Source organism: Anaeromassilibacillus sp. Marseille-P3371, from assembly GCF_900169665.1.
Taxonomy (GTDB): Bacteria; Bacillota; Clostridia; order Oscillospirales; family Acutalibacteraceae; genus Anaeromassilibacillus.
The window spans coordinates 773035-830705 of record NZ_LT835157.1; the positions used below are offsets into that span (position 1 = coordinate 773035).

The 57671-nt window shown below is 47.1% G+C and carries 50 protein-coding genes (1 of these 50 running past the window's edge); 33 read left to right on the forward strand and 17 right to left on the reverse strand.

What is annotated here, in order from left to right:
• Nucleotides 1-705, reverse strand: the 5' portion of a protein-coding gene (locus tag B9Y59_RS02310; protein WP_082402111.1) for an LCP family protein. Its footprint begins 423 nt before the window's first position; the window shows 705 of its 1128 coding nt (coding positions 1-705); its start codon is at nucleotides 703-705; the stop codon falls past the left edge of the window.
• Between the two features lie 418 nt (nucleotides 706-1123).
• Here B9Y59_RS02310 and B9Y59_RS02315 point away from each other — a divergent pair, with 418 nt between their 5' ends.
• On the forward strand, nucleotides 1124-1348 hold the full coding sequence (locus tag B9Y59_RS02315; protein ID WP_054323498.1) for a heavy-metal-associated domain-containing protein: 225 nt from the start codon (nucleotides 1124-1126) through the stop codon (nucleotides 1346-1348).
• Nucleotides 1349-1424: 76 nt separating this feature from the next.
• Here the strand turns inward: B9Y59_RS02315 and eutH are convergent, their stop codons facing one another.
• Both eutH and B9Y59_RS02325 read right to left on the reverse strand, forming a co-directional pair.
• Complete coding sequence (gene eutH / locus B9Y59_RS02320) at nucleotides 1425-2510, reverse strand: ethanolamine utilization protein EutH (RefSeq protein ID WP_085531574.1); 1086 nt, start codon at nucleotides 2508-2510, stop codon at nucleotides 1425-1427.
• Between the two features lie 4 nt (nucleotides 2511-2514).
• Entirely contained in the window at nucleotides 2515-4305 is a 1791-nt protein-coding gene (locus tag B9Y59_RS02325; RefSeq protein WP_085531576.1) for a M24 family metallopeptidase, read from the reverse strand.
• Between the two features lie 682 nt (nucleotides 4306-4987).
• Here B9Y59_RS02325 and B9Y59_RS02330 point away from each other — a divergent pair.
• From B9Y59_RS02330 to B9Y59_RS02340, 3 genes are all read left to right on the forward strand, one after another.
• Nucleotides 4988-5191, forward strand: coding sequence for a YlcI/YnfO family protein (locus B9Y59_RS02330; RefSeq protein ID WP_054323502.1), 204 nt, complete (start codon nucleotides 4988-4990; stop codon nucleotides 5189-5191).
• Between the two features lie 89 nt (nucleotides 5192-5280).
• The gene (locus B9Y59_RS02335) at nucleotides 5281-5469 is read left to right on the forward strand and encodes a YlcI/YnfO family protein (RefSeq protein ID WP_085531578.1); all 189 of its coding nucleotides are present in this window, start codon (nucleotides 5281-5283) and stop codon (nucleotides 5467-5469) included.
• A 415-nt stretch (nucleotides 5470-5884) separates the two neighbouring features.
• A complete protein-coding gene (locus B9Y59_RS02340) occupies nucleotides 5885-6619 on the forward strand; it encodes a hypothetical protein (RefSeq protein ID WP_085531580.1) in 735 nt (244 codons plus the stop codon).
• Nucleotides 6620-6849: 230 nt separating this feature from the next.
• On the opposite strand, the gene B9Y59_RS02345 is transcribed toward B9Y59_RS02340, so the two are convergent.
• The 5 genes from B9Y59_RS02345 to B9Y59_RS02365 form a co-directional block, all read right to left on the reverse strand.
• Complete coding sequence (locus B9Y59_RS02345) at nucleotides 6850-7278, reverse strand: hypothetical protein (protein ID WP_085531582.1); 429 nt, start codon at nucleotides 7276-7278, stop codon at nucleotides 6850-6852.
• A gap of 39 nt (nucleotides 7279-7317) precedes the next feature.
• Entirely contained in the window at nucleotides 7318-7530 is a 213-nt protein-coding gene (locus tag B9Y59_RS16705; RefSeq protein WP_082402123.1) for an amidase domain-containing protein, read from the reverse strand.
• A gap of 398 nt (nucleotides 7531-7928) precedes the next feature.
• Nucleotides 7929-9122 (reverse strand): site-specific integrase, encoded by a 1194-nt coding sequence (locus B9Y59_RS02355; RefSeq protein WP_015536407.1) that lies wholly within the window; start codon nucleotides 9120-9122, stop codon nucleotides 7929-7931.
• A 78-nt stretch (nucleotides 9123-9200) separates the two neighbouring features.
• On the reverse strand, nucleotides 9201-9404 hold the full coding sequence (locus tag B9Y59_RS02360) for an excisionase (protein ID WP_002610247.1): 204 nt from the start codon (nucleotides 9402-9404) through the stop codon (nucleotides 9201-9203).
• The gene (locus B9Y59_RS02365) at nucleotides 9404-10465 is read right to left on the reverse strand and encodes a replication initiation factor domain-containing protein (RefSeq protein ID WP_278278651.1); all 1062 of its coding nucleotides are present in this window, start codon (nucleotides 10463-10465) and stop codon (nucleotides 9404-9406) included. Before B9Y59_RS02365 ends, B9Y59_RS02360 begins: the two co-directional genes overlap by 1 nt.
• Nucleotides 10466-10960: 495 nt before the next feature.
• Here B9Y59_RS02365 and B9Y59_RS02370 point away from each other — a divergent pair, with 495 nt between their 5' ends.
• From B9Y59_RS02370 to B9Y59_RS02465, 19 genes are all read left to right on the forward strand, one after another.
• Nucleotides 10961-11632 (forward strand): helix-turn-helix domain-containing protein, encoded by a 672-nt coding sequence (locus B9Y59_RS02370; protein ID WP_085531586.1) that lies wholly within the window; start codon nucleotides 10961-10963, stop codon nucleotides 11630-11632.
• Between the two features lie 440 nt (nucleotides 11633-12072).
• Nucleotides 12073-12966, forward strand: coding sequence for a Rossmann-like and DUF2520 domain-containing protein (locus B9Y59_RS02380; protein WP_009306604.1), 894 nt, complete (start codon nucleotides 12073-12075; stop codon nucleotides 12964-12966).
• Nucleotides 12941-13768 (forward strand): 3-methyl-2-oxobutanoate hydroxymethyltransferase, encoded by an 828-nt coding sequence (panB, locus tag B9Y59_RS02385; RefSeq protein ID WP_004847068.1) that lies wholly within the window; start codon nucleotides 12941-12943, stop codon nucleotides 13766-13768. The genes B9Y59_RS02380 and panB overlap by 26 nt, the downstream gene beginning before the upstream one ends.
• A gap of 11 nt (nucleotides 13769-13779) precedes the next feature.
• Complete coding sequence (gene panC, locus B9Y59_RS02390; RefSeq protein ID WP_004847070.1) at nucleotides 13780-14625, forward strand: pantoate--beta-alanine ligase; 846 nt, start codon at nucleotides 13780-13782, stop codon at nucleotides 14623-14625.
• Between the two features lie 13 nt (nucleotides 14626-14638).
• Entirely contained in the window at nucleotides 14639-15019 is a 381-nt protein-coding gene (panD, locus tag B9Y59_RS02395; protein WP_004847071.1) for an aspartate 1-decarboxylase, read from the forward strand.
• Between the two features lie 689 nt (nucleotides 15020-15708).
• A complete protein-coding gene (gene secA, locus B9Y59_RS02400) occupies nucleotides 15709-18462 on the forward strand; it encodes a preprotein translocase subunit SecA (RefSeq protein ID WP_085531589.1) in 2754 nt (917 codons plus the stop codon).
• A gap of 323 nt (nucleotides 18463-18785) precedes the next feature.
• Complete coding sequence (locus B9Y59_RS02405) at nucleotides 18786-19685, forward strand: phosphate ABC transporter substrate-binding protein (protein ID WP_054323507.1); 900 nt, start codon at nucleotides 18786-18788, stop codon at nucleotides 19683-19685.
• A gap of 124 nt (nucleotides 19686-19809) precedes the next feature.
• Complete coding sequence (pstC, locus tag B9Y59_RS02410; RefSeq protein WP_085531591.1) at nucleotides 19810-21168, forward strand: phosphate ABC transporter permease subunit PstC; 1359 nt, start codon at nucleotides 19810-19812, stop codon at nucleotides 21166-21168.
• Nucleotides 21158-22030 carry a phosphate ABC transporter permease PstA gene (gene pstA / locus B9Y59_RS02415; protein ID WP_054323508.1) on the forward strand — a complete coding sequence of 291 codons (873 nt, stop codon included), beginning with the start codon at nucleotides 21158-21160 and terminating at the stop codon, nucleotides 22028-22030. Before pstC ends, pstA begins: the two co-directional genes overlap by 11 nt.
• 14 nt (nucleotides 22031-22044) lie before the next feature.
• Nucleotides 22045-22803, forward strand: coding sequence for a phosphate ABC transporter ATP-binding protein PstB (pstB, locus tag B9Y59_RS02420; protein WP_242967338.1), 759 nt, complete (start codon nucleotides 22045-22047; stop codon nucleotides 22801-22803).
• Between the two features lie 59 nt (nucleotides 22804-22862).
• Complete coding sequence (gene phoU, locus B9Y59_RS02425; RefSeq protein ID WP_054323510.1) at nucleotides 22863-23528, forward strand: phosphate signaling complex protein PhoU; 666 nt, start codon at nucleotides 22863-22865, stop codon at nucleotides 23526-23528.
• 82 nt (nucleotides 23529-23610) lie between these two features.
• Nucleotides 23611-24297: a response regulator transcription factor gene (locus tag B9Y59_RS02430; RefSeq protein WP_085531593.1), complete on the forward strand. Its 687-nt coding sequence runs from the start codon at nucleotides 23611-23613 to the stop codon at nucleotides 24295-24297.
• Nucleotides 24298-24374: 77 nt separating this feature from the next.
• Entirely contained in the window at nucleotides 24375-26102 is a 1728-nt protein-coding gene (locus B9Y59_RS02435; RefSeq protein WP_143255213.1) for a sensor histidine kinase, read from the forward strand.
• A gap of 269 nt (nucleotides 26103-26371) precedes the next feature.
• The gene (locus tag B9Y59_RS02440; RefSeq protein WP_085531598.1) at nucleotides 26372-27679 is read left to right on the forward strand and encodes a phenylacetate--CoA ligase family protein; all 1308 of its coding nucleotides are present in this window, start codon (nucleotides 26372-26374) and stop codon (nucleotides 27677-27679) included.
• A gap of 63 nt (nucleotides 27680-27742) precedes the next feature.
• On the forward strand, nucleotides 27743-29485 hold the full coding sequence (gene iorA / locus B9Y59_RS02445; RefSeq protein ID WP_085531600.1) for an indolepyruvate ferredoxin oxidoreductase subunit alpha: 1743 nt from the start codon (nucleotides 27743-27745) through the stop codon (nucleotides 29483-29485).
• Nucleotides 29482-30063: an indolepyruvate oxidoreductase subunit beta gene (locus B9Y59_RS02450; protein ID WP_054323514.1), complete on the forward strand. Its 582-nt coding sequence runs from the start codon at nucleotides 29482-29484 to the stop codon at nucleotides 30061-30063. The genes iorA and B9Y59_RS02450 overlap by 4 nt, the downstream gene beginning before the upstream one ends.
• 142 nt (nucleotides 30064-30205) lie before the next feature.
• The gene (locus B9Y59_RS02455) at nucleotides 30206-31513 is read left to right on the forward strand and encodes a phenylacetate--CoA ligase family protein (protein ID WP_085531602.1); all 1308 of its coding nucleotides are present in this window, start codon (nucleotides 30206-30208) and stop codon (nucleotides 31511-31513) included.
• 13 nt (nucleotides 31514-31526) lie between these two features.
• Entirely contained in the window at nucleotides 31527-31958 is a 432-nt protein-coding gene (locus tag B9Y59_RS02460; protein WP_054323515.1) for an ACT domain-containing protein, read from the forward strand.
• 151 nt (nucleotides 31959-32109) lie between these two features.
• Nucleotides 32110-32904, forward strand: a complete 795-nt coding sequence (locus tag B9Y59_RS02465; RefSeq protein ID WP_198945584.1) for a methyltransferase domain-containing protein — start codon at nucleotides 32110-32112, stop codon at nucleotides 32902-32904.
• A gap of 561 nt (nucleotides 32905-33465) precedes the next feature.
• Here the strand turns inward: B9Y59_RS02465 and B9Y59_RS02470 are convergent.
• The 3 genes from B9Y59_RS02470 to B9Y59_RS02485 form a co-directional block, all read right to left on the reverse strand.
• Nucleotides 33466-35001 (reverse strand): ABC-F family ATP-binding cassette domain-containing protein, encoded by a 1536-nt coding sequence (locus B9Y59_RS02470; RefSeq protein ID WP_054323516.1) that lies wholly within the window; start codon nucleotides 34999-35001, stop codon nucleotides 33466-33468.
• 705 nt (nucleotides 35002-35706) lie between these two features.
• Nucleotides 35707-36261, reverse strand: a complete 555-nt coding sequence (locus tag B9Y59_RS02480) for a flavodoxin domain-containing protein (protein ID WP_085531606.1) — start codon at nucleotides 36259-36261, stop codon at nucleotides 35707-35709.
• 247 nt (nucleotides 36262-36508) lie between these two features.
• On the reverse strand, nucleotides 36509-36880 hold the full coding sequence (locus B9Y59_RS02485; RefSeq protein WP_054323519.1) for a VOC family protein: 372 nt from the start codon (nucleotides 36878-36880) through the stop codon (nucleotides 36509-36511).
• Here B9Y59_RS02485 and B9Y59_RS15630 point away from each other — a divergent pair.
• Nucleotides 36879-37121, forward strand: a complete 243-nt coding sequence (locus B9Y59_RS15630) for a hypothetical protein (protein WP_158088922.1) — start codon at nucleotides 36879-36881, stop codon at nucleotides 37119-37121. The two genes, B9Y59_RS02485 and B9Y59_RS15630, sit on opposite strands and share 2 nt — an antisense overlap.
• A gap of 545 nt (nucleotides 37122-37666) precedes the next feature.
• On the opposite strand, the gene B9Y59_RS02495 is transcribed toward B9Y59_RS15630, so the two are convergent.
• A complete protein-coding gene (locus tag B9Y59_RS02495) occupies nucleotides 37667-39286 on the reverse strand; it encodes a peptide ABC transporter substrate-binding protein (protein WP_054323520.1) in 1620 nt (539 codons plus the stop codon).
• Between the two features lie 331 nt (nucleotides 39287-39617).
• Between B9Y59_RS02495 and B9Y59_RS02500 the strand changes: the two genes are divergently transcribed.
• Nucleotides 39618-40004, forward strand: coding sequence for a desulfoferrodoxin family protein (locus B9Y59_RS02500; protein ID WP_054323521.1), 387 nt, complete (start codon nucleotides 39618-39620; stop codon nucleotides 40002-40004).
• A gap of 201 nt (nucleotides 40005-40205) precedes the next feature.
• Here B9Y59_RS02500 and gpmI read toward each other — a convergent pair whose 3' ends face one another.
• The 4 genes from gpmI to B9Y59_RS02520 all read right to left on the reverse strand — a co-directional run bounded on the left by gpmI (nucleotide 40206) and on the right by B9Y59_RS02520 (nucleotide 44489).
• On the reverse strand, nucleotides 40206-41726 hold the full coding sequence (gene gpmI / locus B9Y59_RS02505; RefSeq protein WP_085531608.1) for a 2,3-bisphosphoglycerate-independent phosphoglycerate mutase: 1521 nt from the start codon (nucleotides 41724-41726) through the stop codon (nucleotides 40206-40208).
• Nucleotides 41727-41767: 41 nt separating this feature from the next.
• Nucleotides 41768-42538 carry a triose-phosphate isomerase gene (gene tpiA / locus B9Y59_RS02510; protein WP_054323523.1) on the reverse strand — a complete coding sequence of 257 codons (771 nt, stop codon included), beginning with the start codon at nucleotides 42536-42538 and terminating at the stop codon, nucleotides 41768-41770.
• A 117-nt stretch (nucleotides 42539-42655) separates the two neighbouring features.
• Entirely contained in the window at nucleotides 42656-43852 is a 1197-nt protein-coding gene (locus B9Y59_RS02515; RefSeq protein WP_054323524.1) for a phosphoglycerate kinase, read from the reverse strand.
• A gap of 133 nt (nucleotides 43853-43985) precedes the next feature.
• Nucleotides 43986-44489: a tRNA (cytidine(34)-2'-O)-methyltransferase gene (locus B9Y59_RS02520; RefSeq protein ID WP_054323525.1), complete on the reverse strand. Its 504-nt coding sequence runs from the start codon at nucleotides 44487-44489 to the stop codon at nucleotides 43986-43988.
• A 204-nt stretch (nucleotides 44490-44693) separates the two neighbouring features.
• Here B9Y59_RS02520 and B9Y59_RS02525 point away from each other — a divergent pair, with 204 nt between their 5' ends.
• Complete coding sequence (locus tag B9Y59_RS02525) at nucleotides 44694-44879, forward strand: hypothetical protein (protein WP_242967192.1); 186 nt, start codon at nucleotides 44694-44696, stop codon at nucleotides 44877-44879.
• Nucleotides 44880-45127: 248 nt separating this feature from the next.
• Here the strand turns inward: B9Y59_RS02525 and B9Y59_RS02530 are convergent, their stop codons facing one another.
• A complete protein-coding gene (locus B9Y59_RS02530; protein WP_085531609.1) occupies nucleotides 45128-45916 on the reverse strand; it encodes a GNAT family N-acetyltransferase in 789 nt (262 codons plus the stop codon).
• Nucleotides 45917-46200: 284 nt separating this feature from the next.
• Here B9Y59_RS02530 and B9Y59_RS02535 point away from each other — a divergent pair, with 284 nt between their 5' ends.
• The 7 genes from B9Y59_RS02535 (at nucleotide 46201) to B9Y59_RS02565 (ending at nucleotide 57444) form a co-directional block, all read left to right on the forward strand.
• A complete protein-coding gene (locus B9Y59_RS02535) occupies nucleotides 46201-47943 on the forward strand; it encodes an MORN repeat-containing protein (protein ID WP_158088923.1) in 1743 nt (580 codons plus the stop codon).
• 22 nt (nucleotides 47944-47965) lie between these two features.
• Complete coding sequence (locus tag B9Y59_RS02540) at nucleotides 47966-49267, forward strand: ComEC/Rec2 family competence protein (protein WP_054323531.1); 1302 nt, start codon at nucleotides 47966-47968, stop codon at nucleotides 49265-49267.
• 354 nt (nucleotides 49268-49621) lie between these two features.
• A complete protein-coding gene (locus B9Y59_RS02545) occupies nucleotides 49622-52312 on the forward strand; it encodes a translocation/assembly module TamB domain-containing protein (protein ID WP_054323532.1) in 2691 nt (896 codons plus the stop codon).
• A 535-nt stretch (nucleotides 52313-52847) separates the two neighbouring features.
• Entirely contained in the window at nucleotides 52848-54473 is a 1626-nt protein-coding gene (ptsP, locus tag B9Y59_RS02550; RefSeq protein WP_085531611.1) for a phosphoenolpyruvate--protein phosphotransferase, read from the forward strand.
• A 60-nt stretch (nucleotides 54474-54533) separates the two neighbouring features.
• Nucleotides 54534-55985, forward strand: coding sequence for an N-acetylglucosamine-specific PTS transporter subunit IIBC (gene nagE, locus B9Y59_RS02555; RefSeq protein WP_085531613.1), 1452 nt, complete (start codon nucleotides 54534-54536; stop codon nucleotides 55983-55985).
• A gap of 247 nt (nucleotides 55986-56232) precedes the next feature.
• The gene (locus B9Y59_RS02560) at nucleotides 56233-56709 is read left to right on the forward strand and encodes a PTS sugar transporter subunit IIA (protein WP_085531615.1); all 477 of its coding nucleotides are present in this window, start codon (nucleotides 56233-56235) and stop codon (nucleotides 56707-56709) included.
• Nucleotides 56710-56928: 219 nt separating this feature from the next.
• Complete coding sequence (locus B9Y59_RS02565) at nucleotides 56929-57444, forward strand: RNA polymerase sigma factor (RefSeq protein ID WP_085531617.1); 516 nt, start codon at nucleotides 56929-56931, stop codon at nucleotides 57442-57444.
• The last annotated feature ends 227 nt before the right edge of the window (nucleotides 57445-57671 follow it).

The following is a 57671-nucleotide window of genomic DNA, read 5'->3' on the forward strand; positions in this document are numbered from 1 at the left end:
TTCTTCCGCCACTTCTGCGGACATATCGATGTCGATTCCACCCATTTTGTCGATAATGGCTTCAAAATTGTCAAAGTTGACCGAAACATATTTATCGATGTTGACGCGGAAATTGTTTTCGATGGTCTGCATGGTCAATGCAGGCCCTCCGTGCGCATAGGCAGCATTTAACTTGGTTTTTCCCACTGTGGGGATTTCGAGGTAAAGGTCCCGCAAAAACGAAACCAATCGAAGTTTCTTTGTCTCATTGTCGATGGAAACCAACATGGTCGTGTCAGACCGGTGGCTGTTTCCATCGTCCCCGTTGTCCGCGCCGATCAGCAGGATATTGGTTACCCCATCCTTGGAGATCACATCCCAAGCAGGAGCAGCTGCGGGCTGCTCAACATATTGGGAGGTATCGACCCCCGGCCGGTTTAAACGATTCATCATTACACCAGCGTATGCAGCGACTCCCAACACCAGTACGAGCATAACGCAAAAGATTGTCGCCAGAATCCGATGTCCACCGCGCTTCTTTTTCCGCCGGCGGCCGGCCTTACGGCTACGTGCGCTTTGTACCGCCGCACGTTTATTGCTGCTGCTGTAAATGTCGCGGTCGACATAATTGTACCGGTCGATTTCTCCTTTATACGTTCGGGGCCCTTTGCTGCTGGAATAAATATCGCGTGAACCGGACCGTGTATTGGTTCTTCGTTTATCCATTTTGTCACTCCTCATCCAATTGAATCTGCTTGTCCCTATTTACAATACAAGGGAAAAGAGCCCTTTCTGACATCCTCGCTTTATTCTATTGCATACAGGGGGGCATGTCAATCATTTATGGACGAGAGGAAGTTCTTTCCTGCGACGGAAATCTGCCTTTTTTGCGCGAATTTTCGTTTAGAATTCAGAATATCGTAACAAATTCAGATGAGTCAATGGGTATAATAGAGAGCCAAGACATTTATTTTTAATAGAGCAGGAGGAAAACGCCATGCGGACAATGGGAAAAAAGGGACATCGTGCCGATATGCGCAAGCTGTTGATCCGGGTTTTGGCCCTGGGGTGTGCGTTATTGATTGCAGGTTCCGCCTTATTGATGGCGTTCCTGTGAGATTGGGGATTGAAAGGAAGGATTGTAATGTCTGGAAAAGGAACAAAGGAAGTCACACTGTCCATTTTGGGAATGCAGTGTGAGCATTGTGCAGCCAATTTGGAGAAGGCGCTTTTGGGGACCGACGGGGTAGAAAAGGCGACTGTGCGTTTTGCAACAAAGTCTGCTCATGTTGCTTATGACGAGTCCAAGATCGATTTATCCGGAATCTCCAACGTGGTGAGCGATGCCGGTTATCAGATAGGCGATTGAGACATGACACACAATAGGATTAGAAAAGTCCCGCCGGGGTTACTCCCGGCGGGACTTTTTTTATCCTTGTGAGGGACTAAGCAGCGCTATCTGGCGTACATTCTTTCGTGAAACGCATCGCCAACAGGATTGCCAGAACCCCTCCTACAAGCTTACAGATCACATAAGCAGCTACAACTTTTCCCACAGAGACGCTGGATACAAAGGCCAGCTGTCCTCCAAAAACAAAAGCCCCCGTAGCGGCGAAGGCCGCATTCGCAACTTTCCCGCGAGGGTCCATCCGGCTGTATAGTGGGAGCATCGAAAGGCTGGTTGCAAAACTGACCAAAAAACCAGCGACTGCATAGCGGTTCATACCGAAACGGCCAGCAAGGGCATCAACTGCTCGGCCGCAGTGCGCCAGCAACAAACCACAAGCGACGGTGGAACCACATACTACGGCGGTACATTTAAAAACAATGGTCGTTGCCTCAAAAAAGAGCTTTTCTGGTACAATGGACCATTCAGGAAGAAATACGCCGGCGGTTACGACACAGAATAGGAGAATCCCCGCTGCCCGTACAAACAACCCCAACCCTGATAAAATCCGGATACAAACGCGCGGAGCGAACCGGAGAGCCAAACACAACAGTAAGCACAGAAAAAGAACTGGCCAAAGGTTGGCGAACAACGAAGCAGGGGGTAATCCGAGGAAGAAGCCTCCGGCTGCCAGCGCTGCAGGCATGGCGACAATCCCCCACAGAATCCCCTGCATAAACCCTTCCAGCTCAAAACTTTGCAAGCTTCCCAACGAGGTGGGAAGTACAAAACTGATTAGGCAACCGAGAAGGGAAGACAACAACAGGCCGGAATAGGCAGCCAAATCGGAAGAAGACGCGAGCTGACTGGCGATGGGGTATCCCCCAAGATCCGGCGCCAGTAGCGCCCCGGCTAAGACGGACGGATCGAAGGGGAGGACCTCCCCCCAGGCGGCAATTCGCTCGGGATGGGAACTCAATGCAGCGACGGCCACACAGTACACTCCGGACATGGAAAGGCAGAGCGGCCCCATTGCCGCAAGGCCGCGGTCGAATTCTCCGGCAATTCCCAGTTTGCCACCGATTATCTTGTCCAGCGCCCCCAGGAACGCAAAGCATAGGAGAATAGCGATCAGGATATTCATACGATTACCGGGAGAGTGGCGCGCAGGCAGCCTTTAGCCATTCCCGTTCATGGTCGTTCAAATGGCTTTCCAGGGATTGATAGACAACCTGATGGAAATTGTTCAACCAGGTGAGTTCGGCGTCGTCCAATAAATCTACTTTCACCGCACGGGTGTCAATGGGGCAATATGTAATCGGTTCAAAGCAGAGGAACCGGCCGTATTCGGTGGTATCCCATACCTTGCAGACCAACTCATTTTCAATGCGAATACCAATTTTGCCTTCTTCGTATACGCCAGGTTCATCCGTGATGGTCATTCCTGGCTGAAAGACGACCTGGTTGGTCGTGCGCAGATTCTGGGGCCCTTCATGGACGCCGCCGACAAAGCCCACCCCGTGGCCGGTGCCACAGCGATAGTCGATTCCATGTTGCCAAAGAGGGCTGCGCGCAATAATGTCCAGGTTGCCGCCCGTGCACCCCTCCAGAAAAATGACCTTGGCGATGTCAATATGGCATTTGAGTACCCAGGTATAATAGGTCTTTTCCTCTTCGGTCGGCTCACCCAGCGCATAGGTGCGCGTGATGTCGGTGGTGCCATCCAGATATTGTCCGCCAGAATCCACCAGAAGGAATCCGTGAGGCTCCAATTTGGCGCAGGTTTCCGGAACCGCATGGTAGTGCATCATGGCAGCGTTTGCGCCATAGGCCGGGATGGTGTCGAAGCTGTCTCCGAGGGAGAGCGGCTGTTCCCGGCGCAAGGTGGAGAGCATGTCCGCCACATCACATTCGGTCAGTGGATCGCCATTTGCCATCTTATCTTCCAACGCCATCTGGAAGCGAACCATCGCAACGCCGTCTTTTACATGGGCATTTTTGATGTTTTCGATCTCCACATCATTCTTGACGCCTTTTAACAATTGAACCGGCTCTTCCCCAGAGAGCAAGGTAACGCATGGATTGGCCTTCCAAGCGCTATACAGGGTGTAGTTTAAGCCGTCGGGCTCATAAAGCGCGGTTACCTTCTGGCCGATGGAAGCGATGGCTTTTTCCACATCTCCATATTCAGCGGTCTCAACGCCTTCTTTGCTCAGGGCTTCCTGCGCCTCCTGTGGCAAGCGGCTCCGGTCGATGAACAATGTAGCGCGCTCAGGGAGAACTAGGCAATAAGCCATCGCAACCGGCGTACAAGCGATGTCATCCGCACGCAAGTTCAGCAGCCAGGCAACGCTGTCCAAGCGGGAAAGCAGAATAGCATTTGCTTCTTTTTTTGCAAGCTGTTCCCGCAGAAGCACCAATTTTTCATGCACAGTTTTTCCAGCATACTTGACGTCCAATAACCAGGCAGGCGTGGCAGGCATCGCCGGGCGGCCTTCCCACAGTTGCGCAACAAAATCAATGTTTCGAATGGATATTTGCTTCTTTGCAAATGCCTTTTGCAGCTTTTCCACTGTGGAAGTGGCGGTCACCATCCCATCTACGCCCATTACGCCGTTTTCCGGCAACATGTCGGTCAACCAGGTGGGAATCTCTGGGGTACCCTTTTGTGCAATGCGCATCAGTTCAATACCGCTGCCGGCAAGTTGACGTTCCGCCTGGATAAAATAGCGGCCGTCCACCCAGAGGGCAGCGTCGGTAGCGGTGACGGCCAATGTACCTACGGAGCCGTTGAAACCGGAAAACCAGCTTCGCGCCTGGTAGCAGTCGGGCAGGTATTCACTCATATGGGGGTCTGAGGATGGAATCAAAAAGCCATCGACTCCGGCCTCCTTCATCGCGGCGCGAAGGGCCGCAATGCGTTCTGGAACTGTTTTCATGGGGAATCCCTCTTTTCATATAAAATACAGTGTAATTGGTTCTATCCATTTTCCCTTCCCCATTCTATCCCCTCACCGTGCATTATGCAAGGGGGGAAATCGAATGGAAAGAGACGTTTCCATGTGGGAAAAAGAGGGCAAAAGAAAAGCCGCCCGAAGGCGGCTAAGGAGGAATAAACAAATGGATCAGGAAGCTGTGTGCTTTTTACGTTTCCGGCCCCGGCGTGGTTTTGGTGTACCTTTCTCATCTTGTTCCGATTCGGCGGTGGGTTCCGGGGGTTGTATACAGGCGGGAAGGTATTCGGGCGGTGTTTTTGTAAGGTCCGTTAGGACGAGGCCGTCCAGGGAGACTTCGAAGAACCACGCGAGTTTTAACAATACGAGAAGGGGCGGCATGGTATGGCCGAGTTCATAGTAGGTATAGGAAGAGCGCTCCACGTTTAACCAGAGTGCAACCTGCCATTGGGAGAAATGAAGGGGGCCTTGCGCAGGAAACGGAGGTTTTGCGAAAGATAGATGAGGGACATCGTGAAGCGCCTCCAAATGATAAAGGATTCATGTCATGCTTATTATAACACAATAATTTTTGTTGCAATACGATTGTAATACTTTTCGCAATGCATACTTTCCATTACTAACGATACATAATATTTGTATTACAATTGTATTGTGAGGTAATTGTATGAGAAATAAATTCAAAATTCCTCATATTCCAGCAACCCCACCAACGACAACAAAATCCATACGATTTCCAAATGAAATGATTGAAGAAGTTGAGGAAGCGATTCGCGGAAAAGATAGCAATTTTTCTGCTTTTGTAGTGGAGGCAGTGCGTGTAGCTTTATTAGATTTGAAAGAAGAAGAAAACTTCACAAATCATAAATGACAAACTCTGTAATACAAATGTAGTACATACTTTTTTCAAAATTTTCTTCATAATTGTTGTGTTACATTTGTATTGCGTGGTGAAATAGGGTGGAGAAGTTTAAGATTCCACATGTTCCTCAAACAACGTTAAAGTCGATACGTTTTCCAAACGATATGATTGAGGAAATTGAGGACGCTATTCAAGGAAAAGAATGTACGTTTTCTGCATTTGTCATTGAAGCGGTTCGAATTGCTTTGCTAAATTTGAAAGAAGATTCCTCGCAATCTGGAGAATAAAATCCCACGGACGATTAAAAAGTCCGTGGGATTTTTATAGTTTAACTATAATTTTGTGAAAGTTGCTTACCTAGAGTTGACATTGCTTAAATTCTAATTTATAATTAATATTAAAGAAGATTAATAAAATTTAGCGCTGTTTATATAAAATTATAGCGTTATTTTCTAAAAGAAAGGTAGGGAACTTCATGAAAAGAAAAACGTTTGGCGTCGTTTTTCCGTTTTGCTTCTTTTGGGAGGTGCGGTTTCACTTTCTCTCACATCCAGTATACCACAAGAAAAACATGGTAGGGAAGAAGAAATCAGCGATAAAGAGATTCAGCAACCGTCATGTGAAGTGCCCAGCGACCGAATAAAAATTACGCCAACATCGGAGCCAGTTCTTTTAGGCAAAACAGGAGAAGCTTCCGGAGAGGTGGCGTATTCGTTTTCGGTGCAGCCTTTGACGGATGGAGTCAAACGGATTTCCTTACTTTCTGGGAACCCAGATGTCAAATTTGTAGAGTATGTCACTTTGCCGAAAGAGGATTATTTAAACAATATAGAAGTGGGTTTTGAGAAAAATCGCGTGCTTCGGCAGAGTATATCTGAGCATCTCTCACCGGATGGGACGACCCCTTGTAATGCGACAAAGTGGTTGGAAACTCCGGTTGAAAAGGAGCTGGCAAAAGGAGAAGAATGGAAAATTGATTTGGAGTTTCCAGTAGAACTTCTCGAGGAAAAAGGCGTCAGGCCGGAAGGCTCGCATGTATGGACAATGGACGGATTTTCCCTTTATGCGTTGTTGACGGATGAAGAGGGACAGCAGGCTTTGCAGGAGATTTGCTTCGCAAAACAGGACAGCAACGCCTTAGAGGTATCTGTTTTCAGCCGGGACTTGAAAGATCTTGCGGAGATTGAAACATCTTCAGAAATCATCACGAAGGAGCTGCACGACTACCGATATATCTATGCCTCCCCGGAAAAGGTAGAACCGGTCTATCATTGTACCCACATGGACACCGCAACCGGAACGGTTTTGGAAGGCGATTTGACGTTGTCGCATACCACACAAATGGGGGATGCAGTTTATGCGTATTATGATGGGACAGTCATGGGCGTTAAAGAAGGAAATGCGTTTTCAGAGTTTCCATATGGAGAAAGCGTATAATCTCTACTTTATAGAGGCTGCTTTAGAAAGCGTTGTGTAATTGTGTATAAAAAGAGGGTATCCCAAAAGTCATGAAAAGACGGAAGGATACCCTCTTTTTTTAGAAACTCAAATATTTTCCAGACAGAAAGAGGACGCCCTTTTCCTATGAATCCAACAATTCGTAGTTTTGGGACGTCCTCTTTTGAGCTTATAGATGCTAGGCGGTGGTTGTGAGAAACGGGGCAGCCTTAGGGATTTGGAAAGCTGTTTTCATAGAAGTCCAAAAAAATGGACACTCGCATACATTCCTCCCGCAAAGTTTCATCCTCTGTGGGAATCTGCGCGCCATAGTTTTTGTATGGTTCCCAATTTGAAGGGGTGAAGGGTTCCAAATCGAATTGTCCCTGAATGGCAGCGATACCCGTCTGAAAATCCATGGCGGCTTCCGCAAAGGCATCGTCCGGGTATTCAAAGACCGGCATACCTTTGGAATTGATTCCCATTGCGTAGGCAGGTTTTCCCATGAGAAAATCGGGAACTTGCTCTTCAGAAACCGGACCTATCACATTGCCATAGAGATTCTCCATCCGGTTTTGATGAAAAAACCAGGCGAGCACGGCGACGGCCATTATAAAGACACATGTAATAAAAATAGAAGACTTCCGATGTTTTTTCATAGGGATTAGACTATCCTATAATTGCATAAGGGATATACCCTAAATATTCCCATCCGTTATCTGAACTACTGACCCTTCGTTGTAATCGGATGAGTGTTGGGCAACTTTAAAGTCTGTATATCCGCTGCTAGTTTTACTGCCAATAGCCGTTACAAAGGCACAATGTCCCCAATCACCGTCATTGCCCGCATCATAGGCAATAAAGTCGCCTTTTCGAACTCTATAAGTAGCTAGGAAAATGGCATTAGATATTTTTTATAGATAACATTATACGTATTAGATTTTCACGAACTACGCTATTCTAGACTTGTACATTGGAAAACATCAACTTTAATTTAAATTATATTGATTGATTAAAAACGCTTTTGGCTCTTACAAGATATATCGGACAATAAAAGTCTATTTAGAATTACTTATTAAAAGAATAATAAAAATATTCATAAATGTCAATAATTAAAATAAAATTGATACATTATTTTTATTAAATTATATATATCTTTTTAACTATCTTTTTATATCTTCTTAAATGTCCGCAAAGCCTTATTTTATCGGCTCTACGGGCATTTTGCTTTTGTGGTAAACCTCACATATCTAGGTCTATCTTCTTATATTTTCGCTATCAAGCGTGGTTAAAATCGTGGTAAATACTTCTATGCGATTAAACGCTGAACCTCTGATTTTGCAGTATCTATGGACGCATGAGCATACCAGTTCATTGTGATACTGATATTTGAATGTCCCATGATATACTGTAAATCTTTCGGGTTCATGTTCTTGCTTGCCAATCTTGTGCAGAATGTATGGCGTAGCGTATGCGGTGTGATATGTGGCAAAGGGTTATCCTTATGGTGCTTGTTGTATTTCTTTACCATACGGACAAAAAGCATATTGTAATCAATCGCAACTTTGGGCTTGCCTTTCTGATTGACAAATAGGAAGTTGCCCCGTCCATCTATCACAAATGGTTCTGCCTTTGGGCGTTTCTTCATAACCCGTTGAAATGCTTGTATCGTTTCCTTGCTTAATGGCACTTGCCTTGTTCCGCTTTTTGTCTTAGGCGTTTCAATATAATAACCTTGTTCCTTGCTCTTTAGTAACTGGTGGTCGATAACTACAACCTCATGGATAAAATCAACGTCCATGATTGTCAGTCCGCACAGTTCCGAGATACGAAGTCCTGTCTTTAACAGTATCAGCACATCATCATAATACTTGTGATACACATTGTCCGTCTTGATGAATGAGAGTAGGGCTAGTTCCTGTTCCTCTGTCAATGCGACTTTCTCTTTGGTATCATTTTCTAGGACTTCACTCAACTTGAAATCAAAAGGGTTTTTCCTTACACAATCGTCTTGTATGGCGATATAGAATGACGCTTTTAACGAGCGTTTATGGTTGTTAATGGTGTTATAGGAAAAGCCTTTGTCTTTCATGCGTAACGCCCATTCCTTAGCGTCAGAGGGTTTTATCGTATCAATGCTCCTAGCACCTAACTTGTCCTCTTTCAATAACCGCATGAGCTGTTCCCGTTGTTTCTGTGTGCTTTTCTTCACGTTTGCCCTCTGTGCGTTCTGTTTGGCGTAGAGTTGGCAAAGCGTCATTTTCTTGCCTGTGCTGTCGATACCGTCCTCAATATCCCGTCTTATCTGCTGTTCCAGTTCACGAAGTGAGGGTTTTTCCCGTTTTCCCTTTGGTGTCGGGTCTGTGGGTGTCAATCTCCAAGCATACACATATTTTGTGTTTCCAAATGCGTCCACATATTTATATAAGTATTTTCCGTCTGTTCGTTGGCTCTCTCCAGTATGCAAGATACGTCCTTTGCTATCCCGTCTTTTTTCTTTCATGGTGTCTGCTCCTTTCCTTATTGGAAAGAGCCTTGATATGACTTGTGTTTATCATAACACATACAAGGCTCATTTGCATTAGATTGCGTCCAATTTGTCAATGACCTTTTCAAACTGTCGGCGTTTAATCTGTATGCGGTTGCCATTCATAATGAGCCAGCCAGCGTCCTTGTTTTCCTCTGCCAAGCGTCTTAACTTGTTTTCTCCGATACGGAAATACTTTGACGCTTCTTCAATGGTAAGGGTGTATTTTTCCCATACGGGAATATCGTTGTTGTTCATCAGATACCCCCTTTCCCATGTTTCGTGTCATACTGGATATAGGGGATAAGGTCGGTGCGGTTTATCCTCTGTAAATGGGCGGTTAATTTACTGGAAAGGGAATTGCTGTATCTTGCCCTATCAAGCATAGTTCCTACTTTTTCCAGTCCACCTAATGCGTCATGTTCTTCTAAGAAATAAAAACTTTTGACAGCGGAAATCACGCCACCCTCTGTGAGCCATTGCTGTGTTTCCTCAAGGGAATTATGCTGTTTTGGTACTTGCAGTTCCAAGACTTCCACAGCCCCCAAAAAGCGTTCCCAAAATCGACACATTTTCCATCTGCTTTTATTACTTTCGTTTCTGTTTGGTACGACAAAGCGTAGGTTGTTTGCCAGCAGTCCGAAAGCCAGTTCCCCAAGTTCCAGCGGTCTGTCTTTGAATGTCATGGCAAAAACATGAGCCTTATCATCACGCAGTTGCATTTCTGTCCGTTTCCAACTGCCAACTTCATCAAGTGTCTTATTATGTTTTGAACAGACTTCCTTATCCTTATCATAAAAGCGGTAGGACAATCCCGATTTTCCAGCACCGATATAAACGGTCTTTGCAGTGTCGAAATCATCAAACTTGCTTTCGTCAAAGTGGTAGCCCTCACTATTCGAGATAAATTCCTCTTTTTCACATTTCTTCTTTATCTGCTCTATGGTAAAGAATGGCTTTTCGTTCCTATCATCAATGGCAATATCAAGTCTTGTGAAATGGAAGTTATCCAGTCCGTATCTTCGCTCACAGCGTCGGAACATATCCCCAAAGGTATAATTCCTACTGTCGAGAATACGGAAAATATCATCACAACCTCTGCCAGTCATAACAAGATAACAGCCTAGCCCTTGTGGATTGTCCTCTGTCTTTCTTGCGTCCCCCGATACATAAATATCTCCAATCTGCCAGCGTGCCTGATAGGTCTTGAATTTAACGCTTGCCGGATAGACATTGAAAATGTCAGTCGGTAAACCTAAAATGTGCATGATAACATCTTCTGCGGTTGCAGTATCAAATACAATGCTGATGTAATCAATCTTAACGGATAAATTTTTGTGTGTAGTTATAGTGCATTACTCCTTTCGTACTTCCCGTTTTTTTGCGAGGTAAAAATCGTGTTTTTTCCTTTATTTATCACAGTTTCTAGGTACTATGACATGTATGCGCAGGGCGGTGTTACATATACGCCCTTTACGAACGCCTAAAGGCGTTCCCTTTCTTCCTGTGTCTGCCCCGTTCTTAACGCTCACGAGCCTTGTAAGGCTCGTGGCTAAACGGAACAGCCCAGTCAGAAATCCGATTTTCAGTCTGATAGTCCATGCCTATTCATGCTATCAAAGTGAAAATATCTATTCTATATGCTTACTCAAGCGTGTGATTGACCCTAGCGTGCTTAATCGCTCTATCTAACACGATAATAACGCCATTAGAATTACTTGTCAAGAAGTTTTTGTTGACTTTTGGATATAGATTAAGTATGATATGCTTATAAACGTCAAAAAAAGCAACGAAAGGAGCGGTTATACTAAGTTATGGAGCATTATGAAAAGAAAATCAGTTTCTTAGGAGAGAACATACAAACCATAAGAAAATACAGAGGAATGAAACAACAGGAACTTGCGGACAAAATCGGTATCAATATGCAGAGCCTTTCCAAGATTGAACGAGGTGTGAATTATCCTACCTTTGATACATTGGAAAAGATAATGGACGTGCTGGGAGTAACACCGAATGAATTATTGTCGGGGGAATGGAAATATATTGACCACACCGAGCCATATATCATGGACGTTATCAAACGAGAACAGGATTTTAATGTTTCCTTAGATTATTTGTCTGAAAATGAATTTTTCAATGACGAAAAAGAATGTAGATTTTACATGGAAACTACATTGATTAGATACATTAGCAATTATCTTTCTAGTGAGGTAGTAGAGTTGGAAGAACTTATGGAAATCAAGCAGTTGATACAGCGTCAGAAATTGGAACGCATGATGAAAGTACATAAGGAAATGCGAGGGTTAGACCGATACAGAGAACAGCCCAAAGAGTATAAATATCACGACCCTTATGATGATTGGATATTCCGTCAGCTTGCAGATATAGACAACAGAAACAACATTCCCAACACTTCGCCACAATTAGATTTTAATGAAACGGACTATGAAGATTATCTAAAAGAGAAATGGAATAGAGGACTTTAATTTTCCTCTTGCATGAAAGATACAGCAAACAAAAAGCCCAATCAAGAGTGCAAAGCACCACCAATGGTGGTAAGGCTCTTTACAGGGTTCTTTCTTTTCTGTGGTGGGTAATCAAGCGAAAAATGAAGAAGTGTTTTGTCATGCTTTATATTTTTATCCCGACTTTGATAATTCAGATTGTGAAAATGATTAAATACAGAAAAGCTAAATAACACGATTTATATTAGCATCACTTTAATGATAAATTAGTTAGAGTGGTGCCTTATTTTTTTCTCTGTACAATCACTTAAATAGGTGCTATAGTAATGGGTAGATAGTATTCGAACAGAAACTATACCACATATTTTTTATTTTTAAACCATGAGGATTATATCAGTTTGAACGAGACCTCATCCATGCAGATTTTCATGATTGTCACTTCCCAGAAAGGAGTGATCGATATGAGAGCAGGATTTATCGGAGCGGGGAAAGTAGGATTTTCCCTTGGAAAATACCTGAAGGAAAACGGCGTAGAGATTACGGGTTACTTCAGCAAATCACCGGAATCAGCTAAATCAGCAGCAGATTTTACTAACACAAAACTATATAAGAGTATAGAGAATATCTTAAGTGACAGTGATACCCTGTTTATTACTGTGCCTGATGGACAGATAAGCAAAGTATGGGATTATATGAAGAATCTGGATATTAAAAATAAAAATATTTGTCATTGCAGCGGTTCGATTTCATCAACCGTTTTTTTTGATGGTGAAAACCTCGGTGCAAATATCTATTCGGTACATCCCCTATATGCAATAAGTGATAAGTGCGAATCATGGAAACACTTGAATAAGGCTTATTTTACTGTGGAGGGTTCGGCAGAGAATCTAGATGAGATTAAGAGTATCTTTGAGCGAGCAGGAAATAAGGTAATCGCAATGGGAGCGGAAAATAAATCTCTTTACCACTGCGGTGCAGTAGTTGTAAGCAATCTCGTAAACGGACTTTTTCAAGTGGGGGCTGAAATGCTTGTAAAATGCGGCTTTGATAAAAAAGATGCAAAGAAAGCCTTAGTGCCTTTGTTTACTGGAAATGCCGACACATTGGCAGAAAAAGGGGTTGCGGCTGCCCTCACAGGTCCTGTTGAGCGAAATGATTTGTCGACTATCACAAAACACATTGAAGCTATTAAGGCAGCATGGATAAACGAGTCTGAGGAAAAGGTGGGATATGAGATGATATATCTTTTGCTTTCAGAAAAGCTTCTCAGTATTGCACAGGAAAAACATTTAGACAGTGACTATTTGAAGATGACGGAGGTAATTAAAAATGAAAAACACAGTATCCACTTTTAAAGAACAGAAGGTTAAGGGCGATAAGATTACAATGCTGACAGCCTATGACTATTCGACAGCTAAATTGATGGATCAGTCAGGTATTAACGGTATTCTCGTTGGAGATTCTCTTGGCATGGTTATGCTCGGATACGAAAATACTTTGCCGGTAACAATGGAAGATATGATTCACCATACAAGAGCAGTTACAAGAGGTGCCAAAGATGCCTTAGTAGTTGGAGATATGCCGTTTATGTCATATCAAGTTTCAGTTGAAGAGGCCATGTATAACGCAGGAAGACTTATGAAAGAAGGAAGATGTCAAGCAGTAAAGCTAGAAGGTGGAGCCTCTGTTTGTCCACAGATTAAAGCTATTACAGCTGCTTCAATTCCTGTTATGGCACATATTGGACTTACACCTCAGTCAGTGAACGTTTTTGGAGGCTTTAAAGTTCAGGGAAAAAGTGAAGAGGGAGCAAAGAAACTCATTGAAGAGGCAAAAGCTGTTGAAGAAGCAGGAGCATTTGCGATTGTTTTGGAATGCGTACCTGCAAAATTAGCGGAAATTATTTCTGAAAGCATTAATATTCCTACAATAGGAATAGGTGCAGGATCTGGCTGCGATGGACAGATTCTCGTTTATCAGGACATGCTTGGAATGGTCTCTGACTTTACACCTAAATTCGTAAAACAATTCGCAAAGGTAGGAGATGTAATGAAAGAAGCCTTTGCTGCATATATAGAAGAAACTAAACAGGGAAGCTTTCCAGCACCTGAACACACATTTAAAATTTCAGAAGATGTAATTAACAAGTTATATTAGGAGATAGAACGATGAAAATAGTAAAAACCGTAGATGAAGTGAGAGTTATAGTCAAAGAATGGAAGAAAGAAGGTCTTACAGTAGGTCTTGTTCCTACTATGGGATTTTTGCACGAAGGACATAAGAGTTTAATTACAAGGGCTGTTTCAGAAAACGATAGAGTTGTTGTCAGTGATTTTGTAAATCCGACTCAATTTGGAGTAGGGGAAGATTTGGAAAGCTATCCGAGGGATTTGGAAAGGGATACTATGCTATGTGAGGAGGCAGGTGCTAATTTAATATTTAATCCTGAGCCGGAAAATATGTATTTTGACGATTTTTCAACATATGTAAACATAGAAAGTCTTTCAGAGGAACTTTGTGGAAAATCACGACCAATACATTTCAGGGGTGTAGGCACAGTAGTATCTAAACTTTTTAATATTGTAAATCCCGACAGAGCTTACTTTGGTCAAAAGGATGCACAGCAGCTTGCGATTATAAAAAGAATGGTTAGAGATTTGAACTTTGATATCGAAATTGTGGGCTGCCCTATAGTTAGAGAAGAGGATGGTCTTGCAAAGAGTTCAAGAAATACATATCTAAGCAAAGATGAGAGAAAGGCGGCACTAATTTTAAGCAAAGCAGTTAAGCTCGGAGAAGATATGGCAAAAGCAGGAGAAAAAGATACAGATAAAATTGTATCAGAAATGATTAAGCTTATTGAAACTGAGCCTATGGCGAAAATAGATTATGTTCAGGCTGTAGACGCTGTTTCAGTTAAACCGGTCAAGGAGATGACAGCACCAGTACTAGTTGCCATGGCAGTTTATATCGGCAAAACCAGATTGATTGACAACTTTATTTACGAAGGTTAAACGGGGGTTAAATATGACATTTGAAATGTTAAAGGGGAAGATACACAGAGCTACAGTAGTTCAAGCAGAACTTGATTATGTAGGAAGCATCACTGTAGACGAAGACTTACTTGACAGTGCCGGAATTTTGGAGTATGAAAAGGTAAGTATCGTAGATATAAATAATGGGAACAGATTTGAGACATACACAATTGCAGGAGAAAGAGGCAGCGGAATGATATGTCTCAATGGAGCTGCTGCAAGATGTGTTCAGACAGGTGATAAGATAATCATAATGTGCTATGCACAGATGACTCCAGAAGAGGTAAAGAAAAATCCACCTAAAGTAGTATTTGTAGATGAGGATAACAAAATATCAAGAGTCGCAAGATACGAAAAACATGGTAAGCTATAAGACATGTAATTTGCAAATAAAAAAGGGCATTTCGGTAATTAAAAAATGTAAAAGGTGAAGAATATGTCATCTGCCCTCGTTGTGAGCAAGAAGTTTATAAAGAAGTAATAATTTATCCATTTTGTAACTTTGGCATAATGGCATGGCTTGAAGGAGAAAATGATGAAAATAGCAAACCAGTGAAAGATAAATCTAAGTAAAATCTCAGCTTAACAATTTAATATCTATATTTACAAAGCAGTTGGTCTTATGATTGACTGCTTTTAAAAAAGACACCGTTTAGGTGTGAGGTCTTTTTAGTGTTATTTATAGTCATATCAAGGCTCGTTTAATTATGGTAAATTCGTGGTAAAATGAGTGCTTTTCTATACTTCAAAATATTTGAAAGTATAGTGTTTATACGGATAATCAAAAATTAGATATAAAATTTCGTAGAAAGTTTTTATATAAACTATTTAAGTTAAGATTTAAAATTACAGTTTATAAATTCGTCAATATGAAAATAAGTAAGTTTTATTAATAACGTACTGAAATCCTTATTTATAGCTTCCCGGGAGGCGTTCCGATTCTTTGGTCACAATTCACGATTTGTTCTTTCTTTTTCCCTGTACATATGGTATAATAACACCCGTATGCTCAACATTGAGATGAATAATTGGTTTTTAGGAACCATTTTGAGGTGAACGTTCATGGGTAATATTCTCAAAGCCTTTTTTGGCAACTACAGCAAGCGCGAGTTAAAGCGCATTCAGCCCCTTTGCGACAAGGTGCTCGCACTTGAAGAAAAATACAAGCAGCTGAGCGACGAGGAATTGCAAGCGCAGACCCCTGCCTTGAAGGAACGCTTGGCCAATGGCGAGACATTGGACGGCATTCTGCCCGATGCATTTGCCGTCTGCCGCGAGGCGTCCGCCCGCGTTTTGGAAATGCGCCACTTCCCGGTGCAAATTATCGGCGGTATTGTTCTGCATCAGGGCCGCATCGCAGAAATGAAGACCGGTGAAGGTAAAACCCTTGTGGCAACGCTTCCGGCTTATTTAAATGCCCTGTCGGGCAAGGGCGTCCATGTGGTCACGGTCAACGATTATTTGGCACGCCGTGACTCCGAATGGATGGGCAAGGTATATCGCTTTTTGGGCCTGTCGGTCGGACTGATCGCCCACGATATGGACAATGCAGCTCGTCAGAGAGCTTACAATGCGGATATTACCTATGGTACGAACAATGAGTTCGGGTTCGATTACCTGCGCGACAACATGGTTATCTATAAGGAGAATAAGGTGCAGCGCGGCCATAATTTCGCCATCGTCGATGAGGTTGACTCCATCTTGATCGACGAAGCGCGTACACCGTTGATTATTTCCGGCCAGGGGGACAAGTCCACAGAACTGTACAATATTGCGGATGCATTCGCCCAGACCCTTCAGATGGTGAAGGTTGCGGACTTGGATTCGAAAGAGGACAATGACGAACTCTATAAAGACGCGGATTATATTGTCAATGAAAAGGCCAAGACGGCTACGCTTACACCGTCCGGTGTGAAGAAGGCGGAAGCCTACTTCAATGTAGAAAACCTGACGGATGCGGACAACATTACGCTTCAGCATCATATCAATCAAGCGATTAAGGCGCGCGGCGTTATGACGCGCGACATCGATTACGTGGTCAAAGACGGCGAAGTCATCATTGTCGATGAGTTCACCGGCCGTTTGATGTATGGCCGCCGGTACAACGAGGGCCTGCACCAGGCCATCGAGGCGAAGGAAGGCGTCAAGGTGGCGCGCGAAAGCAAGACCCTTGCGACCATTACCTTCCAGAATTTCTTCCGCCTTTACACAAAGCTTTCCGGTATGACCGGTACGGCGATGACGGAAGAGGATGAATTCCGTGAGATCTATAAGCTGGATGTCATTGAAATTCCAACCAACCGCCCGATGATCCGCCAGGATTTGCCGGACGTCGTATATAAGACAGAAAAGGGCAAATTTAATGCAGTCATCGACGACATCGTGGAGCACCATGAAAAGGGCCAGCCGGTGCTGGTCGGCACAATCTCCATTGAGAAGTCCGAACGGCTCAGCCAGCTGCTCAAGCGCCGCGGGGTCAAGCACGAGGTTTTGAACGCAAAGTACCATGATAAGGAAGCGGAGATCGTTGCGCAGGCCGGTAAGAAGGGCGCCGTTACGATTGCAACCAACATGGCAGGCCGTGGTACGGACATCATGCTGGGCGGTAACGCAGAATATATGGCGAAGGCGGAGATGCGCCGGATGCAGTACAGCGAAGAACTCATCAACGAGGCGGACGCACATTCGGACACCGAGGATGAGGAGATCCTGGAGGCGCGCAAGACCTTCCAGGAGCTTAATAATAAGTATAAAGAGGCAACCAAAGGAGAAGCAGAGGCAGTGCGCGAAGCTGGCGGACTATATATCATCGGTACGGAGCGGCACGAGTCCCGCCGTATTGATAACCAGCTGCGCGGCCGTGCCGGCCGTCAGGGCGACCCCGGTATGAGCCGGTTCTATATCTCCCTGGAGGACGATTTGATGCGCCTGTTCGGTGGCGAACGCATCACACAGATGATGAATACGCTAAAGGTGGACGAGGATACGCCGATTGAAGCGGGGATGTTGACAAAGACCATCGAAGGAGCACAGAAGAAGATTGAAGGCCGCAACTTTGGCATTCGTAAGAATGTTTTGCAGTATGACGACGTGATGAGCCGCCAGCGCGAGATCATCTATGGTCAGCGCGATCAGGTGCTCAACGGGGAAGATCTGCGTGAACAGATTGTCAAGATGATCGAACAGGCGATTGGGGCACAGGTGGACAAATATCTGCCGGCTTCCAACCTGCGCGACGACTGGGATTTGAACGGCCTGCGGGAACATTATATGGGCTGGCTGATTGGCCCGGACGACTTGCAGTACGATGAGAGCGAAATGGAAAAGCTCGATCCGGAATACGTCAAGGAAGAGATCTGCAAAAAAGCGATGGCGCAATACGAAGCGCGCGAGCAGGCCTATGGCGACAAGGTGATGCGCGAATTGGAGCGCGTGGTCCTTTTGAAAAATGTGGACCGCGAATGGATGGATCACATCGATGCGATGGAAGAGCTTCAGAAGGGAATCCGTTTGCGTGCATACGGCCAGCGCGATCCGGTTGTTGAATACCGTTTGGAAGGCTTCGACATGTTCGATGAGATGATTGCGACCATTCGTGAAAATACGGCGCGCATGATGCTCACCGTCCAGTTGCGCACCCAGGAAGAGCCGAAGCGCGAGCAGGTGGCAAAGCCGACCTCTACCAGCGCTGACGGCACGGATACCAACCGCACGGTGCATAAGGGTAAGAAGATCGGCCCGAATGATCCGTGTCCCTGCGGCAGCGGTAAAAAGTTTAAGAAGTGTACTTGCGCGGAGTATCATCCACAAAGCTGAGAGATGTCGGGAAAGCAGTGCAGCGGAACATCTGCCGTTGAATGGCTTGTTTCATAAAAAGGGTTTGTATTTGCCCCTTGCGATACAGAGGATTCTGTGTCGCAAGGGGCTTTTTGTGCCCATATGGATAAAAATTGCGTGTTCCTATTCGGCCGGCAATCTTCTACTTCATTTGGCGGGAATCCGGGCCGTGAACCAAAGGCGGAAAGCGCATATTTATTTTATTTTTATCTAAACTAAGCTTAACCTGTTTTTAACATTGCACCGATAAAATAAGCTCGTACTTAAAGAAAACATGAAGAAAACGTAAGGAGCAATGAAACATGAAAAAAGTGCTTTCGATCCTAATGGTTTTGGCTATGATGTGCACAAGCATGGCGTTCGTAGGGTGCAGCTCTACGGTAGAAGGCCAATCTGAGACTCCGTCTTCCCAAGGAAACGACGTCTCGGCGGAAAATGCAGGGGATTCTTCTGAAACGGCCAACAAAGAATTGAGCGGCGACCTCACCTTGAATGGTTCCACCTCCATGGCAAAGGTTTGCCAGGCATTGGGCGAAGCTTTTATGGAAAAGTATCCGGATGTAACCGTGACGAAGAGCGGCAATGGCTCTGGCGACGCTCCGAAGGCTGTCACCGCCGGTACCGCGTTGATCGGCGACCTGTCCAGAAATATGAAGGATGAAGAGGACCCGGATCAGTTCGAGATCAATCAAATCGCAATCGACGGCATTGCGATTGCGGTCAATAAGGAAAACCCTGTTACAGAACTGACCAGCGAACAAATCGCTAAGATCTTCACCGGAGAAATTACCAACTGGAAGGACGTCGGTGGAAACGACCAGACGATCACCGTCATTGGCCGTGAGGCAGCTTCTGGAACCAGAGACGGTTTTGAAGCGATTTTTGGTTGCGAAGGAACCTGCAAATATGCTGCAGAAGTCACTTCCACCGGTGAAGTGGTTTCGAAGGTTGGTTCGGACCCGTCTGCAATCGGCTATGTTTCCCTAGATTCTGTCAACGATTCGGTCACCGCTTGTAAAGTGGACGGCGTAGAGGCGACAGAGGAAAACATTATCAACGGCTCTTATAAGGCGCAACGCCCGTTCATTCAGATCTACAAGAAGGGTTCCGACAGCGAATTGGTAAAAGCTTGGTTTGACTTCCTGTACTCCGATGAAGGACAGCAGATTATCTCCGATGTGGGGCTTGTACCGGCACAATAAATGAGCCCCGGGGCGTAATGCTCCGTACAAAATGCTCCGGCACTCGGAACTGGGTGCCGAAGCATTTTGTTGCGCCCGAGGAGAGAGGCCATGTACGGCTTGATATAGAATGGAGGGCCTGCTGATGCAGACATCATTGACCGATGAACGCGCAGAGCAAAAGCGCGCATTTGCCAATCGAATCAAACGGATTGTGGCGATTGTATTAGGCGCCGTAATCCTTATATCGTTCTTTTTTCCTTACATCCAGTTTGTTTTTAAAAATACGGTATATTCTTTGACCGGATTACAGCTTGTTACGGTACGCGGAATGATGGTTCGTGGACCGCAGATGAGCGGACTTGTGACCATTCCTTTGCTCACCCGCATCGCTGTCGCGGCAGGCGTTGTGTTGGCTTTGGCAGGGATCGTGCTGTTGCTTTTGAAAAAACCGGTGTGGGCGGGGGCGGCCTACATCCTCTCAGGAGTAACGCCGTTGGTCTCGCTGATTACAACTTCCAGCATTCAGACGGCGGTCACTTCGCTCAATATCAGCGAGATAGAGGTGCATTATCTCTGGCCGTTCCTTTGTACATTGGCTTTTGGAATCGCCGGTGCGATCCTGGCGCTTTGGACCCAGGGAACCGAGCGTCTGGCCAAGTCGGTTTTTCAGGTCTTTTCCTGTGTATCCGTCGGCTCTGTAGCTGTTATTACAATCTATATCCTTGTCTCCGGCGCTCCCGCCTTGATCGAGATCGGTGTGGGGGATTTTCTGTTCGGCACAAAGTGGGAGGCAAGCGCGGAGGTTTTTGGCATCCTGCCGATGATCCTTTCTTCTATTGCGGGAACTTTGGGCGCGATTGTTATCGGTGTGCCAATCGGCCTGTTGACCGCCATCTTTCTCTCGGAGACCGCCAATCCGATTCTGGCCAAAATTGTACGTCCGGCGGTTGAATTGTTGGCGGGTATCCCATCCGTCATCTACGGTTTTTTTGGCATGCTGGTGATTGTGCCTGCCATCCGCAAGTTCCCGCCCTTTCAGGGACATACCACGGGTGATAGCCTTTTGGCCGCCATTTTAATCCTGGCGATCATGGTTCTTCCGACGATTGTAAATGTCTCTGAAACGGCGCTGCATGCCGTGCCAGTCTCCTATCGGGAAGCCTCCCTGGCATTGGGGGCTACGCAGACGACCACCATTTTTAAAGTGACGGTTCCGGCGGCGAAATCTGGAATCCTTTCGGGGGTAATCCTGGGGGTAGGACGTGCCATTGGCGAAACCATGGCGGTAATTATGGTGGCCGGCAATGTGCCCAATATGCCGAACCTACTCGGCTCTGTGCGTTTCCTGACCACTGGCATTGCCATGGAGATGAGTTACTCCTCTGGATTGCACCGTCAGGCGCTGTTTGCCATCGGATTGGTGCTCTTTGTGTTTATTATGATTGTCAATATCAGTTTCACATATATTTCCAAGAAGGGGGTACAGCTCGATGGAAACTAATTCCCTCTATTGCAAACACAGCCGCCCCAAGGACACGGCGTTGAAGGTTCTTATCAATCTGGCTGCTGGGGTGACCGTTGTGGTCCTGGTTGGAATCATCGGCTATATCCTGGTCAACGGCCTGCCCTATGTCACCTGGCAATTTATTTCCACACCGTATTCGGAAATGAATCCAGATCAAAAAGGCATCCTGCCCATGATTATCAATACCTTGTACATTGTGGTGATCACTCTATTGATTGCGGTGCCAATCGGGCTTTCTTCTGCCATTTACCTGACCCAATATGCCAAGCAGGGGAGGTTGGTTCGTTCCATCCGGTTTACAACGGAGGTCCTTTCTGGTATCCCGTCGATCATTTTCGGCCTATTTGGTTACACAGTGTTCTGCATCCTGTTCCGCTTGCAGGTTTCCATCCTTGCGGGCTGCCTGACTATGACGATCTGTATTCTACCGACCATCGTGCGCACAACGGAGGAATCGCTTATGGCGGTTCCAACCAGCTACAAAGAGGGCGCGCTTGCACTTGGCGCTGGAAAGTTGCGTGTGATCCTGGGCATCGTGCTCCCATGTGCTATGCCGGGCGTGTTGACTGCCATCATCCTGGCGGTGGGCCGTATTGTAGGGGAGAGCGCCGCCCTTCTGTTCACTTCAGGAATTGGTTATAGCATGCCGAAGGACTTTTTCCGGCAGATCATGACCAGCGGGCGCACATTGACCCTGCATTTGTACCAGACAGCGCGCGAAGCCTCTACACCGGATGCCATGAATATTGCCTTCGGTACAGCGGCGGTCCTGTTAATTCTGGTATTCCTATTGAATTGTTTGACAAAAGTGGTGACGAAAGCAGTAAAGAAGGGTTGAGAACGGATATGGAAATGGGAAATCAAAAAATTGTATTACAGGATTTGAATCTGTATTATGGAGACTTTCATGCGCTCAAGGGGATCAATATGGAGATTCCCGCCAATAAAGTGACAGCATTTATCGGCCCTTCGGGCTGTGGCAAATCCACTTGCCTGAAAACGTTGAACCGGATGAACGATCTGGTGGACAACTGTAAGATTTCAGGACTTGTCACACTGGATGGCGAGGATATCTACGATCCGCGGACGGATGTAACCCTCCTGCGCCGCCGTGCGGGGATGGTGTTTCAAAAGCCGAACCCTTTCCCAATGTCGGTATATGACAACATCGCCTATGGGCCGCGCGTCCATGGGATCAAGAATCGCCAAAAGCTCGATGAGATTGTCGAAAACTCGTTGAAAAGTGCAGCGCTTTGGGACGAAGTAAAGGACCGCTTGAAAAAATCTGCATTAGGCCTTTCCGGAGGCCAACAACAGCGTCTGTGTATTGCCCGCGCATTGGCGGTTGAGCCGGATGTCATTTTGATGGATGAACCGACCAGCGCGTTGGACCCGATCTCTACCTCGAAGATCGAAGATCTGATGGACGACCTGCGCAACCGGTATACTGTGGTGATTGTCACACATAATATGCAGCAAGCAGCCCGTATTGCGGATCGTACGGCGTTCTTCCTCTTGGGCGAATTGGTGGAGTATTCCGATACGCTCTCCATGTTCAACAAACCGCAGGACGAGCGGACAGAACGCTACATCACCGGCCGCTTCGGATGACGATGTATCTTCCCCTGGAACCGGATTTGATGTATAATAAAAAATAGGAGACATGGATTATGCCAAGAAAACTGTTTGACCGCGAGATCAATGATTTGATTCACCGCATGACCGATTTGGGAAATGACGTGGATGGCCGTATTCAAATGACCATTGACGCCCTGCGTACCTTGGACATTGAAAAGGCGAAAAAGGTTGCGACCAGTGACAATGAGATCGACAGTGAGGAACATAGAATCGAGCAAATATGCATGAACCTGATCGCTTTACAGCAGCCCATCGCCAGCGACCTGCGCACCATTGCGGCCTGTTTGAAGATTTTGACCGATATGGAACGGGAGGCTGACCAGTGCGCGGACATCTGTGACATTCTGACCATCGCAGAACTCGACCGGAGCAGTTTGGCCTTAGCCCACGTGGTACAAATGTTGGAAGCGGCACATGAAATGTTCCGCGGCGCTTTGGATGTGTTCCTGAGCCGCGACGTTGAGGCGGCACGGAAGGTCTGCCAGGCGGATGACAACGTGGATGCGATGTTTTCCAAGATTGTCTTGGAAGTCTGTGGAATCATTACGGAAAACCCGCAGAATGTCATGTGTGATGTCGATCTGATCTTTATCACAAAATATGTGGAGCGTATGGCGGATCATGCGACCAATATTGCGGAGTGGGTCATCTATATGGAGACCGGTGAACATCCGGATCTTAACACGAAAGTCTTTTAAAGATTGACGGGCGGCGGGCGCTCCTGTCCGTCTGTACATAGAATTACCGTGAGGAAAGAGTGCGAGAAAGAGAGGGGCATTTATGCCTTTGGTATATATTGCAGACGACGAACCCAATATTCGCCGTCTGGTGGCGTTTGGCCTGAAGGACAGCGGATTTGAGTCGGCTGAATTCGCAGATGGCGAGACACTTCTTGCTGGTATTAAGGCGCGCAAGCCGGATGCCGTGATCCTGGATTGGATGATGCCGCCGCCGGACGGTCTGGCAGTGTGCCGGACGCTGCGTGCCAGCGCGGATACACGGGACATTCCCATCCTGATGTTGACGGCACGCGGCGAAGAGATTGACAAGGTTCTAGGGTTGGAACTGGGAGCGGATGACTACATTGTGAAGCCTTTTGGAATCAAGGAGCTCTGTGCGCGTGTACGTGCTGTGTTGCGCCGTACCGAGCGGGCGCAGGAGCCGGAGCAGCGGTTGGAGGCGGGTTCCCTACAGGTCGACATTGCACGCCACATGGTTACGAAAAATGATGCCAAAATAGAACTGACGGCCAAAGAATTTGATCTGCTTGTGATGTTGATGAAAAACCGTGGAAAAGTGCTCACACGCGACAGTCTGCTTGATAAAGTTTGGGGCGTCGAGTATTTTGGCGATACAAGGACAGTGGATGTACACGTGCGATACTTGCGTCAGAAGGTGGAGGACGATCCCGATCATCCGGCATTGATTCAGACCGTCCGCGGTGTGGGATACCGGTTTACAGAGTAAGTTGTACAGGGCATGCCCTTGCGGGTATGCCGCTTTTTTTACACGTTCCTGGAAAAATACAAGAGAGGGGCAGCCGAATGAGGAAGCGGATGATGTTGTGCAACATCGCTATCATTATAGTGGGGTTTTGTGCCGCCTTTTTGACGGCAACACTTCTGGTGCAGGGACAATATGAAAAGGAGTTTACCAAGCAGTTGGACACGGCCTTGGCGGTGCTGTCCACACAGTCGGAGGCTTTGGAAAATCCGGGAAAGGTGTCCTATGAGCTGGGAGAGGCGCTGAAGGCGGCTGGCCAGCCCATTCGGATCACCATACTGGACGAAGAGGGCCATGTGTTGGGCGATAGCGAGGACAAGGAGATCACCGAAAATCATGCCAACCGTCCGGAAATTGTGGAAGCACGAGAGAAGGGGGTCGGCTACGATACGCGCAGCAGCGCCAGCATGGGAATCCCCTATTATTATGAAGCGCGCCGTGTGGGACAGTATTACCTGCGGGCCGCATTGCCGATGGGAGCGTTACAGGATACCATCCAGCAGATGTGGCTGGATGCAGCACTCGGCATGCTGTTTGGGATTGTCATGGTCTGTGTGGCATCCGGCTTGTTTGTATCGTGGATTGGAGAGCCGGTCCGGCGGATGAGCCTTGCTGCGCGTCGTTTGGCCGCAGGGGAATACTCCAGCCGGGTTGAGGGAACATTCAGCGACGAATTTGCTGAACTGGCACAGGCGTTCAACCAGATGGCAGACAGCACAGAACACGCGGTGAGCCTGCTCCGCACCAAACAGGAACAGTTGGAGGGCGTTTTACAGGGAATGAATGACGGGGTCCTAGCTGTGGATGAGGGGGGCAATGTGCTTTTTCTCAACCAGAGTGCGCGCAGCTTGCTGCACTGCCCCTCCATGCAGGCTGGCGATCATTTGGAGGGAAGTCTGGTGCTAACCAAGATTTCCGCACTGTTGAGAGATGCGATGCAGGCTGGAGAGCCGGTCAACGACGAGCTGACCAATTTGCCTGAGGAGAAACGCTATACGGTCTATGCTGCCCCAATGGAGGCCCAACCCACCGGAGCGGCGCTGGCAGTGGTTTCCGATGTGACGCGCATCCGCCGGCTGGAACAGCTGCGCAGTGAGTTTGTCTCCAATGTGACCCATGAATTAAAAACACCGTTGACCTCCATTCGCGGGAGTATCGAGCTTCTCAAAAGCGCAGACCGCGATGAGGAAACGCGCCGGTATTTTTACGATGTATTGGACATTGAAACCGAACGTCTGACCCACCTGATCGACGATCTTTTGGTTCTCTCACAGATTGAAAACGCCAAAGAAGATCCATCTATGCGCCCGTGCAATGTCAAGGAGGCATTGGAACATTGTGTAGAGAGGGCAAAATCGTTGGGGCAGGAGAACCACATTCGCATGCATATTGACGCCGATTCGGAGCTCTTTGTCGCCTGTACGCCAACGCGTCTACAACAGCTCTTTGGCAACCTGATTGACAATGCTGTCAAATACAATGTAAAGGATGGAAGCGTGTTTATCACGGCACAGCGGCAGCGGCAGACCGCCGTGGTGCGAGTCAAGGATACGGGGATTGGGATTGCGAAGGAGCATTTCCCACGTTTATTTGAACGATTTTATCGTGTGGATACCAGCCGTTCTCGTGAGATTGGAGGAACGGGGCTGGGACTTTCGATTGTCAAGCATCTGGTAGCGCTGTATGGTGGAGAAATCGGTGTGGAGAGTGAGCCCGGAAAGGGGACGACGTTTACGGTTTGTCTACCCTTGGCGCCGAAAGAAAAATAAAAAATTGGATTCTTTACCGGCATATGGATGTGCTTTTGTACTATATCACCAAAAAGCGTTAAAGAAACTGCACAGATTGCTCGAATCCGTATGGCTTCCACAAAAAGCAGGTTGCAATTCGACACAAAAAGAGTTAAAATAACAAAAAGACAACCGCACCAGAGCTGGACTTTGGTGCGGTAAATTTTACAGCATCGCCTGAAACAAGTAGGATTGTATTTTCCTGACCGTTTTCTGGAGCGGCTGTGGTGTGGAGGTGTACCCGATCCATGTTCTATCAAAAAGACGTGGAAACTATGCGCCGTGCAGACATTGAGGCGCTACAGCTGCAAAAGCTGAAGAAAATGGTGGATTACTGCTACAACAATATTCCGTTCTATCATGAGCGCTTACAGGCAGCCGGGGTGACCGGCGATAAGATAAAAACCCTTTCGGATATTCAGTATATCCCCTTTACAACAAAGGACGATATCCGCGATAATTACCCCTTTGGCATGATGGCGTGCCCGATGAAAGATGTCGTGCGTATTCATGCGTCGTCAGGGACCACAGGAAAGCCTACAGTCGGCGTGTATACCCAGAAGGATATTGACACTTGGGCAGAGTTGATTGCCCGTATCGGTGCGGCATCCGGTGTGACGAATGAGGATATTATCCAGATTTCGTTTGGGTATGGGCTGTTTACCGGGGCGCTTGGCCTGCACTATGGCTTGGAAAAGTTGGGTGCAACGGTCATTCCGGCCTCTTCTGGAAATACACAGAAACAGCTGATGATGTTCCGTGATTTTGGTGTTACAGGGTTGGTAGCAACTCCTTCTTATGCGCTCTATCTGGGCGAAATGGTGAAGGAGTCCCCATATCCGTCCAGCGCTTACAAGCTTCGCATTGGCTTGTTGGGCTCTGAAGGCTGCACAGAAGAGATGCGTACGCAAATTGAAAAGAATTTACATATGTTTGTGACTGACAACTACGGGATGACAGAGTTGGGAGGTCCGGGCGTATCTGGCGAGTGCGAACTGCGCTGTGGATTGCATTTCGCAGAGGATCACTTCCTGCCGGAGATTATCGATCAGGATACCTTGGAACATAAAGCGCCGGGCGAGGTGGGCGAATTGGTGGTGACCACCCTTTCGCGCGAGGGAATGCCAGTCCTGCGTTACCGTACCAAGGACATCACCCGTATCAATTACGAGCCGTGCGCATGTGGGCGCACACATGCGCGTATGGATAAGGTGATGGGGCGCACAGACGATATGTTGATTATCAAGGGCGTCAATGTGTTCCCTTCCCAGATCGAAAGTGTTTTGGTGGGAATGGAGCATGTAGGCCCGCATTATCAATTAATCGTGCGCAAAAAGAATTTCTTGGACACTCTGGAAGTCAAAGTCGAACTCAACAACGGCGAATTGTTACAGAGCTACGGCGAATTGGAAGCAGTGCAGCATAAGATTCACGACCGCTTAAAGAGTGTCCTTGGACTGGAAACCAAGGTTACCTTAGCGGAACCCAAGAGTTTGGAGCGTTTCCAGGGCAAGGCAAAGCGCATTCTCGACCTGCGCAATGAACCGGAGGAATAACCCCTATCACTGGGAATTCGTCCGCCGACGTGGCGGATAGGTCTGATATATAGGAGAGGTACAATGAAAAAGTTATTGTTGGGAAATGAAGCGGTCGCGCGCGGCCTGTATGAAGCCGGTGTGCGGGTGGTGTCCAGCTATCCTGGCACCCCCAGTACGGAGATTACCGAGACAGCGGCTACATACGATGAAATTTACTGCGAGTGGGCGTCAAATGAAAAGGTTGCGGCAGAGGTGGCAGCGGGCGCAAGTTTTGCCGGGGCGAGATCCTTTTGTGCGCAGAAGCACGTCGGCCTGAATGTCGCCGCAGATCCGCTCTTTACCATGAGCTATATCGGTGTGAACGGCGGCATGGTGTTCGGTGTAGCGGACGATCCCGGCCTGCATTCCTCCCAGAATGAGCAGGATTCCCGCAATTATGCGATTGCAGCCAAGTTGCCGATGTTGGAACCCGCCGATTCTGCGGAATGCCGGGATTTTACAAAGCTGGCTTATGAACTTTCGGAGCAGTTTGATACGCCGGTGATTCTGCGGTTGACGACGCGCGTCGCACACAGCCGCAGCCCGGTGGAGTTACATGAACGCGAAGAGCATGAACTCAAGCCCTACGAGAAGAACCCTGCCAAAAATGTCATGCTGCCTGCTTTTGCAAAACCGAAACATTATAAAGTAGAGGAGCGCATGCAGGAGCTAGCCGCATGGGCGGATGAGGCGGACATCAATGTGTTGGAGGACAATCATGCGGAGATTGGTGTGATCGCCTCTGGCGCAGTGTACCAGTATGCGAAAGAAGCGCTGGGAGACACGGTGTCCTATTTGAAGTTGGGCATGGTGCACCCACTGCCTCTGAAGAAGATCCGAGAGCTGGCTGCAAAAGTCAAGAAGCTCTATGTGATCGAAGAGCTCGACGATGTCATCGAGTCATTCTGTAAAAAAAATGGAATCGAAGTGCACGGGAAAGATGTGTTCCCGCGCTGTGATGAGTTCTCTCAGAACGTCATCCGCAAATGCATGTTGGGCAAGGTTCCGGAGAGCAAGAAGGTCGATGTGGAGACGCCGGGACGTCCTCCGGTTATGTGCTGTGGATGTCCGCACAGGGGCTTGTTCTATGCCTTGAAAAAGGCAAAGGTCTATGTCAGTGGCGACATTGGCTGCTATACCCTTGGAGCGTCTGCTCCGCTGAGCGCGATTGATACCTGTGTGTGCATGGGTGCTTCTGTTTCCGCTCTGCACGGTTACAACAAGGCGCGCGGAAAAGAGGCCGAGCAGAAGAGCGTGGCGGTGATCGGCGATTCCACCTTTATTCACTCTGGAATTACAGGATTGATCGATATTGCTTACAACAAGAGCAATTCGGTGGTCATCATCCTTGACAACTCGATCACCGGCATGACGGGCCATCAGCAGAATCCAACTACGGGATATAATATTAAAGGGGACCCCACTACAGCGGTGGATCTGGAAGCGCTCTGTAAGGCTGTCGGCATCAACCGGGTGCGCGTCTGCGACCCGTACGATCTCAAAGAGGTGCAGGCGGTTCTCAAAGAGGAGCTTGCAGCAGAGGAGCCCTCTGTCATTATCAGCCGCCGTCCATGTGCGTTGCTGAAATACGTAAAGCACAAGCCGTCGCTGGTTGTGGATACCGAAAAGTGTATCGGGTGTAAGGCGTGCTTGGGCATTGGCTGTCCGGCTATCAGTGTGCACGGCGGCAAAGCTGCAATTGACCGCACGCAATGTGTGGGGTGCGGCGTATGTACCACTCTGTGCCCGAAGAGTGCGATCACAGAACAGGAGGTACAGGCATGAGCAACGTAAAAAGTGTCATGATTGTCGGTGTCGGCGGACAGGGAACGCTCTTGGCGAGCCGTGTTTTGGGCAGCGCCATGTTGAGTCAAGGAGTTGACGTAAAAGTTTCGGAGGTACACGGAATGAGCCAGCGCGGTGGGTCTGTAGTGACTTACGTGCGCTATGGCGACAAGGTGTATTCACCGATTATCGCACAGGGCGAAGCGGATGTCCTGCTTGCTTTCGAAGCCCTGGAGGCAGCGCGTTATTTGCCGTGGCTGAAGCCCGATGGTACTGTGATTGTGAATACCCAGCAGATGGACCCAATGCCCGTCGTCACAGGTGTGGCCGAATATCCCAAGGATATTTTGGGCAAGGTGCAGGAGCAAGGCGTCAAGATGGTTGCCCTGGACGCGCTGGGAATGGCGGAGCAGGCGGGATCGGCCAAGGCGGTCAATGTGGTTTTGATCGGGGCCATGGCGAAAAAGCTGGATCTGCCCAAGGAGGTCTGGATTGACACAATTCAGGAGACCGTCCCGCCTAAATTCATCGATATGAACCTCAAGGCGTTCGAGTTGGGGTATAACGCGGACATATAAACGCAAGAAATGGTGTTGTCCTCGGGACAGAATAAACACATTGGGGAACTGATTGGCTCAGGATAAATGTGTAGATATTGATATGGATTTACACAAAAAGGAAGAGCAATGAAATGAGTTGCAATGGAAAGGGGATAGACAAATGCAGGGGAATTACTTCGAGCCGGAGATCGAGTGTGCTTCGCGGGAAGTCATGCATTACATCCAGTCCAAAAAATTGGTGAAAATGGTTGAGCATGCCTATAACCATGTGCCGTTGTACAAGAAGCGCTTCGATGAAATCGGGCTGCTGCCGGGGGACATCCAATCGATTGAGGATGTCAAAAAGCTTCCGTTTACCTACAAGGACGATCTGCGCGATCATTATCCCTTTGGTATGTTTGCCGTGCCAAAGGAGCAGTTGGTTCGTATTCATGCGTCGTCCGGAACAACGGGCAAACAGACTGTCGTAGGTTATACGAAACACGACATCGATGTGTGGGCGCGTAGTGCAGCCCGCAGCATTGTTGCGGTGGGAGGAACGCGTTCAGACTATGTTCATGTCTCCTATGGATACGGTCTGTTTACCGGCGGCATGGGCCTGCATTATGGAGCGGAAAAATTGGGAGCGACCGCCATTCCTGTTTCGACGGGCAATACAAAGCGCCAGGTTCAAATTATGCAGGACTATGGTTCGGATATTTTGTGCTGTACGCCCTCATATGCCATGTATATCGGCGAGACCGTACGCGATATGGGGATTGACCCCAAAACGCTTAAGCTTCGTGCGGGTATTTTTGGGGCAGAACCCTGGACGGAAGAGATGCGCCGCGAGATCGAGCGCTTGCTTGCGATCCGCGCATATGACATTTATGGCCTTTCTGAGATTGCCGGTCCCGGCGTGTCCTGTGAATGCCAAATGCAGGCGGGGATGCATGTGAATGAAGACATGTTCTATCCAGAGATCATCGATCCGGAGACGGGGGCGCAATTGCCCGATGGAGAGTACGGCGAGCTTGTGTTCACCTGCATCGGCAAGGAAGCACTGCCGCTGATCCGTTATCGGACAAGGGACATCTGTACGTTGAACCACGAGGTGTGCGCCTGCGGACGTACGCTGGTTCGGATGGGCAAGCCGCGCGGCCGTACGGACGACATGCTGATTATCCGTGGAATCAATGTATTCCCATCCCAGGTGGAGAGCGTACTCTTGGAGCTGGGAATGGCGCCCAGCTATCAGATTGTTGTGGACCGGATCAACAACCTGGATACCATGGAGGTACAGGTCGAGATGACTCCCGACATGTTTGGAGATACGGTTCGCAGTTTGGAAGGCGTCGAACACAAGATTGCCAACGCCCTGCAATCTACCCTGAACATCGCAGCGAAGGTCCGCTTGCTCGAACCCAAATCGATCCCGCGTACAGAAGGAAAAGCCAAGCGTGTGATCGACAATCGGACCAAATTATAAAGGAGGAATCGGTATGCAGATCCAGCAGATTTCAATTTTTGTGGAAAATAAGTCCGGCCGCCTTGCGGAGATCACAGAGGCGCTTGCCGCAGCAAAGGTGGATATTCGCGCCGTTTCCATTGCGGATACCAGCGATTTCGGCATTTTGCGCTTGATCGTTGATAAGCCGAAAGAGGCAGTGGAGGCTCTAAAGGCAGCAGGTCTGACGGCTTCCCTCACCAGTGTCATTGCGATGGGAATCGACGACCAGCCAGGCGAGTTTGCCAAGGCGCTGCGCGTATTGGCGGACAATAAAATTGGCGTGGAATATATGTATGCCTTTATCAGCCGTGAGCACGGTAAAGCGTTTGTCATTCTCCGTGTAGATGACAGTGAACGCGCAGTTGCAGTGCTCAAGGAGCATCAAATCACCATCCTGAGCGCGGAAGAAATCTACGGAATGTAATGTAGAACGATTTTATACAAATTGGAGCGGACGGGAAGGCCTTTCCCGTCCGTTTCTGTTTCATAAGAAGGTAGAAGATTTGGGAACAAAATGGGAATATTATCAGAGAAATCTTCGGCCAAGTGGACATGTTTGTTTTTAAGGGAGGATCATGATGTATTGGAATCCAGAGCAGTATTTACAGTTTGAAAAAGAACGCACCCAGCCTGCCATCGATTTAGCCAACCGAATCCCACAAAAAGCCGTGGATCGGGTTTTGGATGTGGGATGCGGTCCAGGAAATAGTACAAAAGTGCTCGCGGAACGGCTTCCCGGCGCACGTGTTTTAGGGATTGACCGTTCTTTGGAGATGATTGAGGTGGCAAAAGAGCAGCACCCTGCATTGCAATTTATGCAGTGGGATGCATCCCAGGATTTGGAAGGCTTGGGGCCCTCATTCGATGTGATTTTTTCCAATGCCTGCATTCAGTGGATTCCCGATCATCCAGCCTTGTTGGGGCGGTTTATGGACAGGTTAAATCCTGGTGGAATATTGGCAGTACAGGTTCCGATGAACAATCGAGAGCCGATTCATCAGATTATACAGGAATGTATATCCAGCCCACGATGGAAATCCTTTTTCCCGGAGACGCGCGTCTTTTTCCAGCTGCAACCGGAGGAGTATGCGGCTATACTGGCCGGTTGGACAGACCAATATACCCTGTGGGAGACTGTATATTATCACCGTATGCCCTCACACCGTTCCATTTTGGAATGGTATCGTGGAACCGGGTTGCGGCCATACCTACAAGTTTTGCCCGCCCGTGAGGCTGAACAGTTGGAATTGGAAATTTTGGCCCGGCTGGAAGAATGCTATCCCAAACAAAAAAACGGGGAGATTTTGTTTCGTTTTCCAAGGCTCTTCTTCCTAGCACAGAAACCGCATATAAGTTCTCATGAAGAATAATTATCTTTATAGATGGCATGCCACTTGCTCCATACTGTAATCGACTAAAAGAGTGATAAAATTTTTATTGGTATGCAAAACATCAAACAATTTTTACGATTGAAACCATGATAGAATGGAGGGAGCGGCCCAGATACCACTCCCTCCATTTTCTATGATAAGCTGTCGCAAAAAGGGAATCTCTCGGCGGTAGGAGGGGGATAAGTGGGCTTTCGATCGAGAACGAAGAGGGAAATGGACAACGATCTACTCACCCCAGAGTGCTTCTGTTGGCGCATGAAATGCCCCTTTGCAGGTTGTGGGGCAAGTTGAAGAAGATTTCGTGCCATTTTTGAAAAAGGTATATTGGCATGAGGTCCTTACAGGGTTTGTGAAATCTTCATTTGGGAGAATTCCAAGAGGCTGTAACGTTCTTTTTCGTATGGAAGATCGATTTTTTAGGAGAAACACTCGCAATGCTTTTGAAAAGTACGGCTTGTGCCGGAGAATGAGATTACAATTTTACTATGTAATAGTATTTTGCGTGTTGCTTATAGAAGCATTTTAAAATTCTATGAGAAGTTATGTCCCGATAGAGATGATCTTTTGCACCCAATCTTTGTAAAAGGCTTCCTCATGTGATACCAGCAACACTGTCCCTGAAAATTCACAAAGCGCCTTTTTTAGCGATTCTTTTGCCTGTATATCCAAATGATTCGTAGGTTCGTCCAGTATTAAAAAATTGCACGGCGTTAGGGTGAGTAAACATATTTTTACTTTTGCCTGTTCACCGCCGCTGAGTGTACGGATCGCCTGCATTGCATGTTTACTGGAGATACCACAGCAGGCCAAATGTTTGCGGACCTCTTTTGTTGCCATTTGAGGGTAAGCCTCTGAAACGATTTGTAGTGGAGTCTCATCCCCATCGCGCCATATAAGATCCTGCTCAAAGTAGCCGGTTGTGACTTGTTCAGAAAATTTATAGGTTCCTCCCATTGCGGGAATTTGGCCGGTTAGAGTTTTCAGCAAGGTGGATTTTCCGATACCATTAAATCCAGTCAGAACGACTTTTTGCCCCCCGCCGATGCGAAAATCGACCTTGGATAAAACAGGAAAATGATAACCGACGGATAATTGTTTTACCAGTAGATGTTCTGTATTTGTCAAAGGGAGTTCAGAGAAACGAAAGAATGGTTTGATTTCTTTCAGGCGGCAATCCTCCAACCGCTCCAATCGATCGAGCTGTTTTTGCCGGCCTCTTGCCATTTTTGCTTTTCTGCCAGCGATATTTTTGCGGATAAATTCCTCGGTCTTTTGAATCTCCTTTTGCTGAGCAGAATACTGACGGATGTAATCCTCTCTTATAAGCGCTTTCTTTCGGAAAAACTCGGAATAGGTCCCATAGTATTTGACGAAACGCTTATGGTCGATATCGCAGATTCTATTTGCAACTTTGTCCAGAAAATTATAGTCGTGCGATACAACGAAAAAGGCAGTTTCTAAATTGGATAACAAAGTAGAAAGCCACTCCACATGCTCTTTGTCCAAAAAGTTGGTAGGTTCGTCAAGCAGTAGGACGTCTGGTTTTTCAAGCAAAAGTTTTGCCAGAATAACCTTTGCCCGTTGCCCTCCACTGATTTTATCGATTGGCCGGTCGAGACCAATTGTCAGAAGCCCTAAACCACTTGCAACCTGTTCGATCTGTGTATCAATCTGATAAAACACACTGTTTTCAAGCTGTTCCTGATACTCTGCAGCTTGGTTCAAGAGTTGCATGTCGGAATGACCATTCTCGAACGATTCGTATATCTGCATCATTTTACGTTCGACCGCATAAAGGTTTGAAAATGCCGACTTTAAAAATGTTCGTATGGTCAAATGGCGGTCGATGTCTGCGTATTGGTCAAGATAACCTACAGATACGTGAGGCTGCCAGATCACTTGCCCCTTGTCGGGAATGATCTGTTCTGTCAGAATCTTTATTAAGGTGCTTTTGCCGCTGCCGTTTTGACCGACAATTCCGATATGCTCGCCTTTATTTAGGGATAGGCTGGAATCCTGATATAAGAGATTCTCTCCAAAAGAGTGTGTTAATCCTTTTATTTCTAGTAAACCCATGGTTTATCAAAATCCTTTCCAGTGATAATAAAAAAGGCAGAAAGCGATACGCAAGGTATCGACCTTCTGCCTTTCAGCCACATTTGGCGATAAATGACAAAAGGCTATGGACAAAACATTGTCCATAGCCTGAAAGCCCAAGATTCGCTAAAGAGTACAAGAAAATAAAGCAACCCTTGTTTTTCTGCGAAATCCTGTCGGGGTTACCTTATTTTCCGATGAAATCTAAAAGCGTGTTATATGCTGGACTCTGTACAATGTTTCATCGGCTTTGATTGTACAGAGTTGATTCGCCTACGTGGTTGATCTGTCAAATAAATGTGCATCTTCATTCTTCCTTTGGGATTTTTCACTTTTATTGTATTCTATTGAAAGGGACTTGTCAATCCTTGCTGTGTTCGGAAATATAAGCGGTAGAATCGAAAGGAAATTGAGCGCTTCAAGCCTTTTACCAGAAACCACTTGTTCATAGAAGAACCACATGGTCGCCATTTTCAGTATATAGGGCGCTCCATGTTGATTGATCGAAATTCATCGTCCTTGAGAACCGCTTACTCCTTGTTTGTATCATACAATGGAACTTGCCATGCCAAAGATTCTCATACAGCGATTCCGTTTTTTCGCTTCGTACAGGTTGGCATTTCTCTACTACAAAAGCTTCTATGACCGTTTCGTAGACAATGAGAAAATTCTATATCACAGAAATCATTTAGCATTTATACCATCCTGAACAAAAGAAAGGATCGGTTGAATGGTGCTGCGGTCGATGAAATTTACATCGTTTCCGTAGGTGTCCAAAAGCTGTTGATCCTCTACGCGCAGGGTGGCCGGGTCCTTTTTTGCAAGCATATGTTGAAGCATAGCCATCATCGCGCGATGTATAACGCTCAATTTTCGATAATTCAGTCTGCCGCGCAAATGAAAAAAGGCGGTTTTTGCCTCTAAATCGGGCGGAAAAATCTTTTTTAATGAATTGCGGATGTGCTGAACATTGGCAGGGTCGTTAGGATCGGCAATCCCACAGGTAAAAAGGATGAAGGTTTTCGGAAGAATAGAGGCATACTTCTTTAAAAAAGTGGAAAGTCCCTTTACACCGCCTGCATAAAGTCCACCTCCGTAGAGAATACAGTCATAGCGAGACAGTGTTTTGGAAGAAAGCGCTTTGACTGCATAAAGATCTGCATGTAACGCCTCTGCAATCCAGCGCGCATAGGTCTCTGTAGAACCATACTTTGATGCGTAAACAACAATTGTCTTCATGTAGCCTCCCAGCTGTTTGAATAGAAATTTTTGAGGGTATTTTTCCTAATATCGAGAAGCCCCTATGTACAATGGAATGTTGGGCCATTCCGTTTGCGTATAAAAATGATCCGCATTTATCACATAGTGGCGTAATACCCCTTGCTTTAGCTTCGGGGGCATAAGCCACACATTTTTTGGTTCATCTGTTCTATTTGAAGGAAACGGTCGTTGAGCCGAGAATCCCCGGCTTTAGACTAGGGGAGTGTCAAGGAAGGGAAATCCCTTCGATCTTTTGAAATTCCACAGTATAACCATTTGGGTCCTCCAAAAAGAAGGAATAGACCGGCTGGCTGGGGTGCTGGGCAGGGATACTCTGTGGCTGAACACCGAGTGCTAAGATACGGCGGTACTCGGCGTCTACATCGGCCCGATTTGTACAATTGAGCGATAAACAGAGATGGCGGTGGGGAATTTCACCGTCCCCATAGGCGACAAAACCGAAGGATCCGCCATTGGCGTAAAAGATTCGCACTGTATCGGAGGCAAACACGGTGCGCAGACCGATCACTTGCGTATAAAATGCTTCGGTTGCGGATAGGTCTAGGCAAGGATAAAATGCTATACAGGAGGTTATCATGGATGGAATCCTCCTTCCCATGTACTTATGTTTTATTTTGAACGTTTACTCAAGGAAAAAGCAAAAAGAGCTTATGCAGAGCAACTTCTTGTGGGTTTATCGATCCGGAAAGGCCGCTTTTAGAAAGACACAATACAAGGAAAGCATTGGAACCGAAATGAAAACCGCAGGAGGTCCTTCAGACAAAGGGGCACAATTGATATGTGAAACAATTGTGCCAATGCCGTTGAACACAAAATGAGCGTATAAAGCCGAATCAAAAATTGCAATGCATTTCTTTTGGAATCGGATGCCCAGTTCTTAAAAGGTAGGTTTTATACAGGCCAGCTACCTAAAATATATCTATAGAGAAAACCATTCAAAAGAAGCCGCAAGAAAGGATGCTTTTGTACGATATGAGCAATAGGACGTTACAATAGCCATCTGATCATGACGGACCCCTTACAGCGATTTACGACTCCATAGGCGATAGGACTCATCGATCGTTCTGTGGTTGTGATTTGATTCCGGTTATCTTTGCTATAACGGTTTTTTGCTTATTTGTGATGGCCATATAAACGAACAACTATCAACAACTTATAGGAAGGGTATCTCCATTATCATATTAGTTAGCCGTATTTGCCTATCAGATATAGGCAAATACATGTCATAATGGTCTTGATAGTCTGCCTTACTTGCCTGTATAGGAAAATTCAGCTAACAACCATGATACTTTCGCTTAATTTAGTAGAGATCTAAAATCACTACCGTCTACAAATAGTGGACTCTACTGATCTCGAACACACTTTAACTTTCCTTTCCTGCATGGATGAAGTCAACACCGCCGCCATAGGGGTGATAAACAATGCCGGTCACCCCAGGAGCAGAAGCAAAATAGTGGTTCTCATAGAAAAGAGGATAAAAGATGCACTGTTCGTTGAGATAGCGCTCCATCGCTGCACAGGTGGCGGCCGCTTCCGCTCCACTTTGATTTTCCGCCTTGGATAGATTTTCATCGTAACCTGTAGAGTGCAGGCCAGCCGGGTTGTTTGGATTGTCGCTGCGGAAGAGATCGAGGACAGCCAGAGGGCCGGAGGATTCCGGAGTAATGGAACAGATTGCAATCTGATAACTTCCTGCTGCGATGCGGGAAGCCAGCTCTTTATCGCTGAGAGGTTCCATGTTGAAATAATTGTCGAATAAAACATTCCATTCCGTCAGCATCTCATTGGCCATCAGCTTGACTTCCGGGTCATCCGAACAGAGGATGGTCACACTCGGCAGTGCTTCTAAGCCTAACTCCTGTAGGCCGGCCAGCAAAAGCTGGGCTACTGTTGAATCTTGTTGGGGATAGAACGTTTCATTTCCCACCTGTTGGCGATAATCCCGGCCGAATAGCTTGGTTTCCGGCGGAATGATATAATCCGCAACGGTTGTTCCTTTAGGGAGATGTGTGAGTACCTTTTCACGGGTAAAGGCTTGTGTAAAGGCCTTACGGATATTGAGATTACACATAACTTCATTTTGTGTATTGAAGCACAATCCCCAGGTTGTATCTTCGAAGCCGACCACTGTGCAGCCCGCATCTTCAGCCTCTTCCACAAGTTCTGAAGGCATGGCGATTGCATCTACAGTGCCATCCGTAAGGGCGGCCACAGGGTCAGAAACATCCACCTTCTTGTTTCCGATACTAAATTTAATATCGGAGGGCAAAGGTTTGCTGTCGCCAGAGTAACTGGAAGAACGGCGCAGGTTGATATAGGAACCGTGCTCCCAGCCATAAGCGCCGTCGATTGCAAATGGTCCGTTGCACAACATCGTGGAACGCTCCAAACCATAGCGTCCACCGGTTGTAAGGAAGAATTCCTCATGGCACGGCATAAATACAGCCGATGCTGCTCGAACGGGAAAATCCTCGCACGAGTATTCCAATTGCACAGAGAGGGTACGGGCATCTACCGCGGAAACGCCCAGCTGCTCCACCGGCAGTTCGCCGGACCGGATGGCGCGTGCATTTTGGATACAGAACATAGGGCTACATGTGGATGAATTGGTTGCAGGATCAAGTGCACGCTGAAACGCATAAACAAAATCATCCGCGGTTACAGGGGTGTTGTCGTCATCGTTCCAAACAGCATCCTCCCGTAGATAAAACGTAAATTGAGTAAAATCTGTGTTGGATGACCATTTTTCTGCTACACCGGGAACTGCATTGCCATCTGCATCCAGGCGAGTCAACCCTTCGAAGAGTGCCTGAATCAATATAATGCCGGATTCATCTTCCGCGATTTGAGGGTCGAGCGTCTTTGGTTCCGAAGCCAAGTGATATTGGAAGGACTTGTTCGCATTGCTGGGTTCGCTGTCCTCGCATGCTGCCAGAGAGAGCAGCAGGACCACACATAAAATAATTGCCGCAAACCGTCTCATTCCGTCACTCCTTCCGGTTTTTTCATTTATTCTAGCATCTTTTCAGGGGCAATGCAATGTGGATACAGAAATGTCATAGAATCGTAAGTTTCCTGTTATGGACTGGGATGTACGGGAGGGAATCTTGCCGGAATAGAAAAGAACCTCCGCAATCGCATGAAACGCCAATCATTCGACTTTAAAGAATTTAAAAAAATCCCATGAAAAATATGGAAACCCGCCTATACAACCCCCGTTTCATAGGGTATAATAAATGTGTAGGAAACATGCATCCTGCGAGAAATTTTTATTACAATGGAAGAAATCCAAAACTTGAATGGAGGTTAAACAGATGAGCCAGAGAGTAAAATTTTATATTTGTAAGCATTGTGGGAATATCGTAGGATTGATTAACAATGCTGGTGTGCCGCTGGTTTGCTGTGGGGAGAAGATGAGCGAATTGGTTCCCAATACCACAGAGGGCGCAACAGAGAAGCACCTGCCGGTTGTTGAAGTGGATGGAAATATTGTAAATGTCCATGTAGGAAGCGTAGAGCATCCGTCTACAGAAGAGCATTACATCGCTTGGGTATATCTGGAGACAGCGCATGGTGGACAGCGCAAGGTCATTAAGCCGGGCGAGAAGCCGTCGGTGTCGTTTGCCTTGCAGGACGATGAGCTGATTGCTGTCTACGCATATTGCAATCTGCACGGCCTATGGAAGACCGAGATGAAATAATTCGTCCGAGATCCATACATATATAGAAAAAAGGCGTTTCCCTGCTGGGAAACGCCTTTTTTCATTTGGAGGACGGATTATTGAATATATTGCGGAGATTCAATGCCAGAAAACACCCGGCATGCTTGCTTCTCCGCAAGTTTGGAACGGGAGCCTGTTTCCTCCCGTTCCCTCTAACGCTATAAACGGGAACAGCCGTGTTTATTCCTCGATAAGAGAACGGCCGTCCATCTCCGCAGGCTGGGGTAAACCCAGAATCTGCAGCATAGTGGGAGCAATGTCGGCAAGGCGCCCGCCTTGGCGCAGCTTCTTGCAGGGATAGCCGACTACGCAGAACGGAACAGGGTTGGTAGTATGCGCAGTGAACGGGGAGCCATCTTCCTCGTACATCTTGTCCGCATTGCCATGGTCCGCTGTAATCAGCGCCACACCGTTCATTTTTGCAATCGCGTCAAGGACGCGGCCCACACAGGTATCGACTGCCTCGACAGCGGCCTTAGCGGCGTCAAAAACGCCGGTATGGCCGACCATATCGCAGTTTGCATAATTCAAAATAATCACATCATATTTGCCGGATTCGATGCGCTCAATCAGTTTATCAGTGACCTCATAAGCGCTCATTTCTGGCTGTAAATCATATGTGGCCACCTTCGGAGAGTTGACCAATACGCGATCTTCATTCGGGTATTGCTTTTCAACGCCCCCATTGAAGAAAAAGGTCACATGGGCATATTTCTCTGTCTCTGCAATACGCAGCTGTGTCAAACCCTTGTCGGAGATGTATTCGCCGAAAGTATTCGTCAAACTCTGCGGCTTAAAGGCCACAAGAACGTTTGGCATGGTTGCATCGTACTGCGTCATGCAGACATACTTAACCGGGAAGAAGCCCTTTTTGCGTTCAAAGCCTGTAAACTCCGGATCGACAAACGTACGAGTAATCTCTCTCGCGCGATCCGGACGGAAATTGAAGAAGATAATGGAATCTTCTGCACCAATTTCTGCGCCCTGTGCACAAACAGTTGGTACTACAAACTCATCGGTGACATTTTCCTTATAGGAATCCTCCACCGCCTGAACCGGATCGGGGCACTGGATGCCCTCTCCATATACCATCGCGGCATAGGCTTTTTCAACACGTTCCCAACGGTTGTCGCGGTCCATTGCGTAGTAACGGCCCATCACAGTGGCAATCTCACCGACACCGATCTCTTTGAGCTTTGCGGCACAATCGGCCACATAATCCTTACCAGAGGAAGGCGGCACATCGCGGCCGTCAAGCAGAGCATGGATATAGACCTTTTTCAGGCCACGGCGCTTAGCGAGTTCCACCAATGCATACAAATGGGAATTGTGGCTGTGCACACCGCCGTCGGACAACAACCCAATCAAATGCAGAGCGGTCTTTTTCGCAATGGCATTGTCCACCGCAGAAATAAAAGCGGAATTTTCAAAGAAATTGCCATCTTGAATGGACTTGGTGATGCGGGTCAGCTCCTGATAAACAATACGGCCGGCGCCAATGTTGGTGTGTCCGACTTCGGAGTTCCCCATCTGTCCATCCGGCAGGCCAACGTCCATTCCGGATGCTCCGATCTGTGTAATCGGATTGCTGCCAAAGATACGGTCCAGATTAGGCTTATTGGCTGCTTTGATTGCGTTGCCGTAATCGCCAGCAATACCAAAGCCGTCCAAAATCATTAAAATCAGAGGTTTTTTACTCATGAGTTATTCGATCTCCTACTCTTTTCAAAACTGCAAGGGAATTAGCCCAAGGTAGCAGCCTTGACAATCTCCGCGAAATCTGCGGGTTTCAGGGAAGCGCCGCCGATCAGGCCGCCATCCACATCGGGCTGTGCCAAAAGCTCGGCTGCATTCTTGGCGTTCATGGACCCACCGTACTGAATGGTCATGCCGTTTGCAGCTGCCTCGTCGTAGAGGCCCTTCACGGTTTCACGGATGATCGCGCAGACCTCGTTGGCCTGTTCTGCGGTTGCAGTTTTGCCGGTTCCGATTGCCCAGACCGGTTCATATGCAATAATCACGCGGGAGAGCTCGTCCTTGCTCACACCTTGCAGAGCGATTTTGGTCTGCATTGCAACCAACTCTGCAGTGATGCCCTGCTCGCGCTGTTCCAAGTACTCGCCGACACAGAGAATCACGGTCAAACCATTGTCCAAAGCGGCGCGTACGCGCTTATTAACGGTGACATCCGTCTCGCCAAAATAAGTACGGCGCTCGCTGTGACCGATGATGACATATTTCACACCCATTGCGGTCAACATATTTGCAGAAATTTCTCCCGTATAAGCGCCGGAAGCTTCCCAGTGGCAGTTTTCTGCGCCTACACCGATGTTGGTGCCAGCGGTTGCCTCCAAAGCGGCGGCGAGGTCCACATACGGAACGCAAACGACCACATCGCAACCCGCATCAGCGACCAGAGGCTTGATAGCTTCGATCAGCTCTTTTGCCTCAGCAGGGGTCTTGTTCATCTTCCAGTTGCCGGCGATGACGGCTTTTCTCAGTGCTTTGTTCATGGATGTCTATCTCCTTTTATATGATAGTCAAAAAAGAAACCTCCGGAGGGGGCCGCACAGCCGGAACATAGCGTCCCGGGCAGGCGGGAATCCCCGCCGAAGGCGCGGATGCTCAAATTAGTCCTTATCGTTCAAGCAGGCAATGCCTGGGAGAACCTTGCCCTCCAGGAACTCGAGGGAAGCGCCGCCGCCTGTGGAGATATGGGTCATCTTATCCGCGAAGCCGAGCTTCTCGACTGCAGCAGCAGAATCGCCGCCACCAATGATGGAAATCGCGCCACTCTCTGCAACGGCTCTTGCAACAGCGATTGTGCCCTCAGCAAAAGCTTCCCATTCGGAAACACCCATCGGGCCATTCCATACCACCGTGCCAGCTCCCTTGACAGCCTCTGTGAACAGCTCGCGTGTCTTGGGGCCAATGTCCAGGCCCATCCAGCCGTCCGGAATGCGATCGGAATCGACAAGCTTGTGCTCGGTGTCGGGTTTATATTCCAAGCCGACAATATTGTCCACCGGAATCAGGAACTTGACGCCCTTTTCCTTGGCCTTCGCCATCGTATCCTTCGCGAGTTCGACCTTGTCGCTCTCACAGATGGAAGTGCCGATGGAATAACCCAGAGCATTCATGAAGGTGTAGGCCATGCCGCCACCGATGATGAGGGTGTCCACCTTGTCCAGCAGGTTGGTGATTACGCCGATCTTATCGGAAACCTTCGCGCCGCCCAGAATAGCGACAAACGGGCGCTTCGGCTCGGTGAGCGCGCCGCCCATGATGGTGATTTCCTTCTGAATCAGATAGCCGCAGACAGCCGGCAGGTAGTCGGCAACGCCAGCGGTCGAAGCATGCGCACGGTGCGCTGTGCCGAATGCGTCATTGACATAAATTTCCGCCAAGGAAGCAAGATCCTTTGCAAAAGCCGGATCGTTCTTTTCTTCTTCTTTGTGGAAGCGGACGTTTTCGATCATCTCGACTTCGCCGTCCTTCAGGGAAGCAGCGATGCTCTTTGCGCTCTCGCCAACAACATCCTTTGCCATTTTGACTTCCTGGCCGAGTGCCTTGGAAAGATATTCCGCAACCGGGGCCAGGGAATACTTCATGTTGAACTCACCCTTCGGGCGGCCCAGATGGGAGCAGAGGATCACCTTTGCCTTATGGTCAACCAGATATTTGATGGTCTTCATAGCCTCGTTGATGCGCTTGGGATCGGTGATATTGCCCTCTGCATCAAAGGGGACGTTAAAGTCGCAGCGGACGAGGACTCTCTTGCCCGCTACGTCGATGTCTTCGACAGTTTTTTTATTGAGGTAATTCATAACGTTTGCGCTCCTTTATTTGAATTTTCAGAGTCTCCTACGCTTGTTTTTCAGTATACAATAAATGGGAATTATTTTCAAGAGAGAAGGCCTGATTTTTGCGGGGTGTACAGCCGTTTTCCGGCGCCTTTTGTCAATCCCACGAGAGGCGGTGCAGCTGCCCCGCGCACAGGAGATTTGGATAATTCCACTGCCGCAATACTTCATAGACGCCTATCGCTACAGAATTCGAAAGGTTTAGACTGCGCGCGTCCGGGTTGTTCAGCATAGGGATACGTACGCAGGATTCCGGGTGCTGCAAAAGAAGCTCTTCCGGCAGACCGGCGGTTTCCTTGCCAAAGACCAGATAACAGCCGTCTGGGTATGAAATATTGGAATGGATGTGCTGTGCCTTTGTGGAAAAATAGAAAAAATTGCCGCTGTTTTGGCTGAAAAAATCGGAAAGACTATCGTAATAGGTGATGTCCAAAAGATGCCAGTAGTCCAGACCCGCACGCTTGAGCTTTCGGTCGTCAATTTTGAACCCCATGGGCCCGACCAGGTGCAGCCGAGCGCCGGTTGCAGCACAAGTGCGTGCAATGTTGCCGGTATTCTGCGGTATTTCTGGTTCGACCAGTACAATGTTCAGTGTTGCCATGTGTAATTCTCCCCCGGGATATGCCCGATTTCAGTTTTGTTTTTATGCATGGCCATTATACCATCAATCGCCGAAAATCTCAAAATTATGTAGAAAATCCGGAAGCAAACGGAACCGATATTCAACCGCAAGGAGGGGAAAATAATGCGGGGAAACTCCCTGATCGAATTATTGGAAAAATGGAATGCAATTTGGAGGTCGTATATGATGTATAAGGAAACGATGGGCTTTGTCAAAGGAATCGGCGCAGGCATTGTGGCCAGTGTTGCCGTAGCAGCGGTAGGTAGCCAGATGATGAAGAACAACCGCCACCTGCGCCGGGACGCACACCGCGCTATGCACGCAGTCGGCAATGCAATGCAAAATGTAGAACACATGTTCAAGGCGTAAGAATGGTATTCCAGGCATAAAAGTACCTTTGATTTACTTTGTAAAGTTTGGAATGGAATTTCTTACAGCGCATGAACACAAAGTGGAAAGAGGGTGTCCCCAAACTGCGAATGGTTCGATTCAAAGGAAGGGGACATCCTCTTTCTATTTAAAAATGTTTGAATTTCTAAAAGAAGAGGGTATCCTTAAGTCATTTTGTGACTTTTGGGACACCCTCTTCTTCCTTGTTTAGATTGTTGGGACTGCTTTTAAACAGAAGTGGATACCCGATAGGCTTTGTACTCCCGATGAAAATGGTAGCCCAACTTTTGAGCCAGGGAGAGGGATTCCCGATTGGCTGCATCCCAACTGGGATAGAGCCCTCGCTGTATGCACTCTAAAATCAATGTAGCAGCACATGCAGTTGCCAATCCTTTGCGCCGGTATGACGGTTTTGTATCAATCTCTACCTCAATTCCACCTTTATAATAGGAATGGGAAGTAGCGCCACACACAAGTTGGTTTCCATCGTAGGCGGCGATTCCTATTCCGTGTTCCTGGAAAGCGGAATACGTGGGAAACCAGGCGCAAAGATGGGAGGACCACTCCTCCTTTTGGCTCGTTAAATAGGTGGAGAGATCAAAGGGGGAGATTCGATAGTTTCCCTGAGGCGGCACAGCTTGGCGTTGCAAAGTATCCAGATGAAAGGCCGTGGCTTCTTTGCAAAGGGAATATCTTTGCACGGGGAATTGTTTTCCAGTATGTACATGTTCTATTACGGGCTCCCAAATTGTTTGAAGAGGAATGATGTAGCACCATGGGTGAGAATAACCGTCGGGTAGAACAGCGGCTAATTCTTCTGCTACGGGTGAATCAGGGTTTCCGGACAGAAAACAAAAGTCGGTGGTACAAATTTTGGCTGCGGTTGGTGCTTCCAGGCGGTCTGCCCAGGCATCTCCCATACATCCTTCCAAACAGGAACGAATCAGCGTATGATCCGAGGCGGAGAACAGCGGGGCAATACAGTGCATTTTATCTTTGGGAACTTGAATCATCATAAACCTCCCAATCAAATAGAATTCTTTAACAGAATATGTAAAACGCCGCTGTTTGGAACGCCCAAAAAAACATCAGAAAGAAAAAGATCGTGAGATACTCCGGGACCAAGAAAACAAAAGGAATACCATTGTAATCGTCAGATCCGCTTTTATGGGAGAAAAAAGACGCCTTCCATGATCCCGCAGAACGCCTTGCGGAACCGCTGCGAAACCTGTATAATAACCTTAACTTCACCTTTATATAAATGGAAAGTAGACACTTTCCCGTCAAGGAAGGACAAACTATGCAAAGCGAAACAGACATCCTTTATTATGCCGTTTACCACAGGGACTACAATGGACCATCTGCCAAGCCGTCTCTGCTGAGTTTGGCACGACAGGAATATTTTACGCAGGGCAAGGCCGTATCTGTACGGGAAGAACATTTGGATTCCGGTAGGAAAGCAGTATATCGGGGTAAATTGAGCAGGCATCATTTTACGTGGACTGTCAAGTGCGATGGGAAGCTTATTCAGCAGGCCTTCCGAGGTGAGCGTGGATATGAGCTGGTCCATTTTGATGAGCGCGGAGAACCTACCAGCAAGGCACGGTTTTCGTTGGACTTGTGCTGGCAAGGGACGGCCTATTATATGAATGGCCGCAGAGACCAACTTCCAGTTGCTATTTTGTCGCCGGTCAGTGGGGGGATACTTCTGACGGAGTGGAATCCGGACAGCGGCAAATACAACCGGGTTCTGCTGGTTCCCTGTCTTTTGCGACGGGGGAGTGCAGAACAAAGTTTGGCGAATACTCGGTTAGGGGAACCGCGTATATGGGCGGAAACCTCTCAAGGGGACTTTTGTTATTGTACGGAGGAAGAGGCGGCTCTACGTACTTCATTGATGGAAGGCCCGGCCGGGGTGGTCCCAGAGGATCTTGTTCTTCGTCCGGAAACCTCCGAGTCTATCGAGGAAGAGGAGCCGTTCTTTGCGGGTTTTTCCTATATTGCCAACGACTCCGAGCCGGAGGAGATGGAGGGCTTGCAGGATTTCTCCGGGGAAAGTCCTGCGGAGGAACAACAAGCGGAGGCATCGATGGTGGAGACTCCATCTGCGGCGTTACAGGACGATTATGCTGCGGATCATGAGCTATTTTGCGCTGGGCAGGATGCCACACATCCAAAACGATGGGGAACTGCTTGTCCCTCTGCTTTTGGAACACATGGGGAGCACGATGCCCAAGACGAGACGTTTCCTCTCCCTGTATTGAATTCAGGACTTTCCCAGCTCTTAAAGCTGGTGCAGGCGGAACTGAAAGCGCAAGAGCAAAAGGAGCAAGAGGCGCCTATACCGGATCAGACTTCCGCAGAGGATGCTTTTGAAGAGGTGATGCGCCCTCCGCACGCGGAACGATATGCGGTGGCAGCAAAAAACCGGCACGGAATCGTGGTCCATGCACCGGAGCTGAAGCCAAAATCTTTAAAAGGAATGGAGAATACATCCAGCGGGGAGAAAAAGCCCGCTGCAATACCGGTCAAACGAATCATCATTAGCTCAGAAGAAAGTTATGCTTATTTTGGCGAATTGCTAAACGGTATGCGCGAAGGAGACGGACGCACGGAAATGTCGAACGGGCATACGGCATATGAAGGAGGTTACCACGAGGACAAACGCGACGGATTTGGAACCTATTATTATAAGTCTGGGAAGCTTTGTTATGTGGGGCATTGGAAGGACAACCTGCGCCATGGATCGGGAATCTCGTTCAATTCCCGGGATGGTTCTATTTTTGTTGGAAAATGGCGTGACAATGTTCCGACCGGCAGTGGAACGGCGTTTGATGCAGAAGGAAATCTGTTGTACACGGGCGGCTGGAAGGATGGCAAGCGCGATGGACATGGAACGGAATATCGAAATGGAGCCGTCCTCTATACAGGAGAATGGAAAGAGGACCTCCGCCATGGCCGGGGGACATTGACTTTGGAAAATGGGACGGTGATTACCGGTATTTTTGAGAATGGGAAGGTCCAGGGCTTGGATGATATATGATGGAACATGGGGGTGAGCCGTTATGCAGTGGCTCGAACTACATAATGTAGAATACGGGGAGTGTATTGTCCTCGGGGGAGCCCACCACGACATTCTTATGGTGGATTGCGGCAGCATCAATCAGAAGATACGCGAGGGGAATTTGGATTTCAGCGATTATGTAGACCCAACTTTAATGGAACGTTATTCTGCTTGCTCAGGGCGTGCGTTTTTGCTGACTCATTATCATCGGGACCATCTCTGTGGGCTCTATCAGATGTTAGCGAAACGCGGCGGTTATTTCGACCGCATTCTGTTGCCGGTTTCCCCGGCAGATACACATGGGAGGCATTTGCTGCTGGATTTTGCGTTGTTTGTCTATGCGTTTTTGCCACGGCAAAGCGATTATGCGCAAGTCAATTTGAGTGCGCTCCGCATTTTTAGCCGGGTTGCGAAGAGCGCGGGAGCGGATCGAATCTACCCAATTGCAGCCGGCTCCAGTTTTTTATTTGATGATGTAACCTACGATGTGCTTTGGCCGGACCGGGAGGGGTATCCTTTTTCTGACCTCTTCGCATCAGCGGTCGAACAATTGAATGTGTGTCTTGCTTCGCCGTTTTTGCCGGAGGTAGCCCAGCATTTTTTGGAGTTGAAGGCACGTTATGGGAAAGCTTATCATCTATGTTGTCAATCCGTCCCCTTACAGGCAGAAAAGATCGCACGGCTGGATGCCCTCTTGGAACAAGTTGACCTCCTGGTTCCGGAACTGCAGCTTTTGCCAACCGCCCCGGACATTGTGCAGATTTTGACAGACCCGGCCACCACCACCGCTTATTCCGATGAACTGAACACGGCCAGCGTCATCTTTCACAACCGCCGTACCAGTGAAGCCAGTCTTGACGACATCCTTATGACGGGTGATGCGGCCCCTGAGAGTTTTGACGCCATTGCGGACCGTCTCTATCATGACTATTATATTGTAAAGGCGCCGCATCATGGAACAGCAAGTCATTGGAGCCATTGGCTTTCAGAGATAGCCGCTTCCCATATTCTCATCAGCAACGGGGAGTATCAGAAGGGTGGGAAAATTGCATCGGAATATGTGGATTTACCTGCGGTGAAACATTGTACAAACTGTGCGGCCTGTTCCTGGTATGCCTCCAGCGGTTGTTCCTGCAATCGGGTAGCTTGCTGCTACGATTTGCCCATGGGCGCAGGACTGACCATCAAGTGTCCACGATGCCGTGAGCGGAAAGGTACCGCGCCGTGCGGAATTTATATTGTTTCGCACGGGGGAGAACGCGCATGTCTGTGCGATGATCTCCCGGTTCAGCCAGGCTTATAAATCGGGAAAAGGCAAAGAAAGCGGCGTTGGCAAAACCCTGCCAAGGCTGCCAATATTTTAGAGCAAACGCTGCCAAAACAACAAAAACCTAGGATTCATGCGGCTTTTTCGCATAAAAATCCGAAAAATATTGTGATTTCCGCACTTGACATTGCGAAATAAATATCTTATAATCCAAGTAACATATGAGGGACGCATATGCGGGTTGTCTTTCTAGCGCCATCTAGGAGGGGCCTCCCCCATACCGTCTTAGTCAAGGGCTAATCCTGTTAATGTCCGTGACGTTCATTATGTTCATTTCTCTTAAGGCATGCGCAAATACGCAAACCACGATTTTTAAGGAGGACAAAAAGGATGAGAAAAATTACAGGAAAAGCTCTCGCAACAGTGCTCGCAATGGCATTGATTACGTCTAGCTTTTCGGGAACTTTTGCTTTCGCAGCATCCAAGACTGAGAAGGCTGGCAGCGTGTCGCTGGTGAACTCTGATAATGATGAGATCACTTTGGTAAAAGATACCGATGACGCAAACAATTATAAGTTTGATCTTATTAATTTTATCGGCGGCGTAGAGTTGACGACTGCGGATAAAGAAGAGTCTATTACAGTAACCGATGAAGACGATCTTTCTTTCCGTCATGCAAAGGGCGATAGCCTGATTTCTGTTAAAGATGGTAAGGCTAGAGTTAAGACCGATAAGACTGGTACTGAAACCATTATGGTTTATGCAGAAGGCGAGATTACCCGCGACGATAAAGATGTCACATTGAAGGGCCAGATCGAAATTACTGTTAATGTAGTGAAGAATGGTACTCTGTTTGTTGGCATTGTTGGCGAACCAGAAGGTGAGACCGGTAATGAAATTCCAAATTTGGAAGTTTCTTACAATGATCTCAATACCAAAGAGGTAGGTGTGTATAGGGCAACTTCGGAAGCTCAGGCAAAGGATAGCAAGACGGACGGTTTGAGAGCTACCTATGAGCTGGTAACGACTGTTGATGGCTATGATGAGAAAGGTGAGCCGACAGGTGATCCGGTTCGCATTGAGGGCAGCACCAACAATAGATTTGAGTTGGAGAAGGCTGAAGATGGCGAGTCCGTTACTACTATGACAAACAAGGGCAAGGGCCCTGGCACCTTGAAGTTTACCATTAAGAGCGGCGGTAGTAAGAACTCTGATGGTGAATGGAAATTCAATGAAACAGAGGATACAACTACTGCAACCGTTCTGAAGAGAATTGATGTTACTGCGAATACGACTATCGATAAAGATGGTAGCAGCACAGATATTACTCCTATTCCTGATGGAATGAATGCTGACAGTAATGTGTCTGGCTATGACATTAGAGTGCTGGAAAACGGAGGCAAGTATGCAAATGTTTCCGTTACTGGCAGTGCAAGTGTTGGCGAAATCAAAAATGCTAACGAAGTAAACATCGAAGATAAGGCCAAGGTTGGTGACATTACCGACGCAAGTGGAAAGGTTGCTATTTCTGGCGGTACTGTTGGTGTCGTAGATGTTAAACAGGATGTTTCGGTAAGCGATGGCCGTGTAACTTCTATTGAAGCTGATGGCGACATTGATCTTACTGGCGGCACAGTAAGCGGAGATGTTACGACTGATAAGAGTGTAACTATTGATGCGGAAGATGATGACATCAATACAGTTGTTTCTGGCACAATTGAGGCTCAGAACATTACTGTTGATTCCAGCAGTGAAGATGGTCAGGTTCAGTTGGCAAATGTTTTGCTGAAGGATGATGGCGAAATTACTCTGAAGGGTGACAATGTCAGTATTGCAAAGTTGGATTGTGCTTATAAGGGTAATGTTACCTTTGAAGGCTTCGAAGGTAAGCTGCCGAGCCTTTTGAACGCTCAGGATGTTACAGTCGACGAAGATACAAATGTTGTAGTTGAAGGCCCGGTTGTCATTGATTCCTTGGATATTGCCGATGGCGGTTCCATTGAATTCAGAGATACTGTCGAGGTTGCAAGCATTTCTGGCGATGGTAAATTGGTTGTTGCCGCTGATAAGCTGTATGTAACTGATAGCATTTCCGGTGATGTAAAGCTCAGACTTGCTGGTTCCAATGTTAATGTTGGTGATGTAGCTTATAGAGCAGCTAAGGATGTTGGCTCTGTCGATGCTTTCGATGGTGTTGGATTTACACTCGAAAGAAAGTCTGTTGATACGAAGTCTGATTCCTTCCTCGTAAAGAGCGTTTCCTTCGCAGGTGTTGCTCTGGACAAGAGCGAAGTTACCATTGCTAAGGGCTTCTCTGACACTGTAACTGTTTCTAACTATCCGGCAAGCACTTCTCTGCCGGCGGGCGCTTCCGTTGTTTGGGATTACAGCGACGCTGACAAGGACGTGTTCGAGATTACTGCAGACGGCGCAACTCTGACCATTAAGGTTAAGGAGTATGACGACGTTTATGCAACTTCCAACAGCTTTGATCTGTATGCAACAGTTGTTGATTCCGACGGCGATGCACTCGAGGATTATGATTCCGCAGTTTGCACCGTAACTGCAATTCCGGAAGTTGTTGTTTCCAGCGACCTGTCCGGTATTGTTGAGGTTCCGCAGGGCTCCACGAAGGACTTCGTTGTGAACTCTCAGGTTGAGGCTCCTGTTACCATTGGTACTGGCAACGTTGCTGTTCACGCTCTGAAGACTCCGTTCGCGAACGGCCAGGCTACCTATACCATCAAGGCTACTGGCGAAGTTGGCACCACCGCTGGCGTTTATGCTACGGTTCCTGGCCAGAACGCTGTGAAGCTCTTCATCATCAAGGTTACTGCTCCGGTTGTGACCTCTGATACGACTGTTGACTTTGATCTGACTGCTGGCAGCCGCTATGTCTTCAAGATCACTGCTCCGTCCGCTCCGGCATTCACGGTTGGCAACGGCGCTGTTCTGAAGACCCAGGCTGGCAAGATCGTTGGCAATGACTACTATTTCGCAGTCTATGCTATCGGTTCTGCAGGCCAGAGCACTGGCGTGTATGTCAATGGCGTGAAGGTCTGCACGGTTACCGTGAAATAAGATCTTTCGAGATTGACGATTTAAGTTTATAAGTATAGCTATTTGAATCTTTCGATAGTTGTATTTGCGCGGCAGCGGTTCGGGTATTTACCCGGGCCGCTGCTTTTTTATGTAATCGTTTCAGATAGAGGTATTATCTATCAAGATGGCTTTGACGAAATTATTCCGAGAAGGCTTTATAGAGTGTTACGTTATGATATACGTTTTGTTGATGTAGCCGCATAGTTTTGTGAATTCTAACAACAATAAGTAGGATGTAATCATTCATAGAAGATGAATTTATTGTCGAACGGTAGATTTCAGTCAATCTTATTTATTTGTCCAATACTTTTTTTGGTATTTATTCTTTGATATAGAATAATTAGTCACCGGTTTTGCACAGAAGTGGACAAGATTTACAATCTTGTATGGATTTTTTTTAAATATATTGACAATTTGTTGAAAAAGCTATAATATAAATACTACATTAACAGAATGTTCACAGTTACAGTTTGTTACTATAACAAAAGAGATGGCCGAAGAAAGTGGTGATGAAATGCAGATTATAAAGGGAATCGCGGCCTCCAATGGCATTGCGATCGGTAATCTGAAGCTCTGTGTGAAGTTAGATGATAAAATCGTAAAACAGCCGATCACTGACGTGGATGCAGAGCTAAAGCGTGTTGAATCCGCGAAGGAGGAAGCAGAAGCAGCGCTAAACCAGATTTATCTCGACGCTCTAAAACGTGTGGGCGAAGAGAACTCAATGATCTTTCAGATCCACATTATGATGTTGCAAGACGATGATTTCTTTGATGCGATTCAAGATTGTATTAAAGATGAAAAAGTGAATGCGGAGTATGCTGTATGGCAAGCTGCGCAACAGTTCTCTACAATGTTTGCCCAAATGGATGACGAATATATGCGTGCACGGAGTGCAGATGTCATTGATATTTCCAAGCGGCTGCTCGGTTGTCTTAACCCGGCGCTGGAGAGCGGCTTGGACAGTTTAAAAGAGGAAGCGATTGTAGCTGCTTCAGATTTGATGCCTAGCGAAACTGTTCAGATGGACAAAACTAAGGTACTTGCATTTGTTACAGAGCAGGGTTCCAAAAGTTCACATTCTGCAATTCTTGCCCGCACGATGGGAATTCCTGCGGTGGTGGGGTTGTGTGATGCATTTACCCATCTGAAGGACGGAGTGACAACCATTGTAGATGGAACTTCTGGCGATGTGATTGTAGAACCGGATGAAAATACCCTGAAAGAGTATAAGGAAAAACGAAATGCTTTCCTACAACATCAGAAAGACTTACAACTATTAAAAGGTACAAAAGCTGTAACGAAGAGTGGAGTAGAGATAGAAATTAATGCAAACATCGGCCACCCAAGTGATGTAGAGATGGTCATCGAGAATGATGCGGATGGTATCGGCCTGTTTCGTAGTGAATTTCTATATATGGAAAGTGATGATTTTCCGACTGAGGAACAGCAGTTTGAGGCCTATAAAAGTGTGTTAGAAGGCATGGGCGGCAAGCGTGTGATTATTCGGACTTTAGATTTGGGTGCGGATAAACAGGTCCCTTATTTAAACATCCCCAAAGAGGAAAACCCTGCGATGGGTTACCGTGCAATACGAATCAGTCTGGATCGTAAGGAACTCTTCATTACACAGCTACGGGCTTTGGTTCGGGCTTCTGCTTTTGGAAAGCTTGCAATTATGTTCCCTATGATTACTTCTGTCGAGCAGGTTCAGGAGATCAAGGATTTACTGGAAAAGGTAAAAGCCGACTTAAAGGCAGAAGGGATTGCCTTTGCGCCAGATTTTGAAATTGGCATTATGATTGAGACACCGGCTTCTGTTATTTTGAGCGATTTATTGGCGAAAGAGGTGAACTTCTTCAGCGTCGGTACAAATGATTTGACGCAGTATACCCTTGCAGTGGATCGTATGAATCCACAGATTTCTTCCATGTATGATCCACGCCATCCGGCTGTTCTTCGCATGATTCAAATTGCAGCAGAAAATGCGCAAAAGGCTGGTATTTGGATTGGTATTTGTGGTGAGTCTGCGGGAGATACCGAACTGACGAAATTCTATATGGATATTGGGATCAATGAGCTTTCTGTGACCCCAGGCATGGTCTTGGAGCTGCGCCGAACAGTGCAGCAGCTTGATTAAGGTAGAAACCGGGAAAGGGACCCGGTTTGTATGAATTAATTTTTTCGAGGAGGTAAAATTATGCAAAAGGTCCTTGCAAAGCTTCAAAAGCTTGGAAAAGCTTTGATGCTTCCAGTTGCCTGCTTGCCTGTAGCAGGTATCTTGATGGGAATCGGTTACATGATCGATTCCAATGTTATGTCCGGGCTGGGAGACCCGAATGTCATTGCTTTCTTCTTGGTTAAAGCTGGTGGAGCAATTATCGACAACATGCCCATTCTGTTTGCAATCGGTGTTGCAATCGGTTTGAGCGACGACCATGAAGGTACATCTGCACTTGCTGGCCTGGTATCTTGGTTGATGGTCCAGCAGATTTTGAACCCCAGCATCGTAGCAGTTCTGACCGGAGCGGAAGCTGACGCAGCTTTCTCCAAGGCAAACAACCAGTTTATCGGTATCATCTGCGGCGTTGTTGGCGCACTTTGCTACAATCGTTTTAAGAATACGAAGTTGCCGGAGGCGTTGTCCTTCTTTAGTGGCAAACGTTCGGTTGCAATTGTTACTGCGCTTGTCAGCGTTGTAGTCGGCTTGATCTTCTTCTTTGTCTGGCCGGTGGTTTACAATGCTCTGGTTTCTTTCGGCGAGGCTATCATCAGCTTGGGCGCAATCGGCGCTGGTATCTACGGCTTCTTCAACAGATTGTTGATTCCGGTCGGCCTGCACCACGCTCTGAACTCTGTGTTCTGGTTTGATGTTGCTGGTATCAACGATATTGCAAACTTCTGGGGCGGCACAGGTACTCCTGGTGTCACCGGTATGTACATGTCCGGTTTCTTCCCGGTAATGATGTTCGGTCTGCCTGGCGCAGCCTTGGCAATGTATCATACTTCAAAGCCCGGCAAGAAGAAGATTGCTGGTGGTATCCTGTTCTCTGCTGCACTGTGCGCATTTATCAGTGGCGTAACGGAGCCTCTGGAGTTCTCCTTCATGTTCCTTGCTCCTGCTCTTTATGTGATTCATGCAGTGTTGACTGGTATCTCCATGGCGGTTATCGCAGCACTTCCGATCCGTGCAGGCTTTAACTTCAGTGCAGGTTTTGTGGATCTGTTCTTCAGCTCTTGGGTTCCGCTCGCACAGAATCCGTGGCTGTTGATCCCAATTGGCATTGTAGTTGGCGTAATTTACTACATCGTTTTCCGTTTTGTCATTGTGAAATTCAACCTCAAGACCCCGGGCCGTGAGGATGATGATGACGAAGAATCCGAAGGCTTCTCGAAGCTGGTAAAGGACCAGGGCTATGATGGCCTTGCTAAGAAATATGTTGATGTCCTGGGCGGCAAAGAGAACATTAAGGAAATCGAGTCCTGCATCACCCGCATTCGTCTGGTACTGAAGAGCAATAAAGACCTTGATGAAAAGGCAATCAAGGCTTTGGGCGCATCCGGTGTCATGAAGGCTGGCGATCAGGTCACACAGGTCATCGTCGGCACAAAGGCAGAAGCTCTTGTTGAAGCGATGAAGAAATATCTGTAATCAGGCTTTTTCGTTTCAATGACTATGTAAAAGGCAGCAGTCTCCCTCCTGGTCGTCAGGGAGACTGCTGTTTTCAGATGGATTTAAGACGATTTTTCAGGGACACTAAAGAAATAGAGCCATACTTGGAAGTGTGTGGTATCGGTCGTTTTCTTCAGAGCCACTTATAGAAATGATCGAAAGAGATCCATTTGCTTTATAAAAGCGCTATCTGAATATCCACGTTAGAATTGGAGGTATATATTCCATGGGATTGTTTGGTAAAAAGGAAAGCAAAATTGTAGCACAACAGACGGGAAAAGCCGTGCCGATTACAGAGGTGCCCGATCCAGTGTTTTCTGACAAGGTTTTGGGCGACGGCATTGCGATTATCCCGACCAGCAATACGGTGTTGGCGCCGATTTCCGGCACAATTGCCCAGGTAGCACATACTTTCCACGCGGTTGGAATTGAAGCGGACGATGGTACGGAGGTGCTGGTACACCTGGGGATCGACACCGTGAAACTCAATGGGGAAGGTTTTACCTGCCATGTAAAGGTGGGAGATCACGTAAATGCCGGTGATAAATTGATGGATATGGATATTGAGGCCATCGCAGCAAAAGGGTTTAAGACCATTTCTCCCTGTATTATTACAACAACTGATGATCTAAAAAATATGGATTGCATTACAGGAGACGTGACGGCAGGAGAGACAACCGTTATAACGTACAAGAAAAAGTGAAAAAATTTCACTAGCCCCCGAAAACTAATTGTTTTTGGGGGCTTATTTATTATCATTTTGTGCTATAATATTTGAGGAATTTTGAACAGAACAATTTGGGCAATAATATGTTTAAGCGATATAAAAATCAAGATTATATGGCTTATGATATTGCGTATAGAAATTCCTGGCTAGGTTTGATGTTTTGTAAAAGCGAATTAGGACACTAGATTTAGGGTGATGCATAAAGTCATGGCGGCAAAGCAGGAAAAAGATCGATCAAGTTCTTCTGAAATTGTAGCGATATTGGATTTTTATCAATCCGACCTACACAAAGAGGCAAAAAGAATTTTAGAAGATCAAATTCGTACAGAGGAGGCCGTGCTCTGCGCGGAACAGCGAATCTGGCATGCAGCAGATTGGCTGCGATTACAACCTATAGAAAATTTAAAAGCATTGATTTTAATTGTAGCGCGTAATGCTGCAAAATCTTTGCAAAAGACTGGGGACTATAATTTCAATCCGCTGGGAGAAAATCAAGATGTGATCTTGCGCGAATTGGAAAAGAAGACCTTTCCCCATTTACCGAAATTGCGGTCCAATTATCAGGATGTTATTGTTTTGAAGTATTATTATGAGTTGCCAAATCATGCGATTAGCGAACTTTTAGGGATCTCAGAAAAGAATGTTCAGATTCGAATCTTCCGGGCAAAACAACGGATTCGTGAGTTTATTGAGCATGAAGCGTATTTATAATTAATCCTTAAGGTATTTTTTTGTTTTTATATACAGTTGGTTTATAATTTGCAATTTACTCACTCTTTTCCATGATAATGCATCAATATAATAGATTTTATATAGAATTTCATATGTCTTTTCCTAAAATAACAATATGGAAAGAAAGACCAGACAAATATAATATTTTCTTGTTATTTTTAATACATATCGTATATATTATGTAGAAATATGCAAATTGGAAAGAG

What these genes read in the sequence shown, in the direction of transcription:
- B9Y59_RS02315 (WP_054323498.1), top strand. Translation starts at nt 1,124, where the DNA reads ATGTCTGGAAAAGGAACAAAGGAAGTCACACTGTCCATTTTGGGAATG.
- eutH (WP_085531574.1), bottom strand. Translation starts at nt 2,510, where the DNA reads ATGAATATCCTGATCGCTATTCTCCTATGCTTTGCGTTCCTGGGGGCG.
- B9Y59_RS02325 (WP_085531576.1), bottom strand. Translation starts at nt 4,305, where the DNA reads ATGAAAACAGTTCCAGAACGCATTGCGGCCCTTCGCGCCGCGATGAAG.
- B9Y59_RS02330 (WP_054323502.1), top strand. Translation starts at nt 4,988, where the DNA reads ATGAGAAATAAATTCAAAATTCCTCATATTCCAGCAACCCCACCAACG.
- B9Y59_RS02345 (WP_085531582.1), bottom strand. Translation starts at nt 7,278, where the DNA reads ATGAAAAAACATCGGAAGTCTTCTATTTTTATTACATGTGTCTTTATA.
- B9Y59_RS02355 (WP_015536407.1), bottom strand. Translation starts at nt 9,122, where the DNA reads ATGAAAGAAAAAAGACGGGATAGCAAAGGACGTATCTTGCATACTGGA.
- B9Y59_RS02360 (WP_002610247.1), bottom strand. Translation starts at nt 9,404, where the DNA reads ATGAACAACAACGATATTCCCGTATGGGAAAAATACACCCTTACCATT.
- B9Y59_RS02370 (WP_085531586.1), top strand. Translation starts at nt 10,961, where the DNA reads ATGGAGCATTATGAAAAGAAAATCAGTTTCTTAGGAGAGAACATACAA.
- B9Y59_RS02380 (WP_009306604.1), top strand. Translation starts at nt 12,073, where the DNA reads ATGAGAGCAGGATTTATCGGAGCGGGGAAAGTAGGATTTTCCCTTGGA.
- panB (WP_004847068.1), top strand. Translation starts at nt 12,941, where the DNA reads ATGAAAAACACAGTATCCACTTTTAAAGAACAGAAGGTTAAGGGCGAT.
- panC (WP_004847070.1), top strand. Translation starts at nt 13,780, where the DNA reads ATGAAAATAGTAAAAACCGTAGATGAAGTGAGAGTTATAGTCAAAGAA.
- panD (WP_004847071.1), top strand. Translation starts at nt 14,639, where the DNA reads ATGACATTTGAAATGTTAAAGGGGAAGATACACAGAGCTACAGTAGTT.
- secA (WP_085531589.1), top strand. Translation starts at nt 15,709, where the DNA reads ATGGGTAATATTCTCAAAGCCTTTTTTGGCAACTACAGCAAGCGCGAG.
- B9Y59_RS02405 (WP_054323507.1), top strand. Translation starts at nt 18,786, where the DNA reads ATGAAAAAAGTGCTTTCGATCCTAATGGTTTTGGCTATGATGTGCACA.
- pstC (WP_085531591.1), top strand. Translation starts at nt 19,810, where the DNA reads ATGCAGACATCATTGACCGATGAACGCGCAGAGCAAAAGCGCGCATTT.
- pstA (WP_054323508.1), top strand. Translation starts at nt 21,158, where the DNA reads ATGGAAACTAATTCCCTCTATTGCAAACACAGCCGCCCCAAGGACACG.
- pstB (WP_242967338.1), top strand. Translation starts at nt 22,045, where the DNA reads ATGGGAAATCAAAAAATTGTATTACAGGATTTGAATCTGTATTATGGA.
- phoU (WP_054323510.1), top strand. Translation starts at nt 22,863, where the DNA reads ATGCCAAGAAAACTGTTTGACCGCGAGATCAATGATTTGATTCACCGC.
- B9Y59_RS02430 (WP_085531593.1), top strand. Translation starts at nt 23,611, where the DNA reads ATGCCTTTGGTATATATTGCAGACGACGAACCCAATATTCGCCGTCTG.
- B9Y59_RS02435 (WP_143255213.1), top strand. Translation starts at nt 24,375, where the DNA reads ATGAGGAAGCGGATGATGTTGTGCAACATCGCTATCATTATAGTGGGG.
- B9Y59_RS02440 (WP_085531598.1), top strand. Translation starts at nt 26,372, where the DNA reads ATGTTCTATCAAAAAGACGTGGAAACTATGCGCCGTGCAGACATTGAG.
- iorA (WP_085531600.1), top strand. Translation starts at nt 27,743, where the DNA reads ATGAAAAAGTTATTGTTGGGAAATGAAGCGGTCGCGCGCGGCCTGTAT.
- B9Y59_RS02450 (WP_054323514.1), top strand. Translation starts at nt 29,482, where the DNA reads ATGAGCAACGTAAAAAGTGTCATGATTGTCGGTGTCGGCGGACAGGGA.
- B9Y59_RS02455 (WP_085531602.1), top strand. Translation starts at nt 30,206, where the DNA reads ATGCAGGGGAATTACTTCGAGCCGGAGATCGAGTGTGCTTCGCGGGAA.
- B9Y59_RS02460 (WP_054323515.1), top strand. Translation starts at nt 31,527, where the DNA reads ATGCAGATCCAGCAGATTTCAATTTTTGTGGAAAATAAGTCCGGCCGC.
- B9Y59_RS02465 (WP_198945584.1), top strand. Translation starts at nt 32,110, where the DNA reads ATGATGTATTGGAATCCAGAGCAGTATTTACAGTTTGAAAAAGAACGC.
- B9Y59_RS02470 (WP_054323516.1), bottom strand. Translation starts at nt 35,001, where the DNA reads ATGGGTTTACTAGAAATAAAAGGATTAACACACTCTTTTGGAGAGAAT.
- B9Y59_RS02480 (WP_085531606.1), bottom strand. Translation starts at nt 36,261, where the DNA reads ATGAAGACAATTGTTGTTTACGCATCAAAGTATGGTTCTACAGAGACC.
- B9Y59_RS15630 (WP_158088922.1), top strand. Translation starts at nt 36,879, where the DNA reads ATGGATGGAATCCTCCTTCCCATGTACTTATGTTTTATTTTGAACGTT.
- B9Y59_RS02485 (WP_054323519.1), bottom strand. Translation starts at nt 36,880, where the DNA reads ATGATAACCTCCTGTATAGCATTTTATCCTTGCCTAGACCTATCCGCA.
- B9Y59_RS02495 (WP_054323520.1), bottom strand. Translation starts at nt 39,286, where the DNA reads ATGAGACGGTTTGCGGCAATTATTTTATGTGTGGTCCTGCTGCTCTCT.
- B9Y59_RS02500 (WP_054323521.1), top strand. Translation starts at nt 39,618, where the DNA reads ATGAGCCAGAGAGTAAAATTTTATATTTGTAAGCATTGTGGGAATATC.
- gpmI (WP_085531608.1), bottom strand. Translation starts at nt 41,726, where the DNA reads ATGAGTAAAAAACCTCTGATTTTAATGATTTTGGACGGCTTTGGTATT.
- tpiA (WP_054323523.1), bottom strand. Translation starts at nt 42,538, where the DNA reads ATGAACAAAGCACTGAGAAAAGCCGTCATCGCCGGCAACTGGAAGATG.
- B9Y59_RS02515 (WP_054323524.1), bottom strand. Translation starts at nt 43,852, where the DNA reads ATGAATTACCTCAATAAAAAAACTGTCGAAGACATCGACGTAGCGGGC.
- B9Y59_RS02520 (WP_054323525.1), bottom strand. Translation starts at nt 44,489, where the DNA reads ATGGCAACACTGAACATTGTACTGGTCGAACCAGAAATACCGCAGAAT.
- B9Y59_RS02525 (WP_242967192.1), top strand. Translation starts at nt 44,694, where the DNA reads ATGATGTATAAGGAAACGATGGGCTTTGTCAAAGGAATCGGCGCAGGC.
- B9Y59_RS02530 (WP_085531609.1), bottom strand. Translation starts at nt 45,916, where the DNA reads ATGATGATTCAAGTTCCCAAAGATAAAATGCACTGTATTGCCCCGCTG.
- B9Y59_RS02535 (WP_158088923.1), top strand. Translation starts at nt 46,201, where the DNA reads ATGCAAAGCGAAACAGACATCCTTTATTATGCCGTTTACCACAGGGAC.
- B9Y59_RS02540 (WP_054323531.1), top strand. Translation starts at nt 47,966, where the DNA reads ATGCAGTGGCTCGAACTACATAATGTAGAATACGGGGAGTGTATTGTC.
- B9Y59_RS02545 (WP_054323532.1), top strand. Translation starts at nt 49,622, where the DNA reads ATGAGAAAAATTACAGGAAAAGCTCTCGCAACAGTGCTCGCAATGGCA.
- ptsP (WP_085531611.1), top strand. Translation starts at nt 52,848, where the DNA reads ATGCAGATTATAAAGGGAATCGCGGCCTCCAATGGCATTGCGATCGGT.
- nagE (WP_085531613.1), top strand. Translation starts at nt 54,534, where the DNA reads ATGCAAAAGGTCCTTGCAAAGCTTCAAAAGCTTGGAAAAGCTTTGATG.
- B9Y59_RS02560 (WP_085531615.1), top strand. Translation starts at nt 56,233, where the DNA reads ATGGGATTGTTTGGTAAAAAGGAAAGCAAAATTGTAGCACAACAGACG.
- B9Y59_RS02565 (WP_085531617.1), top strand. Translation starts at nt 56,929, where the DNA reads ATGCATAAAGTCATGGCGGCAAAGCAGGAAAAAGATCGATCAAGTTCT.